The sequence below is a fragment of the Desulfosporosinus sp. SYSU MS00001 genome (genome assembly GCF_049943955.1).
Classification (GTDB): domain Bacteria; phylum Bacillota; class Desulfitobacteriia; order Desulfitobacteriales; family Desulfitobacteriaceae; genus Desulfosporosinus.
This window is the reverse complement of the sequence record NZ_JBNFTW010000008.1, coordinates 1-57,671: the sequence shown is the minus strand read 5'-3', so window position 1 is coordinate 57,671 and position 57,671 is coordinate 1. Positions and strand designations below refer to the sequence as shown.

Here is a 57,671-nt window from a genome sequence, read left to right as displayed (position 1 = left end):
GAAAATTATTTAATGCAAAAATTTATGCGCGCGGTGATCGGAACCAATAATGTTGATCACTGCGCCAGGACCTGACACGCTCCCACAGTGGCCGGTCTGGCCACTTCATTCGGCTCAGGTGCTATGACAAATTCTATTAACGAAATCCCTAATGCGGAGGTTCTGTTTGTTATTGGTTCAAATACAACGGAGGCTCATCCGGTTATTGGGACGAAGATGAGGCAAGCGTTGGCTAAAGGCGCAAAACTGATTGTAGTGGACCCACGCTGCATTGACTTGGCTGAACAGGCAGATGTATGGTTAAGACTTCGTCCAGGGACGGATATTGCTCTGGTTAACGGGATTATGCACATTATTCTTGCCAAGGGCTGGGAAGATCGTGGGTTCATTGCAGAACGTACGGAAGGGTTCGAAAAACTTAAAGAAACCCTTCAGAAATATACCCCCGAGTTCACCAGCCAGATTACCGGTGTACCGGCAGACCAACTCGAGGAAGCAGCAAGGATTTATGCAACTGCTGAACGGGCACAGATTTTCTATACTTTAGGAATTACTGAGCACTCCTGCGGTACAGATAATGTTTTGAGTCTGGCAAATCTCTCCATGCTTACCGGGCATATGGGCAAGGAATCTACGGGAGTTAATCCGCTGCGTGGGCAAAATAACGTTCAGGGTGCCTGTGACATGGGAGCTTTGCCCAATGTTTATCCCGGTTATCAACAGGTTAGCAATCCGGAGGTGAGAGCAAAGTTTGAGGCCGCTTGGGGAGTTCCCCTTGATCCGAATCCGGGCTTTATGATTCCTGATATGTTTGACGCTGCGGTGAAGAAACAACTGCGTGCTTTGTATATAATGGGTGAAGATCCTGTAATGACAGATGCGGATGCTAATCATGTCCGTAAAGGCTTAAAAGCTCTGGACTTCCTCGTTGTGCAGGAAATTTTCCTGTCAGAAACAGCACTGCTGGCTGATGTTGTTCTGCCGGGCGCTAGTTTTGCCGAAAAGACAGGAACTGTTACTAATACCGAGCGCCGAGTTCAGATGGTAAATCAGGCTATAAAACCCTTGGGGAATGCTAAGGCTGATGGCGAAATTATCTGCGAACTGGCCAATCGAATGGGTTATCCTTTCCCCTACGCATCAACCGCAGAAGTTATGGAAGAGATTGCCCAGCTAACGCCTCAATTTGCAGGAATATCCCATGCGCGCCTGGGAACTCAAGGACTGCAATGGCCGGTCCCAACTGCGGATCATCCTGGGACTAAGTTCTTGCATGAAGGTAAATTTAATAGAGGCAAAGGGCTATTCGTTCCTTGTGAAAATCAGCTGCCTCACGAACAACCTGACGGGGAATATCCACTCCTCCTCAACACAGGACGGAAACTTTCTCATTACAACGTATTTACGCAAAGTTCTGAAGGGCTAATTAAGAACTCACCGGAGGAATTGGCAGAGCTCAATCCTACGGACGCTAAGCAAATGGGAATCAGCGATGGTGACGTTGTAAAAGTAGCCTCTCGCCGCGGAGAACTTAATACTAAGATTAAGGTAACTGAACGGGTCCCTGCGGGCATGCTATTTATGACTCTTCACTATGCCGGATCACCAACCAATGTTTTAACTAATGGAGCCTACGACAAAGTCACTAAGACCTATGAGTACAAGGTCTGCGGTGTAAAAGTTTCAAAACTCTAGTAAATACTAAAGGGGCTTTCGTATTTAGCGAAGGCCCCTTTTTTATCCAGTTTTTAGACCTCCACTTCTGTAAAAGGGGTGGGGCCTTCGTAAACTTCAAGTGGGGTAGAGTCCTCCTTCGCCGCTAAGTATTCCTAGTGGGAAAGGCGGCTCGGCAATAATGTCCACAGGACATTATTTATCGAAAGTCCCGATGTTCGGCTTTAGCGTAAGCGAGTTTACTTTGTTGGTAGTATATAAGGAGGCTTTGAGAAATTGATACTTCAAGACACCATAAAACAGCTTTCTAAGCTCGAGGCGACCGGAGTGTTGCTGGCCGGAGGAAAAAACTCGCGCATGAAGAAGAATAAAGCGTTCTTGGAATTAGAAGGTAAGCCTCTTGTGGAACGCACTTTAGAAGTTCTGGAAGCAACCTTTTCCGAAGTCCTAATTAGCAGTAATGAGCCGGAACTTTATAAGGACTACAATTTTTCGGTTATTCAAGATGAACATCGTAATCAGGGACCGTTGGCAGGACTTTATCAGGGTTTGAAAGCTGCCCACAACTCTTCTGTTTTTTTTGTCGCTTGTGATATGCCTTTTCTGCAAGGAGAGCTTATCCGCTTTCTGTTTCGTTGGGCACCAGACTATGATGTCGTCGTTCCACGGTTTCAGTCAGTAATTCATCCTCTCCATGCTTTTTATCGTCGGAACTGCCTGCCGGAAATTAAAAAAAATCTTGAGGCCGGTCGCCTCAAGATTACCGATTTGTTCTCTGCATGTTCCATAAAATATGTGGAGGAAACTGAACTAACGAGTTTTTCGGGTTTAGGTGATGTTTTTTGTAATGTGAATACTCCGCAGGAATGGTTAAATATCCTTAAACGATAATTCGTTCGGGACAGGTATAGATATTCAAGCGCTGTTCCCGTGCAAAGCCAATGACAGTAATGTTTAAGGCGGCGGCCTGAGATAACGCCATATCAGTTGGGGCACCACGGGCGATGAGAATGGGAACTTTCATTTTAGCAACTTTTAAAAGAATTTCAGAAGATACTCGGCCGCTAAAGAAAATAACATGGTTTTCAAGCTGTAATCCGGAGCGAAAGGCACTGCCGTTTAATTTGTCAAAAACGTTATGGCGGCCGATGTCGTAACTGGTTAAGATCACTTCGCCTTGATGTCCTACCCCACCGCTGTGGACTCCTCCGGTTGCCTGAAAAAGCGGAAGATGGTACTGTAAAAAACCGGCGTATTTGTAGGCTTCTTCAAGAGAAATACGATAAGTTGAGACGAGGGGTTTAACCATAAGTGCATCGTTAGCGAAGCAAAATGAAGCTCGGCTTTTTCCACAGCAAGCTGAAACAAAACGTTTGCTCATAAGTTCCTTTTGCAAAAGGCATGGTTTACCTTCGATCCATACTAAATGATCAGCAGGGTCCTGGCGAAGTTCATAGACGTCATTGGGAGTTTGGATAAAGCCCTCATTGAGTAAAAAACCTAAGGTTAGTTCTTCGGTTTGTGAAGGAGAACATAAAAGGGTAGCAATTTCTTCCCCGTTATAGTGAACGGTCAGGGGAATCTCTTGGACTATACAGTCTTCAACCTCTTCAAGCTGAAGGCCGTTGGCTTTTAAGATGGTATGAGTTACTATTTCCTTAGTCATGTATACCTCCTCGTACCCTGTTAACTCTAGTTTACAATATTTTAAGACAAATCTAAATCATTTTTTCTTTAAAATCTGATACTGAAAAATATAGAGGATTTTGGTGTCTTATCTCGAAAAGTATAAGGAACACTTAATATAATAAGTGTTGCAATTGGACAACTTATAACGATTCATTAGTTATGTTTTTTCATGGTATGAAGGTTTGAAAAATTTTGAATGCTCCGAAGCTGGCTTTTCTAAGGCAAAGGCTATGAGAACCAGACAAGTGTTTAAGACACTCGGGTATTACGGGAAACTGTAATATCTCCCATTGGAAAGGAGTCTGTTGACAGGAGGAAATAATCCCCCGGTTGTTTACAGACCGTGGCTTTTTTTTATTTATCTTGTAATAATAAGAGGGGGATTTTATGCAGGATCAATTTCAAAGGCAAATTGACTATCTAAGGATTTCCGTAACTGATCGATGTAATCTTCGCTGTAAGTACTGCATGCCAAGTCAAGGCGTAGCATGGATGCCTCATGAGGACATTCTTACTTTTGAAGAAATTCTTCGCTTAATGAGGCTTAGTACGCAGCTGGGGTTTCATCGTTTTCGCATCACAGGGGGAGAACCGCTTGTCCGCAGAGGGATTTTGGAGTTCCTGAGCAAAGGATCACAAATCCCCGGAGTTGATGATTTAATGCTTACCACCAATGGACTGTTGCTTTCTGAAATGGCCTTTGATTTAAAAGCTGCAGGTGTACGGCGTGTAAATATTAGTTTGGATACGATGAATCCTGAGCGGTTTGCTGAGATTACACGCGGCGGAGATGTTTCGAAGGTGATTCAAGGAATTTTCCGTTCTCTTGAAGCTGGGCTGAAACCGGTAAAAGTTAATGTTGTCGTTGTCCGTGATTTCAATACTCAAGATCTGCCTGGTTTTTTAACACTAGCCAAGCAGTATCCCATTCATATCCGTTTCATAGAACTCATGCCGATTGGCTCAAGTTCCGAAAGACGAAGTGATTTTGTTCCTATACAAGAGATGAAAGAATTGTTAGGAATTAAGCAATATGTTCCTTCAAAAGAGATTTTAGGCGGGGGTCCGGCAGAATACTTCCAGCTCCGTGACTTTAAAGGAAGTATTGGGTTTATCAGTGCTTTAAGTCGTCATTTTTGCAGTACCTGTAATCGCATACGTTTAACACCTGACGGCAAACTCAGGCCGTGTTTGCATAGTAAATTGGAAATTGATTTAAGGGAAGCGCTGCGAAATGGCAGTTCAGATCAAGATCTGTTGGATATAGTTGCCCAAGCAGTATGGCGTAAGCCTGCTGAGCATCATATGAATGAAGAAGCTCTGCAGGGCCAGCGTATTATGTCTCAAATCGGAGGTTAGAGGATGAATGATTTAACTCATTTTGATGAACAAGGGCGTGCCCGTATGGTCGATGTCAGTGATAAAGCAGAAACTTCTCGAGTTGCAGTAGCTCATGGAACCGTCCAGATGAAGCAAGAGACTTTAGATCGAATTCGCAGCGGGGGTATTGCTAAAGGAGATGTCTTGGCAGTTGCTCAGGTTGCAGGAATTATGGCTGCCAAACAGACTTCCCAGCTAATTCCCATGTGTCATCCTTTGGGAATAACAGGTGCCAAACTGAGCTTCAATTTTAAAGACCCGGGAGAAGTTGAGATTGAAGCGATTGTAAAAGTTCAAGGAAAAACAGGAGTTGAAATGGAGGCCCTGACGGCTGTGAGTATTGCCGCCTTGACCATCTATGATATGTGTAAAGCCATTGATAAATCCATGACGATCGGAGAAATATATTTGGTAGAAAAACAGGGCGGCAAAAGTGGACATTTTTTGCGCTGATCAAAGGCAAGAACAAGAGGTACAATAAGAAGCTAAACAATTATAAATATCATATTGGTCAGGTTCTTCTTATAAAGGGCGAGTAAAATGGAATATTCAGAGAAAGAGGGACGATGAAGGTGGGTAAAATTGTTGCAGTCTGCGTAAGTGAACGAAAAGGAATGCGTAAAAAAAATATAGGTGAGGGAATCTTAAAGGTCGGTTTTGGACTGGAAGGCGATGCTCATGGCGGGAATTGGCACCGAATGGTCAGTTTGTTAGGGATGGAAAGCATCAAGGCCATGCAGGACAAAGGGTTGGACGTTGGTCCCGGAGATTTTGCTGAGAACTTAACGACGGAAGGGTTGGAATTATTTTCGCTTCCCATCGGCACAAAGTTAAAAATAGGTGCATCAAGTATTGGCGAAGTAACTCAAATCGGCAAAGAATGTCACTCTAAATGCGCCATCTACTATCAAGCGGGAGATTGTGTCATGCCCAAGGAAGGGATTTTTATTCGCTTACTGGAAGGCGGAGCAGTTCGTGTAGGGGATACTATTGAGGTGATCGAATAGTGGTAAGAGTTGGAATAATTACGGCAAGTGATAAAGGCTCACGCGGAGAACGAGAAGATCATTCAGGTCCCGCCTTAAAACAGATGGTTCGGGAAATGGGGTGGGAGGTTGTTGAATATGCGGTTCTTCCTGATGATCAATTGCTCCTTGAAAAAACCCTGTGTAAGTGGGCCGATGAAATTAACCTGGATTTGATATTGACGACCGGCGGTACTGGGTTCTCCCCCCGAGATGTCACGCCAGAAGCAACACTGGCTGTCGCTGATCGTTTAGTACCGGGCATAGCGGAAGTGATGCGTCAAGAAAGTTTAAAAGCGACTCCAAAAGCGATGCTGAGCAGAGCGGTGGCTGTCATCAGAAAGCGAACTCTTATTATCAATATGCCAGGAAGTCCTAAGGCTGTTCGCGAATGCTTTACAGCGATTTCTTCGGCTTTGCCGCATGGTATTCAAATTCTCAAGGGGGAAGCGAGCGAATGTGCCACTCCCGATAAATAAGATAACGTCTTAGAGTTAAGGGCTTGCACAGTCTTGTGAAAGCTCTTTAACTTTATCCCTTTGCTTGTCACTCTTGTCCAGGATTTAGCGTATGATATCACAGAGGTGGCTTGAAAGGTGATGATAACAATGACTAAGGCCATTGCGTTTGTTGATTACGAGAATATCTGGACAAGTTTACTTGAACGAGGCTGTGAACTGACACCGGAACAGTTAGTTCAATATTTACAAACTTACGCCCAAAAAAACGCCATGGACTTGCAAGCTATTTATTTGTATGCTAATTTTGATCGTGAGGAATTTTGGCGTACTCAAACAAACTTTGAAAAGACAAATGTCTTCACGAGACATGTATTTAGTAAGAATAATTATGCTAGTACCGGATTGCGCCGTAATGCTGCCGATTTAGAACTGATGCTGGAAGCTCAAGAAATTTTGCTCACACGAACAGCGACCTTCGACCTGTTTTTATTAATCACAGGTGATGGAGATTTTCTTTCCCTCCTACGCAAAATCAGAGCTTGGGGTAAAGAGGTTAAAGTTGTTGGGGTAGGCGGCAGTGTCCATCATTCTTTGCAGCCTTACTGTGAAGGAGACGACCTTTTAGAATGGGTGTTTCATGAGAACACGGAAGCAGAGTATCAACCGGCAACAGATTTAGAGCGGGGGGTTCAAATTATTGGTTCGCTTCAAATCCGATTACCTTATGTGGCTTCAACTAAGGCAAGAGCAGCCTTAGCAGAGCTTCTAGGGCGCTCTATTCCTCAAGTCAAAGAGTTGATCCGGTATTTATTGAAGGAAAATATGCTTTCCGAGAAGGAGCATCTGGACAGCAATTTGAAAATAGGTAAAACTAAGATCTACCTTCTTAACCAAAAACACAAGAAAGTAAGGGAAGCCCTTGGGCCGATGCTTGATGAAGTAACCCAACGCCAATTAAAACTAATTTCGGAGGACTAGATGAATAAAATGGTAATAATATGGAAACTATAGTTTCTAGTGATTTAAAGGTCTTGGAGTAAGATCTAAGCTATATAATCAAAAGACCTATATAGCAAATTGGAGAAAACGGGATATATTTAAGGTACAAGACAAAATTCGGCTATTTGGGGGGGTTGCTTTCCGCTGTCCCCTTGCATATTATTATAGTGATATTGTTAGCACTCAATAAAGCCGAGTGCTAACAAATTATAAACTAATAAATAACATTAAGGAGGGTCTTTTCTTCATGAACATTAAACCTCTCGCAGATCGGGTAGTCATTAAAGCGCTCCCGATGGAAGAAAAAACAAAGAGCGGAATCATTATGCCGGATACGGCTAAAGAGAAACCGCAAGAAGGCGAAGTTGTGGCTGTAGGGCCTGGCAAAATGGAAAAAGGGACTCGCGTTGCACTTGATGTTAAACCAGGTGATAGAGTCATTTATTCTAAATATGCAGGTACTGAAGTTAAGTATGATGGTGAAGACTACCTGATTTTAAAAGAAGCAGATATCCTGGCTATTCTCGGTTAATTAATTAACATTTACTTAAGGAGTGAATAACGTGGCAAAGCAAATAGTTTTTAATCAAGATGCTCGGCATGCTTTAGAGCGTGGTGTCAACGCTCTCGCAGAAGCTGTTCGTGTTACTCTCGGACCTAAAGGCCGTAACGTTGTATTAGATAAAAAATTTGGATCTCCCTTAATCACTAATGATGGAGTTACGATTGCCCGTGACATTGAACTCGAGGATCCGTTTGAAAATATGGGTGCTCAACTTGTTAAAGAAGTCGCTACCAAAACTAACGACGTTGCTGGTGACGGAACAACGACTGCAACCGTTTTGGCGCAAGCCATCATTAGAGAAGGTTTAAAGAATGTCGCTGCCGGTGCCAATCCCATGGGAATTAAACGTGGTATTGAGCAAGCGATCGAGCTCGTTGTGGGAGACATTAAAGCCAATGCTAAACTTGTGGAAACAAGCGAAGCTATTGCTCAAGTTGCCTCAATTTCTGCCAGTGATAAAACAATTGGCAGCTTAATCGCTGAAGCTATGGAAAAAGTAGGTAAAGATGGAGTTATCACCGTTGAAGAAGCTAAGGGTATGACAACTGAGTTAGAAGTTGTTGAAGGTATGCAATTTGACCGCGGCTACATTTCAGCTTATATGGTTACTGATACTGAAAAAATGGAAGCTGTGCTCAATGATCCTTACATCCTGATTACCGATAAGAAAATCAGCTCAATTCAAGATGTTCTGCCTGTACTCGAAAAAGTTGTACAAGCAGGCCGTCAATTGTTAATCATTGCTGAAGATATTGACGGAGAAGCTTTGGCTACCCTCATTGTCAACAAATTAAAAGGCACATTCGTCTGTGTCGGTGTTAAAGCTCCTGGTTTCGGTGACCGCCGCAAAGCTATGCTGGAAGATATCGCCGTACTTACAGGCGGAACAGTTATTACCGAGGATCTTGGTCTGAAACTGGAAAATACTACTGTTGATATGCTTGGACGTACACGTCAAGTTCGCGTTACTAAAGAAAACTCCACCATCGTGGAAGGCGCCGGTGACGTCGAGGATATTAAGAAACGTGTCGAAGCAATCAAGAGACAAATCGATGAAACCACTTCAGACTTCGATCGTGAAAAACTCCAAGAACGCTTAGCAAAATTATCCGGCGGCGTTGCTGTAATTCAAGTCGGTGCAGCTACTGAAACCGAAATGAAAGAAAAGAAACTTCGGATCGAAGATGCTTTAGCTGCTACCCGTGCTGCCGTTGAAGAAGGTATTGTTGCCGGCGGCGGAACAACCTTGATTGACGCTATTAGCGCTTTGGATAAACTTCAACTGACAGGCGATGAAGCAACAGGAGTTATGATTATTCGTCGTGCTTTAGAAGAGCCCCTGCGTCAAATCGCTAACAATGCCGGTCAAGAAGGTTCGGTTGTTGTTGAGAAAGTCCGCTCCTCCAATAGAGGAACCGGTTTCAACGCTGTAACCGAAGTTTATGAAGATATGATCGCAGCCGGTATCGTGGATCCTGCTAAGGTTACACGTTCAGCTCTGCAAAACGCCGGTTCCATCGCTGCAATGTTGCTCACCACTGAGTGCTTGGTCTCTGACCTGCCTTCTAAAGACAATGGTGCTGCTGCTATGGCTGGTATGGGCGGCATGGGTGGCATGGGTGGCATGGGCGGCATGATGTAATAAAAGCCCTGTATTCCCACAAATACAAGGCTCTATCATACATCAATTTAGCTCTGACCACATTTTGACCACATTGAGAATATATTATAGAGGTTTCTCATGAGTTCATCGAACTTTTGGGAAGCCTCTTTTTATTTCTTCTTTATTCGTAGATTATGAATTATTAACAATTATTTTATTACTAATACATATGTAATTTAGATTCAATTAGCTCAAAAATATTAACAGTACTAATTATAGATTAAACACTATTTTGCTATAATTTATCTCGAGAAATTTCCTGTGGGTTTAAGTTATTGTTTCTTGACATATATAGATTATCTATATATTATTGTACATAGATAATCTATATATGGAGGGAAGAATGTGACAATTGATAAAAGTTTTTTAACCGGGAATACTACTATGCTGATTTTAAGACTGCTTGACGAAAATGATATGTATGGGTACCAAATGATTGAAGAGCTTCGTAAAAAGTCAAATAACGTTTTTGAGTTAAAAGCAGGAACATTATATCCGTTGCTCCACACTTTAGAGAAAAAGAACATGGTTACTTCGTATGAAGACATTGCTGATAATGCGAAGGTACGGAAATATTATAGTATCACGAAAAATGGCCGCAATTGTTTAAATGAGAAAAGGGAAGAATGGAAAACATACATTACCGCGATAAATGAAGTGTTAGGAGGTGCAAGTTTTGCAACAGACTAGCATAATCGCTGAGTACTTGGAAATTGTGCGCCAACAGATACGTTGGAAGAAGATACAGTCTTCTCTTTTAGAGGAAATCAATAATCATATTGACGATCAAATTAGCGCCTTTATAAATGATGGACTCGATGAGGAAGAGGCAACTAAGAAGGCTATTGCCGATATGGGTAATCCCGTTGTCGTCGGAAAACGGCTTGACCACACACATCGTCCAAACTTAGTTGGCATAGGATTAGGCTTGATTATAATTCTATCCGTTTTAGGGTCAGCAGATATGGGTAACAGCCTATTACGAATTATTGGGTTTGGAGATCAAATAGTCCTCGGGATTTTTGTTCCAAGATTAGCAGAACTGGTTTATCTAATAGGGATGTTTGTTATTGAATCTTCATTTGCGTTTATCTATGCTTCTACTAATGTAAGTAAAGCAGTGATATATTGCCAGGGTTTTATTGTGACTGCTGTCTATTTATCTGAAGTATTCCCGCGCATAAGATTTGTGCTGCTATTAGTTGCAGTCAATATTATTTGTTTTCTCGTTTTATATCGAATTACAAGAAGCATTAAGTTTGGACTCGTGTGGACAGTGACTAGTTTCAGTGGGCTTTTTATATTTGTATTAGGTACTCAATTTAATTGCTATATGTATAATCATTTAGTAAATGGGAACTACGGTGGGTTTGAGAATGTCCCTAAAGCCTTAGCAGCTATCGCACTCATGTGTCTGGTTCCTCAAGTATTTATGGCATTTCTTATAAGAATGAGAAATTCAAAAGTGCAAATTGTATAAGCCTGGAATATATTTCATCTCTTCCAATTTACCCCTTCCAAATGGAAATCTTAAGTATCACTGAGGTATATTAGCAAGACAATTTACAATGTTGTGTCTAGGGGTATCTCATCAAAGGTATCCCATTTTAACTTTTTATAGAATAATTTTCAAATTCGACAGGATTATCTAAATTTCATCGCAGGGAAAGCAAATAAAAAAGAGAATCAATTAATACGATTGAAAACGCAGAAAATTACTGGGACTGTGTTTGACATTGGAACTAGATACAATTAAAGCTATCAAATAATTGAAGAAAGGATGTTATAAAAATGAATTATCAGCAGATTGCAGACCTTGTACATAAATTAGTCAAAAATCCTAAAAGCCCGGAAGTGTTAAAAGAGGAAGTACTATCGGGAGAAGTGAGGATGAATGAATTCACTTGCATTCAAAAGGTTTTTTCCAGGCTTGAGGCGTCAGGGGATGTTTTAACGTTTGAGATTACGCCGCTGGATTTTTGGGGATAAGGGAAATGGGTCCTCAGCTTGATCAAGGCATTACAGTTGAAATCACCAATTTACTAAGTAAAAATCATCTGAGTTCAGAGATTCGAGCTATCATTTATTCTTCCTTGGAAGCTAATAGTAAGGCCGGCGAACACTACAGGTGGGCTCATCTGACATTGATGAATTGCGAGTGTATAAATGGAGTGCCCGAAGTTGCACTACCTGGTGCAATTGCCATGGAATTATCTGCCTTGGCAGCCGACATTTTCGATGATATTCAGGATCAGGACAATGATGACCAACCTTGGCGTAAAATCCCCACTGCAAACGCTCTCAATCTGGCTATCTGTCTAAGTATGTTGAGCAGTGAAGCTGTCGAGCAAATACAAGACGGCCGTATTTACAGGGAAGTTAATCGGACCTTAAACAAAATGTGGATAAGAGCAAGTGATGGTCAATTTCAAGAGGCATTACTTGATACTTGCGAAAAGGTATCCCTTGATGATTATTTTGATTTGGTAAAACGAAAGTCAGGCAGTCTAACAGCTTCTGCATGTAAAATTGGTGCAATTTTAGGAGGAGCATCGGAAGAGATAGTATTACAATTGGAACAGTTTGGATCAAATTTAGGTATTATGAGCCAACTATGGAACGACTTAAATGACTTCTTAAACTTTGAGAAGAAAAGGGATTTTGTTAACAATCGCAAAACTCTTCCGTATGTCTATTTACTGAACACTCTAGATGGTAAGAAAGTAAACGAGTTTAGGGAATTGACTCGATTACAAAGGTTTGGAAAGCAAGAACAAGATTATTTAAAACAACTGGCCATAGATGAAGGGGTTGTTCACTACTGTAGAGTTATGTATGAACTATTTCGAAGAAAGTCACTGGAAATAGTGCAAAGGCTTCCGGTTCTCGAAAATCGCAAGGAAAAGATGATCAAACTTGTTGAAGAAAATGTTTAGGCGGCAAGCATATTATTATGCTAGTGCCGTCTTTATCTTATTAGCGGTTGTTTATTTCTTTGCAGCCATGAAACAACCATATATTGGTCTCAAGATTACAGAAATTGAGGGACAATGGAAAGTCATTTCCGCGGATCCTCAAGGTGAAGGTTACAAATCGGGGATCCGTATAGATGATGTTATTGTGAAAATAGACAAAGACGATCCCGGTAATTATTCCTTAATTCAGAAATGGAGTGAGGCAGAGGGAGCCTCAACGTTCGAAGTCCTTAAGCAAAACGGGATATCTGATCAGATGATTAATATTCCTATACCCTCAGTTGTGCAGAATACTATAAGTGAAACTCCTTTTACAATTCTTGGGGTTGTGTTTTGGCTTTTAGGATTTGCTACCTGGTTAAGACGGCCGTTTCTGGTTGAGGCCCGGAAGTTATTTTGGTTCAACTGGAGTACAGGCTTGGCTATCGTCTTAGCTTCAGCTTCGAGCCGTGATTTGTTATTTGCTCGGGAATTAGAGTATATAATTTTTGCGACTGTGCCCATCAACCTTAATGATTTTATTTCTATTTTTCTAAAAGACAACAATAAACAGATTAATCGCTGGGGTCGTCTCATTTTAAAATTGATGTTTGCGTTGATCTTATTAATAACTGTGTTGCAATCTGCAAATATTACTAGCTCCTTCAGCTCATTAAGAAAACTGGTGCTAGCAATAATGACCATTGGTAGTCTTTTTGCGCTTTGGAATTTAAGTTCCTTACTAAGTTTACCAAAGGATAAACCGCAAAAAAATCAGGCAAACATTTTGCTTATAGGTATGGTGGTAGGGTTTTTGCCATTTGTTCTTCTGACGGCAATTCCTACTATCCTTGGACTTCAACCGATAATGAATTCTCATTTTAGTTCACTTTTTGTTTCAATGATTCCAGCTATCTCCTATTATGCCGTAGTAAATAAATATCTACCGGACAGTCGAAGGTTAATAGGGATTATAATACCATTCGTCGTTCCGGCAGTAATTCTCTGTATTGTGATAAGTTACCTACTTTTTGCTTTAAAGGAATCGGAAAAATTTAGTCTGAAGCCATATCTTTGGACTCCAGTTTTATTTATAATCGTTATTTTGGGTTTTGACGGACTAAGATTTTTGACAACTAAATTGTTAGATAAAATCATATTTAAAAATAACAAGCATTCTTTCAAAAATAGAATTCTTAAACTAAATGAGCAGTTGTCTATACTTAATGAAGAAAATCAGATAATGGAAGAAATGATTCGTAGACTTGCTATTGAGGGCGTTTTCATAATTGCAGAGAATGGTAAAGGGGAATATCTTAAAAGGGCTTCGGGGAGATTTTTAAAAGCACCGGACGAACAAATTGCGTTGGAAGAATTTGTTCAAAGAGAACCAGAAACTAGCTCGGATTCCAAAATTCTTCCGGATGATTATTCAGCTGAAATTTACATTCCTGTTATTAGTGACGATTATACTTTTGCAATATTTTTAGGTCATCGCAAATCGCATGTTAAATTTGAGCCAGATGAACTTCCGCTAATTGAGTTGGTTTCCAGTCAAATGGCTCATCGGCTTAAGACTATGCTTGTTATTCGGGAACTGTCGAAAGAAATAAAGGACTTAGCTCAACGATCTCTCGAGGAACAACGTAAAACCCAGGGGCTTCAGGGAATAAATATCTCTTTGTTTAGAAATCTGGAAAAGGAGAGAAAGTTAATAGCCAGTGAGATTCATGACGGGCCTTTGCAATTAGGGCTAGACGTGAATCGTTGGTTAAATTACTTAGTGGAAGAGTGCCATTGTAGTGAGAACACGAAGGCTAACAAAGCAATTTGTCATATACGAGATCTAGTGGAAAATTTGAACTTTGAGCTCCGATTAATATGTAATGACCTGCGTCCTCCGTCATTAACTGATTTAGGGCTGGTTCCTGCTATTGAATTATTATGTGAAGAAATTATGCATAACGAGTTATTATTAATTTCCCTTGAGACTGAAGGCATGAATCGCGAAGAACGATATGAGGAAGAAGTAGAATTAGCAGCTTTTCGGTTTGTACAGGAAGGTATAACAAATGCCATAAAACATTCAGGTTCTAGAAAGTTAGAGGTTCAAATTAAAATGAAAGAATCAAGGTTGGAATTGACAGTGAGCGATTCTGGTAAAGGGTTTGATACTAGTAAAATAGAGGATTGGTTACTGACAAGTGTTCACTTTGGAATTGTTGGAATGAAAGAAAGATTGGAAAATTTAGGAGGTGAGCTTCAAATTAATTCAATGATCGGGCAGGGTACCTTTCTTAAAGCTGTAATACCTATAGTTTGAAAAGATTATCCCATATCAATTTTATGAGTGCTCTATAAAAGGGAGGAAGATAGAGGTGCCATTCAACCTTGAAAAACTACTAAAGGTTAAGGTACTAGTCGTAGACGATCATACACTTTTTGCGGAAGGAACTGTTTCCTTATTATCTTCTGAACCCCGAATCTCGGTAATCGGAATAGCTAAGAGCGGAAAAGAATGTTTGAGGCTAATTGCAGTATCTAAACCCGACGTCGTATTGTTGGATATTAAGCTTCCCGATGCTAGTGGTACGGACTTAATTGACAAGGTAAAGAAGGTTCAACCAGCAGCAAAAATCATTATGCTGACCGGACATAGTCCAAAAGGTTATATTACTAAATCAATGAGTAGAGGAGCTAATGGTTTTTTATTAAAGGACTGTGCTGTCCAGGAGATGATTCAAGGAATATTAAAAGTTTATAATGGTGGAGTTTACTTTTCGAAGGGTTTAGAGATCTTCTTTCCTTCCGAAAATAACTGTGATAGGATACATGCTCTTGCAGAAATAGTAGAACTACCTGGAGAAAAGCTAACACCTAAAGAAAGTGAAATTATTGAATTAGTATCAAGAGGGTTACACAACAAGGATATTGCAGAGGTTTTGGGAATTAAAGTGGCAACTGTTAACTTTCATGTGAGTAACATCCTTGTAAAAATGAATGTAAAAACACGTTTGGAAGCCGTCCTAAAATACAAAGATGGAGAACTTAGCAATTTGTAAGTTCTCCATCTTTGTATTTTAAGTACTTTTCTACGAAAATGCATTTTAATGCTGTCAATGCATTTACAAAAGATAAGTATATGTCCGAAGATGCCGTTCAGCTGGATTTTATGATATCCTATAGTAAACTACATTAACTAATTTTCTAAGGACAAATTTGCCCCATGGGTAATTTCCATTGCCTTAGATGAAGCTAAACGAATGTTAAAGGATATAAATAAAAACCAAAACCAACATTACTTCGATATCTGACTTGATGATGTTTTCAGACGGATTGGACATGTCTATAGAAAATAAAGAAGACAATAATAATATCTTTAATCGATTAGAACAAAAGAATACCGAAATTTTAATTCTTAAGTATTATGTCGACTTAACATTACAGCAAATTACTGGTATATTAGGTCTCAACATTTCTAACACAAAAGTAAGATTACATAGAGCTAAAGGGAATTCCGGGAGTTAATAGAAAATTATTTGAAAACATAGTAAGTTAAAACTATAAAACCACCATGAATAGAAATCCGTGGTGCTCTTCTGTGGTTCGGAATTCCCAGATGTTTTAGGAAAGGTCTAATTAAGAATTATGGATCATATACTTGGTCTATTTAGGATGGTTATAGAATGAGCTTTGTATCAATAGTAATAGCTAATTCTTTTGTAAGCGTGATGACCGATAGCCGTACAAGTGAACTGAACTCTGACGGGACGATTTACAGGGTAAAAAGTGAGGACTACCCAAAAATTTTCTCCTTATCTGACAATGCCTTTATTGCTATGGCAGGATTAGTGGAAGATGCACAAGAATTTATTGAGTGCTCAAGGCTAAAGCAAGCTATCTTAGAACATGGGTTATTGAAGGAAAAATACGAAATAACAAAATGGCTCGAAAGTGTTCGCCAGCACATCATTACCGACTATAACTTTAAAGTGTTTTTTGGCGGGTTAACGATAACCAATGAACTAAAAGTTTATATTATAAATAGTAAAATAAAGGAACTGGCAGAACTCGAATATAGTGAGAACGAAATAGGTTATTACCTATCACCCAGCCAATATATAGATAAGGGTTGGGTTGAAAATTTATTTAAGGAGCTTTATCGTCTTTATGATGGAACGCCAGAAACAATGAAAGTCGTTCAAGAACTACTCAATGATATCGTAGCTAATAGTGACGAATCAGTAAATAAGAATAAGAGATGGTTTTGTCTAAGGCGGTCTTTGATCAATTGACGAAAGATAATCTATTTAAAAAAACCTTTGTTTCCGAGAAAAATAGAGATGAAATAATCGAAGGCGGGTGATTTTCACTAGAGGAGATTGAGGGCATCGAGGAACCAAATAAAACTGCCTCCGATCGTCTGGCTATAGACAGTTATTTTGTTTCTGTAAATGAGTCTGGAAAGTTAAAGAAGATATGGACGTGGATAGCTATAACTTCCTTTATAATAGGTACGAGCATCTCAATTATAAGCTTTTTTCAGACGATAAATATTAAATAGTTCTTGCTTTGAACATAAATATTAAATGGCGGCCTTAGAGAACTGTTCCCTGTCAAGGAGAGCATATCTTGGGGCTGCTTTTTTATAGATTCTCAGTAGACAAATTTATTAAATCGTAAGTTTCTCCTTCTTTGTTTTTTAAGTCCTTAACTGAGCTCGTAATTTATATAGTTTTGGAAGAATGGTTCGAATTAACTATTTATATATTGTAAATTCTGAGATACAACAGACGAAATTGCATAGATACCTAGTAAAATTACGGGGGACAATGCTGAAAAATTACGATAATCTTGTTTTAGATGGCGAATCTACAATTTGGAATGGCGATTAAACTAATTTTAAGTATTAGGTTTATGTATTTAGGTGGTTTCTGCCACTTGAATAATGACGCCTTCAGGTCAACTATACCTGCAAAGTACCATTTGGTCTGAAGGCGTATGCCCCTACACAAAATGTAAGTATCCTTATACTATACCTACTGGGGATGTTTGTGAAGGGAGAATTTATGTTAAGGAGGGAAAATTGTTTTATCCTCATATTAAAAAGGATATGTATTTTTATTATCCCCAAAAATATTCTGAAGAGAAGGTCAATATTAATGGGCAACCAATGATTGTTCCATATTACTTGGTAGTTATTCTAGGTTTTTTTAACTATTAGAAGTTAAGAATTGAGAGGGTAATCAAATATGAAAAAGAGTACAAAGTTATTAACGGCCTTGCTAGCGGTTTCTTTATTATTGCCAGTTTTTTCTTCAACCGCTTTAGCAAGTAGTAGAGCATTTTCTGGATATCTTCTTCCCAAATATCAAGGTTTTAATTATACATCATGTTATCAGCATAATCAGTCAACAGCCGCGATTTACGCTCGGGCTGATAAGTTAACCAATACAGATAAATGTTACTTATGGGCAGCAAAATCAGATCATACAGCATTATCCACGACGACAATTTCATTTGTGGCTAATAGCACTAACAAGTGGCTCTACTTCTCGGATAATCAAAGCCATGTAGGTGAGTACGTATGCTTAGGGATGATGAATTATTATAGCTCTTCAAGCGGTGCATATGTTGATGGATATGTCGATTTCTTAGAATAAGTAATCTGGTTGCATTAATTTAAGCATTTAAGTATTCCTGAGGTCGCCCCCGATACACCCTCAAATAACGATGAGTGTGTATCGGGATTATAACTTATAAACTTAAAAGGGGATAAAAATGATAACACTTATTAAGATGGAATTAAGAAATTGTTTGAATAGGAAACAATTTAAAGTTATGTTTATTGTGCTATTACTGTTGGTTATTTATTCTTTCATTGATACGGGATTAATTGTAAAAGGAATGAGTTTAAGTGGCCTGAGATCAGGTTATGAAATGTCGATTTTGCAACACCCTTATGGACAGGCCATACTTATGACTATATTATTTGTGCTTCCTTTATTTGCTAATATAATATATTCAGATTCCTACATTATTGATGTGAAATCAGGTATTTATATTTACATAACGACCAGATCTAAAAAAAACGTTTATATTATCTCAAAAGCAATCGCAGTAGTGGTTTCTACTTTTATAACCTTCTGCGTACCGTTGGGGATTAATGTTATTCTTTCAATCATTACATTTCCATCAATAAGTTATGAAACAAACGGCGTTCCCCCATATATAATTGAATATAATCCGGAAGAATTATTAAATTGGTTGAGAATTCAAAATCCATTGGTCTTTAGCTTAGTTGCGATCGCTATAATTAGCTTATTTGCCTCACTTTATGCTTTGTTAGGATATGCAATATCTTTGAATTTTGGAAGAAATGGTTTGATTCCTATAGCTTTTGTAATGTTAGCTTATCTTGTTATAGATACATTTATTTCTTTATTACCTAATGGATTTCACTATCAGCTAACTAATTTGGTTCTACCAACTACTACTGTTAGTGCTCCCTATTTTTTTCTTTGCATTTTCCTCATTCTTTTATTAAGTGTAATTCTACTTTTGCGACAGTTATATATAGTATCTGAAAATATATAGCTTAAGGAGATATAAATGAAGGAAATTTACATTTATCTTACTAAAACTGTTTTTGGCTCTAAAAGAATGATTGTCACTATCATTCTATTTATAATTTGGTTTGCTTTAAATGGTTATTTTTTAAAAAGAGTATTTCAAAATATAAATGATAATAGATTAAATGTTGTTTTAAAGTCTCCCGTAATATACATACATGATAAAGTATTTAATCCGTCCTTTTCTGTTCTGCTATTATTTCCATTATTTATTTTATTAGTTGATCTAATAACAAACTTTCTTTTAAAAACTGCCGTAGTAAGCAGGCACAAAGATCTAAAATCGTGGTGGAAAGTATACTATATTTCAATTTTATCATTAACATTACTTTATGTTGGAATATTAAATGTTTTATTAATTATACTTGTTTTTTTAGCTGGACTTAGATCTAAGGTAGATTACAGTTTTTTAATTTATTTTTTTACTTCGATATATTTTCAAATAAATGGTTTTATAATAATAGCTAACATTTTTACCTCGGTAACAATAATAACTAATAATAAAATTTATGGTTTTCTAATTACTTCAACAATCTTTATTTTAATGCATTATATTTTTTATTATATGATTCTAGTTGGAAAAAATGTTCAATCATTTGAAATGTATATGTTTTTAAATAACAACTCGAATTTGATTAACTATATTTGGTTTATTGCATTATTATTTCTTTCGAATATTATAGCTAAAAAGCTCTTAAATGAAAGTGATTTTATATAGAAGGAAGTTATTATATATATGTTTGATCGTAAGAGAATTTTGAAAATCTTTCTTGGTAGTTTATTTATCTTATTTTTGTGTATAAAGTCCTTATCGCAATTTAACACTAAATCATTTGAGGCTTTTTTAATTTATACATATGGATATCTCAATATAAATATTGGATTAGATAACATTAATGATATTTTGTTTTATATTCTTCCTCAATTTTTTATCATGTTTATTTTATTTAATCTTATAGAACAAAGTATAAATAAACAAGCAGTTTATATTTTCAGCAGAACTGATAATCGTGTGAAATGGTTTTTGAAAAAAATTTTTATAATTATATTTTATACCGGAATTTTCTGTCTTTTTTTGATCTTAATAGAATTATTATTCGGGCATCTACTTAATTTGCCGATATTAGATAACAACAATTTGTTGCTTTTGATTGTTGGTCAAGAAGGTTTATTATTTTTTCACTGTTTGTTTCTTGTTATTTGGGTGAATGTCTTATCTTTAAGTTTTAATAGCATTTATAGCTTGGCTTTTGTCTTTAGTTCTAACATTTTTAGTTATTTAATCACTTCAATATCTAGAAGTAAACTATTATTTATATTACCCTCAATACACAGTTTGCTTTATTTACATGATTTAGGATATATTCCCAGGCAAAATGAATTGCTTAAGATTTATATTCCGGGGTTCAAATTATGGTGGTCACTAATTTATTACTTAGTAATCATAACAATACTTATTGTATTAGGTTCTAACTGGATAAAGAAAAAAGATATTATTTAAATTGTACAAAGGAGAGCTAAAAAATGTCTTATCTTGAAGTGGTGAATTTACGCAAAGAGTTTAAAGGTCATACAATATTACAAAATATTAATTTGTCTCTTGATAAAGGCAAAATATATGGTTTTTTTGGAAGAAATGCTTCAGGAAAAACAATGCTATTTCGAGCAATTTCAGGGCTAATTAAACCTACTGAAGGATATATAATGATAGATAAAAAAATATTACATAAAGATATGTCTTTTCCAAATAGTATAGGTGTTATTATCGAAACCCCGGGCTTTTGGGATTACTATACTGGATTAGAAAATTTGAAAATATTAGCTTCTATTAAAAGAATAATTTCTGTTAAAGATATTAAGCTTTCCATGAGTAGGGTGGGCTTAGATCCTGAAGATAAAAGAACGTTTAAAAAATACTCACTGGGTATGAAACAAAGGCTTGGAATAGCTCAGGCAATTATGGAAAAACCCGAGCTGATTGTTTTAGATGAACCAACGAACGCATTAGATGAGCAAGGAATTAACCTAGTAAGAACAATTTTATTGGAAGAAAAGAATAGAGGGGCACTTATTCTTATCGCAAGTCATAATAAGGATGATATAGAGCTTCTCTCTGATACTAAATATAAGATGGATTCGGGAAGATTAAGCCTTTTTATAGAACATTAAATCTTACAAAAGTTATATTGGAGGTAAGAACCTTGAAAATTAGTAACAGAATTCTTATCATAATAATTACATTTATAATCTTAATTAGTTCATTATTTAGTCTATATATCAAAAACACCTTTGCAAATGATCTGCTGTTTAATGATACTAACTATAATAATCTAAAATTTGCTTATTTGTTTGATCTTAATGGCGATTTTAATAATTCTATTGGAAACTTTAATGAGTTGAAGAAGATATCCCCATATATTATTTCCGTAAAACTTACCTCTGAAGATAAAACTAAATTTTCTATGGCCTTAAGAGATACAGTACAAATTTTGAAAGTTTTCAAAGGAGGTGGTGAACAACATTTAAAACAGGGAGATATAATCAATATTTTTGAGCCAGTAATTATTAGGGGCCAAATGCTTTATGCTAATAGTGGATATATCCCTATGCAAAAGAATAAAGAATACGTTCTCTTTCTAAAAGATATAATAAAACCTTCATGGTATCAATACAAGAGCGAAGATGGAAGGAAAACTTTTATTCCATCATCTACATTTTATGGAAAATTTATTTTAGATAAGGATACTCAAATAATGAAAGTTGATTATGGTGAAACGTATATTCCGATTGATCAAATAAATAAATACGATTTGGTACTTCTGAAAAATTCCAATCAAATTAAGAATATAGAACTTAAACAATATGATGCCGATAATGTAATTAATAAATATAAACAAATAAAAAAAGACTTAGCTACATATGTAGATGAGTCCAATAAATAGTAGTTCTGCGTCTCTTAATTTAGTGCCACTGAAAAGGGGTGAAAATAATGACTAAAAGAGTATTATCAATATTAATAACAATTCTAATACTCCTCATTGGTGGTAGTTTAATTTATAATAGGTTTTTCAAAATAACAAATTACCATACTGCTATTAATGCGGCCGATATAAAAGAAATACGAATAATCATAAAGTATAATGAAAAGAAAATTCGTGCAAAAGATTGGGCTCCAATTATCCAAGAGTTTAATAATAGTAAAATTATTCGGGTAAATAAACTTGATACAATAGGTGATGTTAATGTTTTCTTTGCCCTAAAAGATGGGCATTCCATAAACTGTGAAATTGGTGGTAATGAGCTTAAGGTATCACGCCTAATAGAACAAAAAAAAGTAGATTATATAGCTGAAAATAAAGAAATAAAGGATATCGTAACAAGCATATTTGGAACAAACTAAAGCCTCTTCGCATTATCTATCCTTCTAGGATGTCAAACACCGACAAGGAAGGGTTGAATAGATTTTTTGTTCAGTGAATTGGTCAATTATGTGATGAATTGGGGAGCACACAATATATTCGGGATCAGTAAACATGGTCATTTAGGGTGGCCATAGCTTTTTTCAGACGATGAATATTAAATAATTCTTGCTTTGAACATATATATAAAACAGCAGCCTTAGAGAACTGTTCCCTATCAGGGGGGGCATATTTTAGGGGCTGCTGTTTTATTGTTCTCAGTAGACAAATTTATTCAAAAAACGAAATAAAAGTAATATTTCGCCCTACAAATTAAGCCAAATATTTCCAAAGGTTTGGTATATAGTAATACATAAGAAGGATACCGCATAAAGATTAAATTGTGTTGATATTCAACAGAGATTCAAATCTCTTGTCTTGTGGGTCTACTCTCCCTGGAATCCTTATACTTAACGAAACAGAATTTCAAAAAAATACATCTATTAAGGAAGTCATAAATCATGGTTATAATTGAAAACCCTAAAGGCAGTCGGATTGGTCGAATTATTAAGTATTTCTTATTTTCTCTGTTAACTTTAACCGTCATATTATCAAGTGTTCTTGGAGTCCTATATTTGGTATATAAACCTACCATAGATTCAGCCAAGGAACAAGCAATTCTTAAAGTAAGAAATATAGACCAGCTAACCTTTAAAAGAGCTGGCAGCACCTTGATATTGGATAAGGACAATAAGCCAATTGCCAAGTTAGGCTTAAGCGGTTATAACTATGTAGACCTAGCGGATGTATCTGATTATGTGCCTCAAGGGTATGTCGCGGTTGAAGATAAGAACTTCTTTACAGAAGGAGCTTTAGATTATAAAGAAACAATAAAGGCCGGAATTTTGTACTTGCTAAACAGAGGTAAAGCAACTGTTGGCGGTTCGACGATTACTCAGCAAGTTGCCAAGAATGTTCTGCTTACACAAGATAGAACGGTCTCACGCAAGCTAACTGAAATATTCATAGCTTTCGACTTAACAAAACGATATACGAAAGACCAAATTATGGAGTTTTATATTAACAATTGTTACTATGGTGAAGGATGCTATGGAATAGAAAGTGCTGCCCGGTACTTTTTTTCAAAACCTGCTTCTAAGTTAAATCTGGCAGAAGCGGCAACCCTTTGTGGAATGTCTAATAATCCTTCTCTGTTTAACCCTATTACAAATCAGGAAAAGGCGACACAACGAAGAAATATAGTCCTCAATGCTATGATGGAGCAAGGAAAAATATCGCATGCTCAGTACGATGACGCAAAGGATACTAAGTTAACCCTCACAATTCACAAACCCGTTGCAACACCTGAAAATTATATGACAAGCTACGCTATTGATTGTACCGTGAGAGCGTTGATGGAACAAGATGGCTTCCAATTTAATTATACATTTAAGACAGATGATGAAAGAAATAATTATGAGTCTGAATATAAAGAAACTTACTCCCGATATGATAAACGAGTCCGCAGCGGCGGGTACACAATTTACACTTCGCTTGATGTCGCCAAACAATCCTTATTACAATCATCCCTGGATAATGGCTTAAAAGATTTTACGGACATAAATCCTACAAATAATAAATTCAGTATGCAAGGGGCAGCAGTTTCAATAGATAATAAAACGGGTTATGTAGTAGCTATTGTCGGGGGAAGAGGCGATCAGGATGTTTATAATCGGGCCTTCCTGAGTTATCGGCAACCAGGTTCATCAATTAAACCGTTACTGGATTATGCTCCTGCCTTCGAATTAGGTTATCATCCTCTGTCCCGGATAACTGATCAATATATTCCTAATGGTCCTCGAAATGAAGAAAACCGATACTACGGGCCTGTAAGTATTCGATTGGCGACGGAAATGTCTCTTAATACCGTTGCTTATCAGGTATTGACGAAAATAAAACCTCAAACAGGGTTAGCCTATTTAGAGGCAATGAGATATGCGGGGCTTCATCCTGAAGATAATATCCCCATTGCGAGTATTGGTGGGTTCACTGAAGGGGTATCACCTGTTGAGCAAGCGGGGGGCTTCTATACTTTAGCAAACGGCGGAAGGTATGTTCAACCCAGCTGTGTCAAAAAGATTGCCGATCTTGGACAAACAATCTATAAAAACAGCCGAGAAACGAAAAAGATTTATTCACCGGAATCTGCCTATATGATGACAGATATTCTCAAAGGAGTTATCAGTTCGAACTATGGCACTGGGCACAATTTACAAATTGATGGCCAGATAGTTGCCGGGAAGACTGGTACTACGGAAAACAGTAAAGATGGATGGTTTTGCGGCTATTCGTCATACTATACAACCGTTGTATGGTGCGGGTACGATATTCCCAAGGAAGTTAACAATTTGTTCGGTTCTACCTATCCCGGACACATTTGGTTGGACTTTATGACCAAGGTACATGAAGGTCTCCCAAGAGCAGATTTTCTCCAACCACAGGGAATTGTTTTTAAAACTATTGATTGGCGAGGTAATCCTACGGACTTTGACACAGGAACTCAGGATATGTTTTCTGAAACTTACTTAGAGAAGAGCTTAGGTGGGCAGGCCGACGTGAACGCGGCGCAGTCTGCAAAAGACAGTTCAACTATAACCGACCGAGTAATAACTCCTGAAGGGAATCAAATTCTCCAATCAGAGGACCAAGAGACAAAAGCTGAACAAGATGCCGATGCTGCTCTAGCAGTCCTGGAATCATTAACACCTCAAAGTTCACAAGAGAATAGGGATGCTGTTTTTTTAGATGCTCAAAATAAGATAGGAAAAATAAAGGATAAGGATAAACGTTCTTCCTATCTCAATAAAATTAGTGATGTGCAGAGGGTATTGGGTATTGGGGGCTCTTTTTAACCATGTTGATTTTCTGTGACACTTAATTCTAAAAACTAGTTTTGGTATGGCGCTGAAAAGCGCCTATCTTATTCTCCGAGGCTCAGCAATTTGTGCTTTTTGCATTAATTTTCGTGCCATAAGGTACTTTTTAAAGGTTTTTTATCCGAGTATTATAAACTTATTTAAGAAGTATGCAGACTATGCCAATTCTAGTAACTACTTTTCAGAACCATAATCAACCCAATCCTTTTTGATCAAATTCAAATGTTAAGGTAGATTCCGGTGCTTATGAGAAGAAGAAGGTAATGACTATGGAAGGTTTTAGAGATTTTGAGCTTAATTAAATTAATGAGGTGATTAGTATGGCAATTGGTTTTAAAATTGACTTTTTGTCCTATCAGGCCAAACATCGCGATTTGTTCCATTCATTTTGCTCTACAATTAGCTACTATCTTGAGCCTAGAGGTTGGGGAACAGAATTCCCATATTTACTAATACACTTCTATAATGGAAAGCTTGATTGGATTGACGTGTCGAAATTGATAGGTGAGCTTAAAGATATACGTGAGAGATTGAAGTACATCCAAACAACAGATATTATTTTAGACATTGAAGATTTAAGTGAAGGAGAATTGCTGAGGAAAAGAGAATGCAGTAATTACTGCGATTTATTGAATAGTTTTCTGGTGAATGATGGCCGGAATCTATTCGATGTTTTATTAACGGCCCTGGAAAATTCATTAATTGAAACTGATAAAGAGATTGCTTAAAAAGAGCCTTCCAAACATTAATTAAATGGCAAATCATAAACAGTGGGATGGTATTAGAAAGGGGCGTAGACCAAAAAGGTTTCTACGCCCCTTTCTAATGGTAAAGTCAGGGCAAAGACAATGATGAATTGCGAATAGTAATTTCTAATACATTACATATAAGATTTATATTTTTGTGGTTCTAAGAATTTGTTAAGCTTAAAAAGATTGATTTGAAGTCGTCTTAAAACCAAAGTGTAAAATATGAAAAAGCTGAAAGGACAATTGATGCAATAAGCATGGCCAAAACCGGCCGCAAAGCCCGGCTGCGTAAATTGGATAAATGAACATTGAGACCTAGGCCCACCATGGCGGCAGCCAATAAGAAAGGACCAATATCGTTTGAAATTACGGATAAAATAGTCTTAGGAATAGGAAGATAGGTACCGATGATACTCGTAACGAGAAATCCGAGTAAAAACCAGGGAAAGGGCGCTTTCTTTGCAGTCTCCTGACCATTTTTACGTGTCCACAGGGAAAGAATAATACTTAGAGGAATGAGTAAGAAAACCCGACCCAGCTTAGCTAATAAGCCAATCGTTAAGGCTGTCGGTCCTGCCGTTGCCGCAGCCGCAGCAACATGGCCTATCTCGTGTAAACTAATTCCACTCCAAATGCCAAATTGAACTGCGGTTATTGGAAGTAGGGGGCGAATTAAGGTGTAGCCAATCGCGAACAGAGTGCCTACTAAAGCGATGATACCTGCTCCGAGGGCCGTATCTTCATCATCGGCGTTAACGATCGGAGAAACGGCAGCAATAGCAGCAGCACCACATACACCTGTCCCGATGCCTAAAAGAAGGGAGAGCATTTTTTCTCCTTTAAAAAGTTTAGCTAAAAGCAATGTCACACTGATTGCAACAATGATGCTTAAGGCATCGTGAATTAAAAGCAGGCCCCCTTGGTTTAAAACAACATCAATGTTGAGCTTAAAGCCATAAAGAATAATTGCAAAGCGAAGGATTTTATGGGCGGAAAATTGTATTCCAGTGCGGATATCTTCCGGATAACCGAAAAGGTTACGATACAAAACTGCGATCAGAATTGAAGTGAGCATAGCTCCTATCCGGTCCAAGACAGGTAAATCCGAGGCTATTGTACCGATTCCTGCAATAACAAAGGTAAATAAAACACCGCCGTATAATTTGATAGAATTCGATTTCTGTAATGTTACCGCTGGAATTTCCATGTTATGAGACATTTCTTCAACCCTTCCATACCATACAAAATTTCCTGAAAGCTTTTAACCTATTGTTCCGGAACAGGCTCATTATTAAAGACGTTGATTTCAGGTTTCTGCACTTAAATATAAAGGCTGCAATTTAGACTTACAATCTAGATGTCTAATGTTAAGCATTTGGTTATTTAATATGTACACGCATCTCAAATCAGGGCAGCAATTTTCAGGTCAATTTTAAGGAGGTTATGGGTCTTGATTACGGAATCTCTTAAAGTATTTGTGACAGTTATTGAGCAAAACAGTTTTTCTCGGGCCGCTGAAGAGCTGTTTTTATCCCAGCCAAGCGTTAGTCTCCATATCCGCAACTTAGAAAATGAGTTCGGTGCCAAACTTCTGCATCGTTCTTCAAGGCGTCTCAGTCTTACTCCGGCCGGAGAAGCCTTATTTCGGCATGCCAGAGAGATTCTCAGTCATTATGATCAGGCAAAAAGTGAAATTAATGATCTTCGTCATGTCGTCACAGGAGCTTTGAAAATCGGCGCCAGTTTTACAATCGGTGAATATGTCTTGCCCCGTTTTTTAGCGGAAGTTTCGGAAAATTATCCTAATGTTGAGGTATCGGTAACAATTGCTAATACAGAAGAAATTGCTCAATTGCTCCACCAAAACCAACTGGACATTGGGATTGTCGAAGGCCAAGTGAGCCTTCCCGGCATTGAAGAAGAACCTTTTATGCATGATGACATGCTTTTAATTGTTCCTAACGGGCATCCATTAAGTAAGCTCAGCAAAGTTTCCGCTGAAGATCTTCAAGATCAGGTTTGGATTTTAAGGGAATCTGGTTCAGGAACTCGTTCTTTCAGCGATGATCTTTTGAAGTCCTTAGGAGTAAAGATGAACCGTTCTTTTGTCTTTAGCAGCAATGAGGGAGTTAAAGAAGCAGTGATTAATGGTCTTGGGATTACGATTGTATCCCGTCTTGTTGTTCACAAAGAAATAGCCGCTAAGGTAATTAAAACAATACCGATTAAGACCAAAGAAAAACTCCAGTTTTCCCGCAAACTAAGCATTCTGCACAGCCAAGAACCGGCAAGTTCTAAAGCAGTTGAGGAATTTCTGGAGAAATTAAGACTATTTGAATTGTAAGTAATACCAACCCGAATACCGGCAAAATTGAGGGATATATCATTTGTATCTTTATATAAATGACGCTAAAATGTTTAGGTATAAATAACTTAAACATTGAAAGGAACAACTAACAACTTATGACGATGTGGAAGCGTAACTTAATTATCTGTTGGTTCGGCTCCTTTGCCACGATGGCTGGTATGAACCTTGTAATTCCTTTTCTTCCCGTTTACATCCAACAATTAGGTGTTCATAATATAGCCAGAGTTGAAGAGTGGTCCGGTGTTGCTTTTGGTGCAACTGCTCTCTCCGCCGCTATTGTCTCCCCGCTTTGGGGCAAACTGGCCGATATACATGGCCGCAAGCTGATGTTGTTAAGAGCAAGTCTGGGGATGGCTGTGATTATGGTTTTAATCGGATTCGTTCATAATGTTTATGAACTTGTTGGCCTCCGTCTCTTAATGGGTGCCATATCTGGTTATGTACCGGCAGCGATAACCCTTGTTTCCTCTCAAACTCCCAAAGACCGTGCCGGTTGGGCTCTGGGTACTCTTACTTCCGGGTCAGTTGGAGGCTCCTTAATCGGTCCTCTTGTTGGTGGTACTTTATCTGAACTTATCGGTTTGCGCCATGTTTTTTATGTCACTGGGGGATTTCTGTTTTTGGCATTTCTAATTGCTTTACTGTTTATCCATGAAGACTTTGTACCGAACAACTCGGCTCGGCTGTCCGGTCAAGAATTTTGGAAGACTATTGACAAGCCCAAGATCCTGATAGCAATGTTTATAACCTCGTTTATGCTTCAATTAGCCAGTATGTCGATTGAACCCATTGTTACCATTTACGTCAAGCTTTTAATGAATAACGCCAATCATGTTGCGATTATTTCCGGAGCAGTCGTTTCTGCTGTGGGATTGGCTAATGTCCTTATTGCTCCCCTCCTGGGTAAACTATCAGACAGGGTAGGGCCATATTCGGTGCTATTTGTCTGCCTCCTTGGGGCAGCTGTAATTATAATTCCTCAAGCATATGTCCGAAATGCCTGGCAGCTTATTATTTTACGCTTCATAATGGGCATGGCAACCGCCGGCTTTTTGCCATCGATTAATTCGCTTCTGAAAAGTAACATTCCGGAAACAATTTCAGGTAGAATATTTGGGTATAATAATGCAGCTCAAAATTTAGGTAACGTCGTGGGCCCTGTATTAGGGGGCCAGATGGCAGCCTTCTGGGGTTTCCATTATGTGTTCTTTTCTACAAGTATATTACTTCTCATCAATGCTTTTTGGGTTTACAGAACGGGTAAAGGACAATATGAAGCATCTGCTCCCAATTGCTCGGGTTAACCGGCACTGGCAAGTGAACTCATTCTGAAAGTATGTGATTTATCAACTTGGAAAGGAAGGCTTTAAATGCCAGAAAACGTAAAGCTTAATGCCGACAGGTTTTTGGGATTTGCTGATATTTATAATAACTCACGTCCCCAAAGTCCTGAAAAGGTAAAAGAAATTTTATTAAACTATTTAGGACGCAATCCATCGCTGGTTGTTGATTTGGGATGCGGCACAGGCCTCTCCACAGCAATCTGGAGCGATGTGAGTCGTCAGATTATAGGAATAGAGCCTAGTGTGGATATGCAAAGGATAGCTAAAGAGAAACTAGCTAATCTTAGCAATATTGAATTCATTTCTGCCTTTTCCAACGATACAGGATTGGAGAATAATTGTGCAGATATCATTACCTGTTCGCAGTCATTTCACTGGATGAACCCTCAACAAACATTGAAGGAAGTGTCGAGGCTGCTGACGATAGGCGGCGTTTTTGCAGTTTATGATTATGATTGGCCGCCGGTTTGTAACTGGGAAGCCGAGCTGGCATACAGCCTGCTCTTTGAAAAGGTTGCGGAAATTGAGTCTAACCATCCTAAGCTAAAAGATAGTTTTGTGAGATGGAACAAAGACAACCATCTTACGAACATAAAAAATAGTCAAGAATTTCGCTATGTAAGGGAGATCGTATTTTCGAATTCTGAAAACTGTACTGCTCAGAGATTAATTAAGCTTGCCTTAAGCCAAGGTGGATTACAAGCTATTCTCAAAGAAGATAAGGATAGGATTAATCCCTACTTAGTAAGGTTTCAGGAGAAAATATTAGAGATCTACAGTAATACTGAATTTAGTATTGACTTCTGTTATCGCCTGCGCATAGGCATTAAATAATCTAAACTATGTTTTAAGACTTTATGGTACATCAAAGGGAGCTTCTAGGTTATAGCATGACTTTTCTTGAGAAAGTAGTTACCATATTCCGAAGGCAAAGGTCTGTTTAAGAGTATTTATAAACGATAGCAGTAACTGCAGGACAAAAGGTGCTCTAGATGAGTTAAAATGTGTCCTGCAGTTTTTTATTTCTGGAATAATTAATATACTTTCTTCCCTACACTTCTAACTTTTCCAGAACTTCATTAAATTCACTTCTAATCTCGGTTAATGAATATTCTACTTTTGGGGGAACTTGATGATAGACCTTACGAAGAATAAGTCCGTTTTCTTCCAAAGTCCGCAACTGTCTGGTCAAGGTTGCCGTGCCTTGCAAATGCAGAAAACTTTTTCTAACATTAGATACAAATTGTGACAAATTATACAGTATATCTATGTTATACTACACATGAAAGAGTTTTTAACATAATTATTTCCTTTTTGCTAATTTAATATATAATTAGGAAGTTTTGAAGCATGTATTGGATAATTTGGGCGCTTTATACATGTGGAACGAGTAGCGCAACCGGCCTGGTTTTTAAGTAAACCAGGTTTTTTATTTGGGGAGGAATAATTTTGAAAGAATTAAGATTGTTTTTAATCCCGGGTTTTGTTGGCCGAAAAGGTCAAGATACAGGTTAATAGATATATAGTTTGGAACTAGCCCCAGTGAACTCGTTCAGCTAAAGCTGAACATCGGGGCTTCAGATACAATAATGTCCAGTGGACATTATTGCCGAGTCGCCTTTCCCAATAGGAATACTTAGCGGCGAAGGGGGACTCTACCCCAGCTGAAGTTAACGAAGGACCCACCCCCACTTGTAGGAGTGGGGGTCTTCAAAACTGGATAAAAATTGAGTCCTTTGATGTTGAGGGAGTAACTATGAAAGAAAGAAAATATGTGCTTATAGGATTAAGTATTGGATTCATTCTTTTTTTGTTTGACAGATGGCTAGATTCCCATAATCACTCTTTAAGAATTTCTTGGCTATGGATATTATTGGGCTGGTTTACCGGCAGCCTCTTTATACGGATACATAATGAGCAAAGGAAACGAGAAGAGGCAATAAAAGAAGATCGTCAACGTATGTTTGATTTATTTAACAGTCTTCCAGGAATAGTGATTGTTGTAGGAGAAACTTATGAAGTACACTTTGTTAATCGTAATTATCTTTTGGAATTTGGCGAAAGGAATGGTAAGTTTTGCTATAACATGCTCAAGAGGAATAGACCATGTGAGAACTGTAGAATAAAGGAAGCGTTCTTTACAGGGCAACCCATAAAAGATGAGGAAATTTTTTACAATAGTAAAATTTACGAGGTTAAAATCCAACCGTTTATGGATGTGAATGGAACAAGGCTTGTCATTAAAACCCTTTATGATATAACGGAGCGAAAAAAAGCTGAGCAGGAATTGACACGCTTACATCTAGAAATGGTCAATCTGGAACGTTTTAATTTAGTAGGCCAAATGGCAGCTGGAATAACCCATGAAATCAGGAATCCAATTACAACGGTACGGGGATTCCTCCAGCTGCTTGGCTCCAAACCAGAGTTTCAATTACAAGGAGATACCTTTATGCTCATGATCAATGAGCTTGATCGTGCAAACAAAATTATTTCGGATTTTCTCTCCCTTTCACGTCATTCTCCAAAAGAACAAGATCACCTAAATATCAATGAGATTTTAAGACACTTGTATCCTTTACTTGAAGCAGATTCTCTTTCTCAGGATAAACAAATAAAGTTTCTGCCCGGAGAAACGCCTAAGATCTTACTAAATCCGGATGAGATTTCGCAGCTAGTGCTTAATTTGTGTCGTAATGGTTTAGAGGCGATGCAAGCGGGGGGAACATTGTGTATGTCTACCTATGTCGAGAATAGTCAGGTGGTATTATGTATCGAGGATGAAGGGGGCGGCATTCCAATAGAATACTTAAATGATATTGGAACACCGTTTTTTACAACGAAAGAGAATGGAACAGGGTTAGGGTTAAGTACTTGTTACGATATTGCTAATCGTCATAACGCGACAATTAACTTCAAGAGTAATCCTAGAGGAACAGTGTTTTTTGTATGTTTCCCAATATTAGTGCCCAAAATGGCTAGTTAATATAGCCGAAATTTGCGTAATGTATAATCCTATACATAACAAAAGTCCAAACATTGTATTGGTTTGAGCTGTATCGCGAACTGCAGGCATCATTTGAGAGGGCTGATTTTTGCCGATAAACCCTTTTTTTGCTTGTATGGCTTTGGGAATGCTTAATAAGACAATCAGAAGCAAGGGGGTGACCGACCCTCTAATAACTAATCCTATGATCCAAAGATAAGCTGCAGCGAACATAGCTCCGAGTACGAAAACGGCATGTTCATGTCCAATTAAAATAGCTATTGTCTTTCGGCCCGAAGCCTTATCCCCATCAAGATCGCGTATATTGTTGGCCATATTAATAGCACCGACTAAAATACCGGTAGGTATGGAAACGAGGATACTTTTCTCGTTGATATATCCTGTTTGGACGAAGAATGATATAAGAATAAAAAAAGTTCCCATTAGTAAGCCGGCAAAAATTTCGCCTAGGGGAGTATAGGCTATGGGCAACGGCCCGCCGGTATATAAATAGCCAATCAGCATTCCAACAAGCCCGATTAAGGCTAACCACCAACTGCTGTGAGCACAAATGTAAATGCCAAATAATATGGAAACACCGTAGCATCCCAAGGCGAGCCGCAGCACAGTTTTGGGCCGGAATCCTTCCCGGACAATTGCTCCGCCAATGCCAATAGAATCTATCGTATCCAGGCCGCGTTTAAAATCATAATATTCGTTAAACAAGTTTGTAGCTATTTGGATGAGCAGACAGCTCATGAGCATGGTCCCAAAAACGAGTTTATGCCAAGCGGTATAACCTAGGGATAAGGATGTACCGATAAATACGGGAATAAAGGATGCAGTTAAAGTGTGAGGTCGAGTTATTTTCCATAAAACTTTTAGTTTCCCTGGCTTTTCGGGGGTTGAATAGGGCATAGTATCAGGCATAGTATTCATGATCTTTTCCTTTCATATGAAACATCTGAGATTAAGTTATGAAATAATCTTAGCTTAGCAAGTGATCTTTGCGCAATATAATTATAGCACTGGAATTTAGCTGTGAGAGTATTTAACGGCTAATCATGTTAATTTTGTCTTCTGTATAATCTTGAACATTACGCTAAAAAGTGATATCTTCATTACAGAATTAATACAATTTCAAAGAGGGAGCTTAAGGAAGTAAGCTGAGAGGGCAGTTGATACCACTGCCGACCTTTGAACCTGATCTGGGTAATGCCAGCGGAGGGAAGTGATGATTGAATGATTAATGGTATGTAAACCGCTCATTTCCTAATGGGCGGTTTTTTATTTTCCCATAGAAATTTATCTGGCCGATAGTTGTCCAAGAAAAGAATTTTGATCTTAGTAAATGGAGGAGAGTTTCCGGTGGAAAATCATGAATCTGAGGATAAACGATCTATACCTGTTTTGACGATTGGTGTTGAGGAAAGATTACCTCCCTTGCGTAACGTCTTATATGGGCTGCAGCATGTTTTTGTCTCTAATGTTTGGCTTGACCCCATCTTTGTTGCCGCTATGATCGGTCTTCCAGTTGCTCTAGCCGCTAATATGGTAAATGCAATTTTTATTGCCGCCGGGCTGGTGACGCTCACTCAGGCCACTAGGCTTGCCCGTTTGCCGATTGTCCAAGGTCCATCGGCGGCTTTTGATACTCTGATGATTAATGCGGGTAAGGCCAACAGTCTTCCAGCTGCCGGGGGAAGTATTATGTTAAGTGCGGCCATTGTTTTTCTGCTGGCTGTCACTGGGGTACTTGAGCGTCTGCGCTCCTTATTTACTAAAGCCGTTACCGGGTCAGTGATCATTGCCGTGGGAATCGCCCTCTCGGGATTTACTCTCTATGAATTTTTAGGAGGTTCGCAAGGAATGTCTACCTTCCTTGCCCCGCAGATTCTGGCAATTTCAATTCCGACGGCTCTTGTTGTCATAATTCTGTCGCTTTTTGGCAAAGGGTACTTTCGGACCTACGCTTTTTTGATTGCCCTTGTAATTGGGGATATCATCGCAGCCGCCTTAGGGCAAATTCATTTTTCGGCCATGGCAGAGAAGGCCTGGTTCGGATTTCCAAGATTACTTCCTTATGGTGCTTTAACACTTAATGGGACGGCCTTTGTCACCTTCTTCATTGGTTATATCGTAGCAGTAATTGAAGCACTGGGAGTCTATCATGCGGCCTCGGAAATGGCCGACATCAGCTTAGACGCCCAACGCATCCGCAATGGTTTTGCCGGAGAGGCTGCAGGGTCTATGATTTCTACTCTCATAGGCGGTTTTCCGACCACAGCGTATGCCCAGAATGTCGGGCTCCTTCGTCTGACGGGTGTGGGCTCGCGCTTTACGGTTATGACAGCCGGGGCCATTTTTCTGGTACTTGGCTTTATACCGAAAGCAGGGGCGTTACTGGCCGTAACTCCCGATGCAGTTGTGGGTGGGATCTTTTTGCCGGCTGCTGTTTCGTTAATTTATACCGGCCTTTCCACCCTTAATACCATGGAGAAAACAGAGGCCAATTATATGATAGCGGGATTTTCAATACTGCTTTCTGTATCCTTACCTGGTGCAGTAAAAGGAATGACCGGTCATCTGGGAGATTTTTTATCCAATGGAATTATGATCGGGGCTTCAACGGCCATCATCTTACAAATTATCTTAGTTATGATTCCTGGTTGGCTGAGGAAAAGAGGACGAAAGGAGAACTTATGAATGAAAGGTTGGTCAGAAGAATTAGTAAAGGAAATTTTAGGGTTTATTCATGCTTACTCAGATTGCCACAGCCTCGAGGCTGAACTTGATCCTGAATTTAATGATCTTGCCTTGAACATCTTTAAATTTCAATATGAAGGGAATCCCCACTATAAACGTTACTGTCAGCGTCGTCACAAATCTCCGTTAACCGTTAAACGGTGGGAAGATATCCCCCCGATACCCTTTCAGATGTTCAAAGAAACAGTTCTAGCCTGCGAGCCTATTGAGGAGGCAGAAGCAGTTTTTATGACCAGCGGCAGTACCAACAAAGAAAAGCGCGGACGTCATTATCATCCGACTCTTGAAGTTTGGGATGCATCCATGGTGCCTCCCTTTAAACACTATGTCCTCCCTGATCGGGACCAAATGACGATTTATGTTCTGTCGCCGGCAGAAGATGTCAATGAAAATTCCTCGCTATCCAGGTATTTATCCCTGGCCGTCAAGCATTATGGAACTCGGGACAGTGCTTTTTTCTTCAGTAAAGAGGCTGGGTTTGATATGGCAGGCTTAGTATCCGCTTTACGTAAAAGTGAAGCTAAAGGTGAACCAGTGCTTCTGATGGGTGCTACTTTTGCCTATGTACACTTTTTGGATTATTGCCGGGCGGAGGGATTAGCCTTTAATCTTCCGAATAACAGCAGGATTTTTGACACAGGGGGATTAAAGGGGCAAGCCAGGGAGGTTACAACAGAGGAATTATACAGTTGGTTTAAGGACTATTTTAGTATTGAACGAGAACTTTGCATCAATATGTATGGAATGACGGAGTTGAGCTCTCAACTTTATGATCGTACGATTGCGACAAAGGTTAAGGGTGGACGGGTATGTTTAGAAAAAATAGGACCTGCCTGGACACGGCTTCAAGTGTTGAATCCTGATACGTTGAATCCTGTTCCTTTTGGAGAAACAGGATTGCTTGCACATTACGATTTAGCCAACTGGAATTCTGCTGTTGCTGTCTTGACCGAAGACCTAGGGTATCAAACCGAGAATGGTTTTGTCTTATTGGGACGAACTAAAGGTTCCGAAGCACGTGGGTGCTCCATTGCGATTGATGAAATGCTGGCGGAGCAAACTAGTCGTTAACTAAGAGGTGTTAGTAAATTGGGGCAACACATTTTGGCTTGCTTTGTTCCTAAAGGGATTTGCATTGAAAGCTATGAGGAACATACCTTCGGCGAATACATCCTGGAATTTCCGAATCTGTCCAGCGCTCAGGTTATGGAGCTCAGCACTCGCCTGCGTTTGAACCGCGGCAAGTATTTAGCAAATTTAAAAACTGAGCGTATTGTTGAGATTATTGATAAAACTATTCACTTATGGTTAAATCCTCAATACCCATTGCGCAAACTAGCTGAAACCTTGCTTCCCATGATTACCGGTTATGATGCAGAGATAGTTCGTCTCGAACTTAAACGGTTTCTGAGGGGATTTCGCAAAAAGGATTTATATCGATTTCTTGATGAGGAGTTTGATAACCCAGGGATGTTAGACAATTTCCGTCCCCGTAAATCTGGGGGCTTTACTCGAGCCTATGGACCGGAACTTATCCTCCATTTTTTCTCCGGCAATGTGCCGGGATTACCCATTTGGAGTATGATCATGGGTTTGCTTCTTAAATCTGCCGGGATCGGGAAAACGTCCTCCGCCGAACCTTTAATGGCGGTTTTGTTTGCTCAATCCTTAGCCGAAGTTGACGAAAACTTGGCTGAATGTTTGGCCGTGCTTCCCTGGAAAGGTGGCAGTGCTCAATTTGAAGACGTTCTCCTTGAGAGGGCAGATGCGGTCGTGATCTATGGCTCAAGTAAAACGGTAGAAAAAATAAAGTACAAAGTACGACAGCCGATTCCCGTTCTTGGATACGGTCATAAGATTAGTTTCGCCGCCATCGGTCGGGAAGCTCTGACAGCCGACCGCTATCAGGATACCGTACATCGTCTGGCTAATGATGTTTCGGTCTATGACCAGCAGAGTTGTCTATCCCCGCAGTTGGTTTTCGTGGAGAGAGGCGGTGTAATCAGTCCACAGCAATTTGCTCAGTTTCTTGCTTCTGAACTTGACCGTTACGAGAAACGCCGTCCGCGGGCCAAGCTAGTTGATGCTGAAATCCATTCCATTCGTTCTCTGCGCAATCGCTATGAAGCGGTGGCAATCAGCAATCCCGACATTGATGTTTATGCAAGCAGGGCAGGAACAGAGTGGACGGTTATCTATCATGGGCGGCCGGGGTTTGAAGGCTCCCCTCTCAATCGAACGATCCACGTTTTTGCCTGTCAATGCCTTGAAGAGGCTTTTGGTCACTTGCGGCCCTATCGTTCTTATTTGCAGAGTGCAGGAATAGCAGTCGCTCCGGAGAGGCTTGAGGTCCTTGCGCATTGCTTAGCTCAGGAAGGAGTAAGCCGGATTACAGCAATAGGTCAGATGACCTTGGGAGTATCGGGATGGCATCATGATGCACGTTTTAATTTAGCAGATCTGGTTCGCTTTGTAGATATTGAGCGGAGCGCTGAACAACTTGCTGAATTATACGACCCAGACGTCGAGTAAAGAGGAGGACCTATTTTGAAGGATAAGGTGATCTTAGTGACAGGCGCCAGTCGTGGAATTGGCGGAGCAATAGCCAAACACTTTGCTTCACTTCAGGCAATCGTCATTGTAAATTTTTTGAGAAACACCCAATTGGCGGAGGAAGTTGTTGGGGATATTCAATCACTTGGGGGGCAGGGTTTTGCACTTCAAGGGGATGTTACTCAAGAAGAAGCGGTCAGAAGGATGGTTGAAGAAATCGTTGATAGTTTTGGAACAGTTGATGTGCTGGTGAACAATGCTTTATGTCATTACACGTTTAACCCTAAACTGCGCAAAACAGCCTGGGAATTAGAATGGCAGGATTATCAGACTCAGATTGATGGCAGCCTGAAAGGGACATTTAATACTTGCAAAGCAGTTATGCCCCTGATGAAGCGTCAAAACTTCGGCCGCGTGATCAATATGGTGACCAATTTGATCAATTTTCCTATAGTCCCGTATCATGACTACACCACTGGCAAAGCTGCTGTCTTAGGATATAGCCATAGTCTGGCCAAAGAATTAGGGCCTTTTAACATCACAGTGAACTGTGTCGCACCTGGTCTCACTTATCCCACAGATTCCAGCCGGGATACACAGGAGGATGTCCGCGAATCAATCATCCGCCTTACGCCCCTTGGCAGGCTGGCCAGGCCAGAGGATATTGCCGGAACAGTTGCTTTCCTTGCTTCAGAGGAAGCATCCTTTATTACCGGGCAGACACTTTATGTCGATGGCGGGCTGACCATGAAATAACACTATGCTTTATGGACAGGGTCAAGCAAAAAATTGGTAATTTGTCGTAACCGATTGTTCAACAGAGGAACTATTTAGAGGCAGCTTAACCTAATTTATTGGCCTCAAAAGGAGGATAGCCTGTGAACATAATGATTAATGGTGAAAAGGCAGAATTAAGGGACACTATTAGTCTGCAACGATGGGTAGAAGGACAAAACATTCCCCATAATACTGTGATAATTGAATATAACGGGGAGATTATTCCTGAAGAACATTGGGTGAGTGTTGAATTGAAACAGGGAGATCAATTAGAGATTTTGAAATTTGTTGGCGGAGGCTGATTTGTCCCGATCGAGTTAAAACGTCTAAAGGAAAGCCAATAGCGAAGTTAAAAGATAAGTTAAACAAAAGTTAAAAGAAAGGGTTAGAAGAGAAAGGAGATTGACAGACTATGCAGCAAGTAAATTGTGAACCGCTTAATGATCCCTTCGAGATCGGAGGCCAAAAACTCAGAAGCCGTTTGTTTACAGGTACAGGTAAATTTTCATCCCATGAGTTAGTTCCGCAAATCATTGAAGCTTCCGGGACACAAGTTGTTACCATGGCTTTGCGCCGTTTAGACTGGAAAAACCCTCAAGAAAATATTCTTAATTACATACCTAAGGGTATTACATTGCTGCCTAATACCTCCGGAGCTCGTACGGCGGAGGAGGCAATTCGAATAGCCCGGTTGGCGAAAGCTGCCGGATGTGGAAATTGGATTAAGATCGAGGTTATTCAGGATCAACGGTATCTTTTGCCCGACAATCCGGAAACCCTCATTGCTGCCGAACAGTTGGTGAAGGAAGGATTTGTGGTACTTCCCTACATGAGCCCTGATTTGGGAACAGCCAGGAGGTTGGAGAGCGTGGGAGCCGCTGCAGTCATGCCTTTAGGAGCACCAATAGGAAGCAATCGGGGATTGCAAACCCGAGAACTTATTCGCATTTTGATTGAAGAAATATCCCTGCCCATCATTGTAGATGCAGGAATAGGGCGTCCTTCTCAAGCGGCAGAAGCCCTTGAAATGGGAGCTGCAGCAGTCCTTGTCAACACGGCCATAGCTACTGCTGATCAGCCGCTGGAAATGGCTCATGCCTTCCGTTTAGCCGTGGAAGCCGGCAGAAGGGCTTATCTTGCAGGGCTGAGCGCCCAGCGCAGCCAAGCAGAAGCTTCCTCTCCTTTGACAGGCTTTTTAAGGGAGGAGTAGTTATGTTCTTCGATGAATTTAAGTCCTGGCAAAAAGATTTGACACATTATTCCTTTGAACAAGTTTCTCAGGGCGATGTGGAAAGAGCCCTCGGTCACGAACATCTGGATTTCATGGATTTTTTAGCTCTTCTGTCCCCAGCGGCGAAACTTTATTTAGAACCCATGGCTCAAAAAGCTCATCGACTAACTCTGCAAAATTTCGGCAAATCCATACTCCTTTTTACACCTTTGTATTTAGCAAACTTTTGTTCCAACCAATGTGTGTACTGCAGTTACAATATTAAGAACAAAATCCTGCGACGGAAGTTAAGTTTGGCCGAAGTTGAGGTGGAAGGAAAAGCTATAGCGGAGAAGGGACTTCAGCATTTGCTCTTATTAACGGGAGAATCTCGTCAGGCGAGCAGCCCGGAGTATATCGCCGATTGCACAAGAGTTCTCAGACCATATTTTGCGTCCTTAGGAATTGAAGTTTATCCTCTTGAAACCCAAGAGTACCGGGAGCTTTACGCGGCTGGAATTGACACCTTAACGATTTATCAAGAAGTTTATGATGAAGATATGTATGCCTCAGTACATTTGGCTGGACCCAAACGTATTCACCGTTACCGCCTGGAAGCGCCTGAACGAGCCTGCGAAGCAGGGTTCAGCGGTGTAACCATTGGGGCGCTTTTAGGTTTAGGGGAATGGAGAAAAGAAGCGTTCTTTACGGGATTGCATGCGAGTTACTTACAAAAAACCTATCCTGACGTGGAAATTGCCGTATCTGCACCACGGATGCGTCCGCATGCCGGTTCCTATAAACCGCAATATCCCATTACTGATGCTGAACTTGTCCAAATTCTTCTGGCTTATCGCTTATTTATGCCGCGAGGGGGGATTACTCTTTCAACAAGAGAAAGCGCCCCCATGCGCGATGCTTTATTGCCCTTAGGTATTACAAAGCTCTCGGCAGGTTCTCTAACTTCTGTGGGCGGTTATGCGGAGTCAACGGAAACAGGAAGCGCTCAATTTGAAGTGTCGGATGAACGTTCAGTTGAAGAGGTCGTAGCCATGCTGCGGTCAAAAGGGTACCAACCCGTATTCTGCGACTGGGTTAACCTGCGTGACACGCGTGACAGGCGAGGGGCATAAACCATGAATCCTTTGCTTGAAAGTTTAAAAAATACCTTAGGCGAAAGGTTCTTTTCCCGCTTCACAGGTGCAAAGATCGGGATCGCAGGCGCAGGAGGTTTAGGCTCTAATGCAGCCATGCATCTTGTCAGATCAGGGTGTCAAGACTTAACGATTGTGGATTTTGATCGGATAGAAGCGAGCAATCTTAACCGGCAATTTTATTTTGCCGACCAAGTAGGGCGTTTTAAAGTAGAAGCTTTAGCGGAAAATTTAAAACGTATTAATCCTGATGTGCAATTGCGGATAGCTACAGAAGAAATCGGCAAGGAAAATATCGAGGACTTATTTGCAGACTGTGATCTTTGGCTTGAAGCCTTAGACCGGGCTGAAATAAAAAAACTATTTGTCGAAGCGGCAGTGACCCTTGGAAAAAAAGTTGTAAGTGCCTCAGGGATAGCAGGCTGGGGGAATTCAGACGCCTTAAGGACTCATCAAATTAATTCAAAGTTGGTCATCGTTGGAGATTTAACATCCGAAGTCACTCTGCATCGACCGCCGATGTCCCCAAGAGTCAGCATAGCGGCGGCTAAGGAAGCTGATGTCGTTCTTACTTGGATTTTAGGGCAGGAGGATTGACTTTTATGATTCTACCAAAGGGGATATACGCCCTTACCTCTGAACCTCACTCTCTGGGCAGAAGTAACGTAGAAGTAGGTAAGCAGATTCTAGAGAGCGGTGTAAAAATTCTGCAGTATCGGGAAAAATCGAAAAAGATGAAGGCTATGTATGAAGAATGTCTGGCTTTAAGAACGATGACTCGTGAGGCCGGAGCCTTATTTATTGTCAACGATCATCTCGATTTAGCCCTAGCAGTTGATGCGGACGGGGTCCACGTTGGTCAGGACGATCTGCCCGTTAAGGTTGTGCGAGGAATTGTGGGGCCGAATCGCCTAATTGGTCTGTCTACTCATTCCCCTGAACAAGCCCAAGCCGCAGTAAGGGAAGGAGCGGATTATATTGGTGTTGGTCCAATTTATAAAACTCAGACGAAAACCGATGTCTGTGCTCCCGTTGGTTTAGAGTACTTGCGTTATGTGGTTGAAGACTTGGATATTCCCTTTGTAGCCATTGGCGGAATCAAGGAGCATAATTTACCTGACGTAGTCAAAAACGGCGCTGAGACTGTGGCCTTAGTTACCGAGATCGTTGGCAGTGAGGATATCCCCGGCACTATTTTGAAGTTAAACCGCATCTTGAAAAAGAAAGTTGGCTAAGACACCCCATATCTACGTTATAGGAAGAATGAAAATAGGAAGTGTGGATTGGCCGAGTGTCCCTGAAGCCATGGACGGCGAGAAGGGAACGCCGGCCGTCCATGGCCTATAATAAGCCTTGGGTTGCTATATTGGACAAGAACAAATGGATTGGAATATAAATAATTGATTGTCAAGATAAAGCGATCCTATAGACATAAAACTATTTCCGGTGGTACTCTTTAAGTAAGATCAAGATGGAAAAAGAAATATAATTCGCATATAGATTTTAGATGTTTCAAGAAGAAACATGTGAATGTTAACACTTTAACAAGGAGGGGTTTAATATGGAAAAATGTGCTGAATTTATAAAACGATTTACGTTAAAGGGTCAAGACAGTTGTGTAAGAGAGCTAAGAGAAGAGGAACTCCAAGAGTATCAGCAAGTCTATCATGATCTGATAACAAAACTTATTCAAACAGGCGGCGAGATACCCCGAAATATGGAGATTCAAGTAATTAATAAAGTTGTTACTCAAAATGATGAGGATGTAACTCCCTTGGGGATGGTTCGTGTAAGTTTCGAATATTTGGCGAGGATATTGACCTTTGCTAAAGGACTGGGGATTCAATGGCAAGTTGATATTCGAGAATGTACAGATACTCACTTTAAGGAATTGTCCTATTTTAAAATCATGGTTGATTGTGATAAAGATCTATTTGTGACTATGGCCAAAGAAGCAGGATTTAGGTATCCTAGACTTTGCGTTCAGCAAACAGCCTAATTTTGAAACGGAAAATATATCAAGAAACGAAAAAATAACGTCTTCAAAGATAGACGTTATTTTTTCGTTTCTTAGAGTCAAAATTATTCTCCCAGAGCAGCTAAACTGTAAGATACAACTAATAGGCAGAAAAATGATAGCAATTCGAAAAAAATTATTTTAAACTGGGCTGTTTTAGTATTGTATACATCAAAAAGTCAGCGTCCCAAGGATGCAGTTTGCAGCGCTCCTTTGTTGTTACCCTGCTTTAGTCTGATTTCTCGAGAAGACTGAAGTGCTTTCCTGAGAATGTTACTTTTTTGTTACATATTGGAGATTCAAGAAGGAATATTTAGGAAAAGTGTTGAATTGAAATTTGTAATTTCAAGGAACAACTTTAAAGTGAGATAAGCAAGCAGCGTTTGATTTGTTGTAAAAGATACTGAAATTAAAGAGGGTTGTCAATGGAAGAGGATATGAATTTTCAATACCATCAATTTAATCGGTATAAGTATATCATTGAAAATATTAAAGATGTGGTTTGGGAAATGACTAAGGATTTCGTTTTTACCTTTGTAAGCCCAAACGTTAAGGAGATGACAGGTTATGATGTTGGTGATTTGATAGGACATAAAATGCCGGAGTTTTTGGCTGAAGAGTCAAGAAATCAGTTTATCAATCAGTCCATGCCACGTGTTCAAAAACGAATAGATGGAGATTCCGAAGAAATAATCTTATATGATGTTCAATTTGTTTGTAAGAACGGATTTGTCAAATGGTTTGAAGTATCTTCTAAGCCGATGTTTGAAGAAGAACGATTCATCGGGTACATAGGGACAACCCGTGATATAACAGAAAAAAAAGAATATGAAAGCCAGTTAAAAACTTATATTAACGAGCTAAAGGTAATGAATGGTAAGCTTGAAAAAATGGCCACGTTGGATGCGTTGACTGGGGTATATAACCGCAGAAAATTCAATGATGATCTTAACCTAGTCATTAAGGATAAGGAAAAGTATAATATCTCATTTTCCTTAATATTCTTTGATATTGATCATTTTAAGACGATCAATGATCGATATGGGCATAAAACGGGTGATCTTATTCTGCGGCATATTTCTGATTTAGTATTGATGAATATCAGAAAAACAGATCGCTTATTTCGTTGGGGCGGAGAAGAATTTATCATTATCCTAAATGGATCGGAGTTAGAGGACGCGAGAAAGGTTGCCGATAAAATAAGAAACGTAATCCAAAAACGTGACTTTGGAATAGGACAAAAAATAACCATTAGTTTAGGAGTTGGGGAATATAAACCAAATGAAAATACTGACCAAGTTATAATAAGGCTGGATAAAGCATTATTAGAAGCGAAGTCTAAAGGTCGAAACAGGGTTATCTCCTGCTAAGCTTTATGTCACATAATTACTTAGTACTTTGTTAGACCACCGCAAGTAAATAACGTTTGCTGGTCTATGCTAGTGAGTGTATCGTCCTTGGTAACCAGGGAATTTATATAATTCTTTTGCTGTAAGAGATCGAAATCCCATTTTGGTCCAGAATAAGCGAGCTTCGGCAATTGAACCGAGAACAATGTATTTGAAGCCAAAATCACGAGCAAATTCTTGAAGCCATTGAACACAAAAAGACCCAATTTTCTTTCTTATATACTGTGAGGGTAATATAAGCCGCTCCAAATAAATACCCTGTCTTGTATTACAAAAATGAAAACAAAATTGAGTTGGTTCTACTGTTGTTGGGCCCTCTAAACAAATTGTGTCAGTTCCGTAATTCACAATTTCAAATTGAAGTTTGTGATTTTTAAATATGCGATCGTTAAACGTGTTGAGTGCTATTTTTATTGTCTCAGCAGATAACGTTAAATTAGGACTGGAAACTGAAAATTCATAAACAAAAATTCCGGTATCCTTCAAATTTTTAGGAAAGCATATCATAATTCTCTCCTTTCCATGGCAATGTTACGGTTCATAGATTGAGTTTATAAACTATATGTTTTCGTACAAGCGATTTTGTCAATCTTGTCGAGTATCAGTAAGGAAAAAGAATTAGTCAGAATCTTTATTGACATATGTTCAAAATTAAGTATAATTGACAAAAAGGGCATATGTCAATATCGGGATTGCGGCTAATAAATTGGCTTGACATCGATTTGGAGGGCGGGTTTTGTATTTTGCAAATAAGGGGGTATTCTTAAGTGAAAATTGCAGTTGCCAGTGATAATGGTATGGTTGCCGATCATTTTGGTCATTGCCGTAGTTTCAGTATTTTTTCTGTGGAAAATCATCAAATTGTTAACGTCGAATCATTATTAAACCCTGGACATAAGTCTGGCTTTTTACCCAACTTTTTAAATGACTTAGGAGTAGAAGTTATTGTTTCAGGCGGTATGGGCGGCGGGGCAATAGAAATATTTAACGAGAAGGGAATTCAAGTGATAACAGGCGCCGGGGGACATGCCAAGGTCGTTGCTGAGCAGTATCTGCAAGGTACTCTCAAAACTAATGGTGCTGTTTGTAATGAACATATACATCGGAACGAATGTGGTCGTTAAGATTTGAAAAAAAGCTCTAATTCTTATATAGTAGTAATTAGTAACTGTTACTTTTTACTTAGGGAGTACAAATTAAGGAGGTTATTTTAATGATTGCTGAAGTAAATCAAGATGAATGTATCGGGTGTGAATCCTGCCCTGCCTTTTGTCCTGAGGTATTCAGAATGGGTAATGATGGGTTAGCAGAAGTTTATACAACTCCAGTCCCCAGCGAATGTGAGGAAGCTGCTAAAGAAGCCGCTCAGGGTTGTCCTGCGCATTGTATTTCTATTGAAGAGTAGTATATAAGGAAAAGGAAAGCTGTAGAGGGGGTATGATCATATCCTTCAATACAGCTTTCTTTTATTTCCGTTATAAATTTCCATTTCTATAATTTGTAGCTAAAGAAAAAAGTAATAAGTGCGACCGACAAAGAACCTAATAATTTCAAATCATGATTGCTGATTTGAGTTAGGAGCAACACCTTTGGATGATAGGATTGTCTGCAAATAGAACTACTCCGCAACTGGAGTTTAGTGCTATTTTGTTTACTGATGTTCATTAAAAATAGGTAAGAATTCGACGAGATCTATGGCGATTTGTTGCGAAAACATGAGGCCAAACGGGGTGTCCCTCAAGATAAAAAGGTAAAGGTAATAATGACTAAGAAACTCATTTGCAAAAAAGAGAGTTATTCAGATCAATAACAATTAAAAATATTAATCGATAAGATAGCAATTGACTATAGACTTTGGGCTTTGAGAATGTTATTCTTTACACAAGATCAATGAATTAATAAAGTAGAAGCAGCTAAATGAATTTAAGAATGTGAATGTAAACACTATCTCATAAATAATAACTCAGAGGCCGCACTTATCCCGCAGCTAATTAAGAGTTTTTTCTTAGGGAATGCTATTTCAAGACCTTGAATTAAAGCTATAAAGGAGGCGTTGTATATGTTCGCATGGATTTCGATGATAATGTTAGCTATTTTTCTTGGGGCCTGCGCTGTAGTAATTGCTACTTCTTGTTATCACATTTCGAAACTAATTCACAAGCGTTTCAGCAAGCGCAATTATGTAATTAAACCTCAGCAATTAAAGACTAGTCATGGATAAGAACACTGGGAAAATTCATAGAAATTGAGTCAAAAGGGACTGCCACTTTCAAAAAAGTGGCGGTCCCTTTTAAAATAACCTGAAATCTTCAATTGGTATTTCCTTCGTAAAAGTCTCTGTTGGCGGGTCAATTCTATTGACTTCCGATATCATAGCCTTGATGATTTGAGAACATTCCTTAATAAAGTTATCTAAACCAGGGCTAGTCATTCCCTCTTCATAAATCAGTTTATCATTTAAATAATTATTCAAGTGATATTCTTTGCTTGAAAAGTATTCATCAAATCTTGCTTCAAGTTGCGGCGGTCCAAACTTAGCTGCCTCCCGGCAAACATATAAACGACATAGTGGTGTCGTGGCGTCTTTGGGTAAAATACAACCCGTATTACTTGCAAAGGGACAATGATTAAAACCAGATTTCATTTCCACCATTATTCCGTTAAAGCCTTTGATTATTTGCCCTTTATTTAAAATTAAGGTATAGATCTCTGGATAATTTAGGTGTAAAAACACTAAATCGAAAAGACAAAATTCTGGTTCATAAGAGCAACAACCTAATTTTTTTGGATCATTTGCAGCATTTCGGCAGCAAACTGAACAGAGATTGGTACCAATACTTGGACGTAATGGGTCATTAATAATGGTAAATTCCGCTAACATTCGTAAATCTCGCCCTCCCTCTAATCCTGTTGAGTTTTTAATAACTGTTAAAAAAATAGATCAATTATACTTTAACCACGTCAGCAAGAAGTTCCCTTCCTCAAATCGTCGCAACGATCAGGGAGGGGGTGAATTGCGTTATCTCAATAAATTATTGTCTCTTCGTTGTAGTATAATAAACTTATAGGGAGGTGAACAAGCCATTGCTTAAAGCCTATAAATATCGACTCTACCCGAACCAAGAGCAACAAATCTACTTTGCAAAAACCTTTGGTTGTGTTCGATTTATCTATAATACAATGCTTCATGACAAAATCGAACATTACCAAATCACTCAAACGATGTTGAAAAATACCCCTGCACAATACAAAACTATGTTTCCTTGGCTCAAAGAGGTCGATAGTTTGGCGTTAGCCAACGCTCAGCTTAATCTTGAGAAGGCTTATAAGAACTTCTTTCGCGATAAGAGCGTTGGATTCCCTAATTTCAAGAAAAAAACGAACTATCGTAGCTATATAACCAATAATCAAGACGGTACAGTGTTTATCCAAAATGGATACCTTAAAGTACCGAAACTCAAAACTATGGTTAAAGTACAGCAACACCGAATCTTTGAAGGAATCATTAAATCCTGTACGATTTCGCAGGTCCCCAGTGGCAAGTATTATGCCTCGCTTTTAGTTGAATGCAACATCGCTACGCTTCCTGTACTCACGACTAAAGTGGGTATTGATATGGGCTTAAAAACCTTTGCTGTCTTATCAAATGGTACGGTTGTTAAGAATCCTAAGCATCTTAAGAAGTCTGAGCGACGGCTGACAAAACTACAAAATGATTTGTCTCGCAAGCAAAAAGGTAGCCGCAATCGTCATAAAGCACGGCTGAAAGTGGCTCGTCTCCATGAAAAGATTGCCCATCAACGCTGTGATTTTTTACAAAAAGTGTCGTCTAAGATTATTCACGAAAACCAAGTGATCGTTTTAGAAGACCTTCGCGTTAAAACTATGGTCAAGAATCACAAGCTTGCCAAAGCTATCTCCGAAGCGTCCTGGAGTGAATTTCGCACCATGATAGAGTACAAAGCTCATTGGTACGGACGCGAGGTGATTGTCGCTCCCGCGAACTACGCCAGTAGTCAACTCTGCTCGGTTTGTGGTTATAAAAACGCTGAAGTAAAGAATCTCCAGCTACGAGAGTGGGATTGCCCCTCGTGTGGCACTCACCACGACAGGGATGTCAACGCCAGTAAGAATCTTCTCAACCTTGCCTTATAAATAGGGTATTCTGTGGGGTGGGTCACACCCTTTGAGCTTGGGACAACTTGCTACGTTAGTAGTATTGACCAAGAAGCCCCCACTTCAACGTTCGCAGAACGTAAGTGGTGGGAGCATGTTCACCAAAATACTTAAGGCTTGTAAAGCAGAAAAATGATAATGCTAAGCTATTAAGATAGCTAACGAAAGATTGATGTAATGAAATGAAATCGTGCAAAGAAAAGAGGATGGCAAGTGCATTTTGAAGCTGGATATTTCTCCAAACCGGATAAAAACTTAACAGCCCCTTGGTTATTATTTAAAGGGAACAAAATTGTTACCCTAAATAGGAAACTGCAATTTACATCTTCAGAAATTGAGTCCTATAAATTAAAAAGCTGTTTAATTCAAAGCCAACAAATTGAAGGAATAGACGGGCAGTTGCTTAATGTTGCGGAGCTCAGTCAGGAGACGGTTGTACCGGAGGAGATGACATGTATAAATCTTAGGCAGTTACTGGGTGAAATTCCGGATGAATTATTTTTTTTGGCGGGAAAAGCTTCCCAGCTATTGTTCTGGGATCATACCCATCAATTCTGCAGCCGCTGCGGAGGTCAAACAGAGTATAAGCACGATGAAAGAGCTAAAATCTGTCCTGCATGTGGTTTTGTCAATTATCCGCGAATTTCTCCGGCAATTATTGTAGCGATTATCAAAGAACATGAAATTTTATTGGCCAAGGGGAGCCGCTTTCAAGGCGGTTTCTATAGTGTTTTGGCAGGGTTTGTGGAGCCGGGAGAAACCTTTGAGGAGTGTGTGCAACGGGAAGTAGGAGAAGAAGTCGGCATTAAGGTTAAAAATATCAAGTATTTTGGCAGTCAGCCTTGGCCCTTCCCTGATTCAATAATGGTGGGTTTTACTGCTGAATATGCGAGCGGGGATATAAACATTGATAATAAAGAAATCATCGATGCCGGATGGTTTACTTCGGAAAAACTGCCTCTAATACCAAAGACGGGAAGCATAGCCCGGCGATTAATTGATTGGTTTGTTGAAAGTCAAGATAAGAAGGTTGGATCTTAAGGAAACTGATAACGGTAAAGTATTAATTTTTAATGTATAATATGGAAAAAACAATTAGCTATATTAAAGAACATCTGTATTTTGGAGGATGACGATGGCGACAAATATGATCCTGATTATAACAGCTATTGTTGGAGTACTTATAGTTGTTAAATTTATACGTTTTATTGTTAGAGGAATAGTATTGTTGGCAGTATTAGCTTCGATCATAGTTCTACTTCTGAATATGACCCAGGGAACACCATCGAAAAACCTTACAACAACCAAATTACAAACCACAGTACAAAGCGGACTGGGTAATATTACTCAAAAACTTAAAACGATTAATTATAAGCAAGCCCAAACAAATTTTCAAAATGCACTAAACCAAAGCATAGATTATGGTAAACAAACATTAGCAAAAATAGGTCATTGATTGGAAGTTACATCTGCTGAAAGAATAGGTGAAAAAGAAAAGGCCTAGGCTTTGCACCTAGGCCGGGCCGTCTAAAAATGGAAAGGTTGTGGTGGAACATGAGGTCTCAATAGTTTGCGTAATACCCACAGTTCCCAGATGATTATTGACAACAGGACAATTATAATAATCAATGCCGTTATAATCATATAGCTCACTCCTTTATTTTGTGCTAATCTTAATTGCAAGAGAATTCCTAATACATGCTATTCAGCATGTCCAGCAGATGTTCATGACGTTGAAAATTTGCGCGAAAAAACCCGAGAAATTCTGTAAAATTCTTGTTGATTTGCGGTTGACAAATCCAAACAAGATGAGTATGATACATAGTAATTAAATAACTCACCCTAAACCGTTGAAGTGGAGATAAAAACAAATCGTGCACTTTCAGAGAGCCGGAGTTGCTGTGAATCGGCAGAACGCAGATTGTTAAATGGACCACCGAGGGCGCGATCAAAGGCTTTAGCCAAGTATTTCGCGACGTGAAGGCATACGTCAGTTGCCAGGAATATGATGGTATTCTGTTAAGCGTGCGGAATTTTTTTCCGTGAAGCAAGGTGGCACCGCGGGTATTGTATTGAATTCAACCCGTCCTTGACTATAGTCATTGGACGGGTTTTTTGACGTTTAAAGATAAGGTCCTCCCGTCCATGAACGAAGAGCATGTTCAAAGGAGGTAATTATGTACAGACCAAGCTTAGATGAAGCCAGAGAAATTGCAGCAGGTTACAACCTGATTCCCGTTAGCCGTGAAATATACTCGGATATCAGGACTCCCATCGAAGTGCTGAAAATCCTGAAAGGCGTCAGCAGTCACTGTTTTTTGCTGGAAAGTCTTCAAAGCGCCGAAACGTGGGGACGTTACACCTTTTTAGGTTTTGATCCCAAACTGGAAGTAACCTGTACAAACGGAACGATTACTACCAAATCATTATCGAAAATCAGTTCTCAGACCACAGAACATCCCCGAGAGTATATTCAACAGATCCTTGACGACAATAAAAGCCCGCGGCTTGAGTACTTGCCGCCTTTTACCGGCGGCTTGGTAGGGTATTTTTCTTATGATTATATCAAATACAATGAACCTTCCCTCAAACTGGATGCGGAAGATCAGGAAGGCTTTAAAGATGTAGATTTAATGCTCTTTGACAAGGTCATTGCTTTTGATAACTTGAAACAAAAAATAATTCTGATCGCCAATGTAAGAACGGATAAACTTGCTTCAAATTATAGCAAGGCTGTCAAGGAAATCGAAGCCATGGCTAATCTCATTAAACACGGGGTCTATCGAGAAACTCAACCTGGTAAAGTCACTTCCGAATTTCGCCCGTTGTTTAAGGAAAATGAATATTGCGAGATGGTAAACAAAGGCAAGCATTATATCCATGAAGGGGATATCTTTCAAGTCGTGCTCTCAAATCGTTTCGAAGCAGATTTTGCAGGCAGCCTTCTTAATGCTTATCGTGTGCTGAGAACCTTAAACCCATCTCCCTATATGTTTTATATCTCCAGCAATGATTTGGAAATCGCCGGCGCTTCTCCGGAAACCTTAGTTAAACTTCAAAATGGAACACTATTTACGTTTCCTTTGGCAGGAACTAAACCAAGAGGAAAAAACGCTGAGGAGGACATTCAGAACGAAAAGGATTTGCTCTCCGATCCTAAAGAATTGGCCGAGCATAATATGCTGGTGGATTTGGGCAGAAACGACTTGGGCAGAATCAGCAAATTTGGCACCGTTAAGGTTGAAAAATATCAGTCGATCGAGCGTTTCTCACATGTTATGCACCTCGGATCGACGGTTAAAGGGGAAATAAGAGAGGATAAAAAGGCTTTAGATGCTGTTGATGCTGTACTGCCGGCCGGCACGCTTTCTGGGGCACCTAAAATCAGAGCCTGTGAGATTATCAATGAACTTGAAAATAATAAGCGCGGCATCTACGGGGGAGCCATTGGCTATATCGATTTTACCGGCAACTTAGATACCTGTATTGCCATCCGCATTGTCTTTAAAAAGAACGGCAAGATCTTTGTCCGTTCCGGAGCCGGCATTGTTGCCGACAGTGTGCCGGAAAAGGAATATCAAGAATGCCTCAACAAAGCCCAAGCTGTCATGAAAGCTCTTAAAATGTCTGAGGAGGTTATCGACTGATGATTCTCTTAATCGATAATTATGATAGTTTTTCCTATAACCTCTATCAACTTATTGGTTCCATCAATCCTGATATTAAGGTCATTCGCAACGATGAACTAAGCGTACCGGGAATCGAGGCTTTGGAACCCGAAGCAATTATTCTCTCTCCCGGGCCGGGTAAACCGGCGGACGCCGGCGTTTGTATTGAGACTTCCAGATATTTCGCAGGCAAAATCCCCGTCTTCGGGGTTTGCCTGGGCCATCAGTCAATCTGCGAAGCCTTCGGGGCCACGGTGTCCTATGCTCGACAGCTAATGCACGGCAAACAGTCAGCAATAAAAATAGATACGGATTGTTCGCTTTTTCAAGGCCTGCCGGAAACGATCGCAGGAGCGCGCTATCATTCTCTGGCCGCTCTGGAAGAAACCATTCCCCAGGAACTAAAGGTCATTGCCCGTACGGATGACGGGGAAATAATGGCCGTTAAACACAAGGATTACAAGGTCTATGGTGTTCAGTTTCATCCGGAATCGATCCTCACACCACAGGGGAAAACCATTATGGAAAATTTTTTGAGGGGGAATAAGCATGATAACCGAAGCAATATACAAGGTCATTAAAGGTGAAGACCTGGACTTTGAGACGGCCAAGACGGTTATGGGGGAAATGATGGACGGGAGTGCCACCCATGCCCAAATGGGTGCTTTTCTCGCCGCTCTGAGGATGAAGGGCGAAAGTATTGATGAAATTACCGCCAGTGCCCTGGCCATGCGTGAAAAAGCCCTGCACCTTGATCAGGTTCATGATGTTATGGATATTGTTGGCACCGGCGGCGACGAGGCTGGGACCTTTAATATTTCCACAACGACGGCCTTTGTTGTTGCTGCCGCGGGAGTCCCTGTAGCCAAGCACGGTAACCGCAGTGTGTCAAGTAAAAGCGGAGCAGCCGATGTATTAGAAAAGTTGGGTATTAATATCGCTATTTCTGCTGAGCAGAGCCGCAAAATTTTAGAAACCATTAATTTATGTTTTATGTTTGCCCAAACCTACCATAGCTCGATGAAACACTGTGCTCCTGTACGGCGTGAGATGGGTGTCCGCACGATCTTCAATATTCTTGGTCCGCTTGCTAATCCTGCGGGGGCAAAGCGGCAGTTGATGGGTGTCTATGACGAAAAACTTGTCGAACCCTTGGCAAGGGTGCTTTCTAATCTCGGCGTCAAGCGCGGCATGGTGGTTCACGGTTGTGATGGCTTGGATGAAGCAACACTTACAACGAGAACAAAGGTCTGTGAAATAGAGGATGGCGATCTTAAAAGTTATTATCTGGACCCTCAGGAATTAGGATTTGATTATTGTAATTTGGAGGAGCTTATTGGAGGGAATGCTGAAGAGAATGCCCAGATAACCCGTAGTATTTTAAACGGTTCTGAGCGGGGGGCCAAACGTGATGTTGTCATTCTCAATGTTGCTCTCTGTTTGTACTTGGCTGACAAGGCTGCGACGATTCAGGATGCTGTCCCTCTTGCCCAAGACCTTATCGACAGTGGCGCAGCTCTCAGAAAGCTTGAAGAATTTGCCAGACTCTCCAATGAGGTGCTGGGACATTGATTTTAGAGAAAATAGCGCAGCGAACTGTGGAGCGAGTCGCTGAACTGAAACGAGAAAAAGCGGCAGCGCAAGTAATTTCAGAAGCCAAGGCCTTAGATCCTGAGACAGGCTTTCCCTTTGAAGAGGCTCTCAGAGCTGAGGGACTATCCTTTATCTGCGAGGTAAAAAGGGCTTCACCGTCTAAGGGGATTATTGCTCAAGATTTTCCTTATTTACAAATTGCTAAGGACTATGAGTCGGCAGGTGCCGCAGCGATTTCTGTACTAACAGAGCCCTATTGGTTTCAAGGCCAAGACCGCTACCTCACGGAGATCCGCCAAGAAGTAAAGCTTCCGCTCCTGCGCAAAGATTTCATTGTCGACAGCTATCAAATATACGAAGCCAAGATCATTGGAGCCTCTGCTATCCTGCTCATCTGCGCTTTGTTGGATACGGATACTCTTAAAAACTATTTGGAAATTGCTCGTAGTTTGGGTTTAAGTGCCCTTGTGGAAGCCCATACCGAAGAGGAGGTCAGCTCGGCTTTGCAAGCCGGGGCCAGGGTGATCGGAGTCAATAACCGTAACCTTAAAACCTTTGAAGTTGATCTGAACACCAGCATCAGGCTGCGTGCATTAGTCCCTAAAGACATTCTCTTTGTCTCGGAAAGCGGCATTAGATTGCCGGAGGATGTGGCTGTCTTAAAGGCTAATAAGACCGACGCCGTTCTGATCGGGGAAACCTTGATGCGCAGCCGGCATAAAAAAGAAGAGCTTGCACTGCTTCGGGGGGACGATTAAGCCATGAAAATTAAAATCTGCGGACTCTTTCAAAACTGTGATATTGACTTTGTCAATGAGGCTAAACCAGATTTTATCGGTTTTGTTTTTGCCAAGAGCCGCCGACAGGTAACTGTGGAATGGGCAAAGACCGTGCGGCCGAAACTAAGTCCGGAAATCACACCAGTGGGTGTCTTTGTTAATGAATCGTTAACCAAGATCGCTGATCTTTTGAATAGTAATATTATTGAAATGGCTCAGCTCCATGGGAACGAAGGTGAAATCTATATCCGGGAACTAAAAACTTTGACTGATAAACCGATAATTAAGGCGATTCAGGTGAAAGCACACGCTGATATTGAGGCGATGCAGGACAGCGCGGCCGACTTTTTACTCCTTGATCACGGAGCAGGCGGGACCGGTCAGACTTTTGACTGGAGTTTGGTCGGAAGAGTGAAGATACCCTTTTTCTTGGCCGGGGGGCTGAAGGCAGATAATATTGATCAGGCAATCAGAGCAGTAAAGCCTTATGCCGTTGATCTCAGCAGCGGAGTGGAGACGGATGGGAAGAAAGACAAGGCTAAAATTTTAGAAATAGTTAGGAGAATGCGATATGAGTAAAGGCAGATACGGCATTCACGGGGGGCAATATATCCCGGAAACTCTGATGAATGAAATCATCAATCTGGAAAAAGTTTATGAACATTTTAAGAATGACCCCGAGTTTAAGGCGGAGCTTAAAAAGCTGCTGAATGAGTATGCGGGAAGACCTTCGTTGCTCTACTATGCCGAGAAGATGAGCAAAGACTTAGGGGGGGCCAAAATCTATTTAAAGCGTGAAGACCTGAATCATACCGGTTCCCATAAAATCAACAACGTTTTAGGGCAGGCTTTGATGGCTAAGAAGATGGGCAAGACACGCGTTATCGCCGAAACAGGGGCAGGACAGCATGGCGTTGCTACGGCTACGGCTGCGGCCTTGTTGGGATTGGAATGTGAGATTTTTATGGGTAAAGAAGATACGGATAGGCAAGCACTTAACGTTTACCGGATGGAGCTGCTGGGAGCCAAGGTTCATGCTGTAACCAGCGGCACTATGACCTTAAAGGATGCCGTAAACGAAACTATGCGTGAGTGGACAGCTCGTGTTCATGATACTCATTATGTTTTAGGGTCCGTAATGGGTCCTCATCCCTTCCCCATGATCGTCCGTGATTTTCAAAGCGTGATCAGTGAGGAGGCCAGAGAACAGATTCTGGAACTTGAGGGCAAACTTCCCGATGTGGTGCTTGCTTGTGTCGGCGGCGGCAGCAATGCGATGGGGATGTTCTACAATTTCATCGCTGACGAAGGGGTTAAATTAATTGGCTGTGAAGCGGCGGGACACGGAATTGATACGGAGAAGCATGCTGCTACCATCGCTAAGGGGAAATTGGGGGTTTTCCATGGTATGAAGTCTTACTTCTGCCAGGATGAATATGGGCAAATTGCCCCGGTCTATTCGATTTCCGCCGGTCTCGATTATCCGGGGATAGGGCCGGAACATGCCAATCTTCACGATTCAGGCAGGGCGGAATATGTCCCTATTACTGATGAGGAGGCGGTAGAAGCTTTTGAGTATCTAGCCAGAACTGAAGGAATTATTTGTGCGATTGAGAGTGCTCATGCTGTGGCTCAGGCCAAGAAAATTGCCGGAAATCTGAGCCAGGATCAAATCATCATCATCTGTTTGTCAGGACGAGGAGATAAAGATGTTGCCGCGATTGCGCGCTACAAGGGGGTAAGTATCTATGAGTAATATTGCAGAGGCCTTTAAAAACGGGAAAGCCTTTATCGGATTTGTCACAGGCGGAGATCCTTCACTAAAAAAGAGTGAAGAATTCATTTTGGCAATGGTTCAGGGCGGTGCTGATTTAGTAGAAATCGGTATACCTTTTTCCGATCCTATTGCTGAGGGACCGGTTATTCAAGAGGCGAACATTCGGGCCCTTGCAGCCGGAGCAACCGTGGACAAAATTTTTGATCTGGTGGTTTCTGTCCGCCAAAAGACTAAGGTGCCTCTCGTTTTTCTAACCTATTTAAATCCCGTCTTTAATTATGGGTACTCCCGCTTTTTTCAACGCTGTGCTGAAGTCGGGGTTGACGGCATTATTATTCCTGATCTGCCTTATGAAGAAAAAGGTGAGCTGACTGAAATCGCCGCCGGTTTTGGAGTTGACGCGATTTCCTTAATCGCCCCCACTTCGGAACAACGCATTAAACAGATTGCCGCGGAGGCGACAGGTTTTATTTATGTGGTCTCTTCCATGGGTGTCACAGGCATGAGAAGTGAAATTAAAACAGACTTAAGCTCGATCATAGGTGTTATCAGGGAAGCGAGCTCAGTTCCCACAGCGGTTGGTTTTGGCATCAATACGCCAAAACAGGCCGAGGAAATTGCCAAAATTACGGATGGCGTGATTGTGGGCAGCGCGATTGTCAAAATCGTTGAGAAGTACGGGGAAGAGGCCGGCCCTTATATTTATGACTATGTTCGAGGTATGAAAGACGCTGTGAGAGATATCGTTTAATAGGGATATTATTTGTTTTGGCAACTGGAATAACATCGAAAAAAAGAAAATAACAGCTCGAATGATATGCTCCCCTTGTGGTAGACAGTTTAAAAAATAAAACTGTTTATTGCAAGGAGGAGCTTTTTATGTCCCGTAAATCTAAAATACCAGGATCAGAAAAGATAGTAGCTATTGAAAAATATCTTCGTGGTGAGGATTCACTTAATCATTTAGCTA

Annotated in this window: 59 protein-coding genes and 3 riboswitches (1 of these 62 running past the window's edge); of the genes, 54 read left to right on the top strand and 5 right to left on the bottom strand. The window is 40.0% G+C overall.

Annotated elements, in window-relative coordinates; translation table 11 throughout:
• Positions 1 to 1,695: the 3' portion of a formate dehydrogenase subunit alpha gene (gene fdhF, locus ACPUYX_RS14765; RefSeq protein WP_426380395.1), read on the top strand. It extends 984 nt beyond the left edge of the window; only the last 1,695 of its 2,679 coding nucleotides appear in the window; its start codon lies beyond the left edge, outside the window; the stop codon is at positions 1,693 to 1,695.
• A 255-nt stretch (positions 1,696 to 1,950) separates the two neighbouring features.
• Positions 1,951 to 2,565 carry a molybdenum cofactor guanylyltransferase gene (gene mobA, locus ACPUYX_RS14760; protein WP_426380394.1) on the top strand — a complete coding sequence of 205 codons (615 nt, stop codon included), beginning with the start codon at positions 1,951 to 1,953 and terminating at the stop codon, positions 2,563 to 2,565.
• Here the strand turns inward: mobA and fdhD are convergent.
• Entirely contained in the window at positions 2,555 to 3,340 is a 786-nt protein-coding gene (gene fdhD, locus ACPUYX_RS14755; protein ID WP_426380393.1) for a formate dehydrogenase accessory sulfurtransferase FdhD, read from the bottom strand. The genes mobA and fdhD overlap by 11 nt on opposite strands.
• 210 nt (positions 3,341 to 3,550) lie before the next feature.
• Positions 3,551 to 3,681, top strand: a riboswitch (molybdenum cofactor riboswitch).
• A gap of 69 nt (positions 3,682 to 3,750) precedes the next feature.
• Between fdhD and moaA the strand changes: the two genes are divergently transcribed.
• From moaA to ACPUYX_RS14635, 24 genes are all read left to right on the top strand, one after another.
• Positions 3,751 to 4,722, top strand: a complete 972-nt coding sequence (moaA, locus tag ACPUYX_RS14750; protein ID WP_426380392.1) for a GTP 3',8-cyclase MoaA — start codon at positions 3,751 to 3,753, stop codon at positions 4,720 to 4,722.
• A gap of 3 nt (positions 4,723 to 4,725) precedes the next feature.
• The gene (moaC, locus tag ACPUYX_RS14745; RefSeq protein ID WP_426380391.1) at positions 4,726 to 5,196 is read left to right on the top strand and encodes a cyclic pyranopterin monophosphate synthase MoaC; all 471 of its coding nucleotides are present in this window, start codon (positions 4,726 to 4,728) and stop codon (positions 5,194 to 5,196) included.
• Between the two features lie 119 nt (positions 5,197 to 5,315).
• Complete coding sequence (locus ACPUYX_RS14740) at positions 5,316 to 5,750, top strand: MOSC domain-containing protein (RefSeq protein ID WP_426380390.1); 435 nt, start codon at positions 5,316 to 5,318, stop codon at positions 5,748 to 5,750.
• Entirely contained in the window at positions 5,750 to 6,247 is a 498-nt protein-coding gene (gene mog, locus ACPUYX_RS14735) for a molybdopterin adenylyltransferase (RefSeq protein ID WP_426380389.1), read from the top strand. The genes ACPUYX_RS14740 and mog overlap by 1 nt, the downstream gene beginning before the upstream one ends.
• A 120-nt stretch (positions 6,248 to 6,367) precedes the next feature.
• Positions 6,368 to 7,207, top strand: coding sequence for an NYN domain-containing protein (locus ACPUYX_RS14730; RefSeq protein ID WP_426380513.1), 840 nt, complete (start codon positions 6,368 to 6,370; stop codon positions 7,205 to 7,207).
• Between the two features lie 268 nt (positions 7,208 to 7,475).
• On the top strand, positions 7,476 to 7,760 hold the full coding sequence (gene groES, locus ACPUYX_RS14725) for a co-chaperone GroES (protein WP_426380388.1): 285 nt from the start codon (positions 7,476 to 7,478) through the stop codon (positions 7,758 to 7,760).
• A 31-nt stretch (positions 7,761 to 7,791) separates the two neighbouring features.
• The gene (groL, locus tag ACPUYX_RS14720) at positions 7,792 to 9,435 is read left to right on the top strand and encodes a chaperonin GroEL (RefSeq protein ID WP_426380387.1); all 1,644 of its coding nucleotides are present in this window, start codon (positions 7,792 to 7,794) and stop codon (positions 9,433 to 9,435) included.
• 366 nt (positions 9,436 to 9,801) lie between these two features.
• Positions 9,802 to 10,146, top strand: a complete 345-nt coding sequence (locus ACPUYX_RS14715) for a PadR family transcriptional regulator (protein ID WP_426380385.1) — start codon at positions 9,802 to 9,804, stop codon at positions 10,144 to 10,146.
• A complete protein-coding gene (locus tag ACPUYX_RS14710; protein WP_426380384.1) occupies positions 10,133 to 10,936 on the top strand; it encodes a permease prefix domain 1-containing protein in 804 nt (267 codons plus the stop codon). Before ACPUYX_RS14715 ends, ACPUYX_RS14710 begins: the two co-directional genes overlap by 14 nt.
• Before the next feature lie 311 nt (positions 10,937 to 11,247).
• The gene (locus tag ACPUYX_RS14705; RefSeq protein ID WP_426380383.1) at positions 11,248 to 11,445 is read left to right on the top strand and encodes a hypothetical protein; all 198 of its coding nucleotides are present in this window, start codon (positions 11,248 to 11,250) and stop codon (positions 11,443 to 11,445) included.
• A 5-nt stretch (positions 11,446 to 11,450) separates the two neighbouring features.
• Positions 11,451 to 12,392: a polyprenyl synthetase family protein gene (locus tag ACPUYX_RS14700; protein WP_426380381.1), complete on the top strand. Its 942-nt coding sequence runs from the start codon at positions 11,451 to 11,453 to the stop codon at positions 12,390 to 12,392.
• 295 nt (positions 12,393 to 12,687) lie between these two features.
• Positions 12,688 to 14,733, top strand: coding sequence for a GAF domain-containing sensor histidine kinase (locus tag ACPUYX_RS14695; RefSeq protein ID WP_426380380.1), 2,046 nt, complete (start codon positions 12,688 to 12,690; stop codon positions 14,731 to 14,733).
• A 55-nt stretch (positions 14,734 to 14,788) separates the two neighbouring features.
• Complete coding sequence (locus ACPUYX_RS14690) at positions 14,789 to 15,472, top strand: response regulator (RefSeq protein ID WP_426380379.1); 684 nt, start codon at positions 14,789 to 14,791, stop codon at positions 15,470 to 15,472.
• Between the two features lie 256 nt (positions 15,473 to 15,728).
• Positions 15,729 to 15,938 carry a sigma factor-like helix-turn-helix DNA-binding protein gene (locus ACPUYX_RS14685; protein WP_426380378.1) on the top strand — a complete coding sequence of 70 codons (210 nt, stop codon included), beginning with the start codon at positions 15,729 to 15,731 and terminating at the stop codon, positions 15,936 to 15,938.
• A gap of 158 nt (positions 15,939 to 16,096) precedes the next feature.
• Positions 16,097 to 16,705, top strand: a complete 609-nt coding sequence (locus ACPUYX_RS14680; RefSeq protein WP_426380377.1) for a hypothetical protein — start codon at positions 16,097 to 16,099, stop codon at positions 16,703 to 16,705.
• Between the two features lie 957 nt (positions 16,706 to 17,662).
• Positions 17,663 to 18,073 carry a hypothetical protein gene (locus tag ACPUYX_RS14675; protein WP_426380376.1) on the top strand — a complete coding sequence of 137 codons (411 nt, stop codon included), beginning with the start codon at positions 17,663 to 17,665 and terminating at the stop codon, positions 18,071 to 18,073.
• A 118-nt stretch (positions 18,074 to 18,191) separates the two neighbouring features.
• On the top strand, positions 18,192 to 19,007 hold the full coding sequence (locus tag ACPUYX_RS14670; RefSeq protein ID WP_426380375.1) for a hypothetical protein: 816 nt from the start codon (positions 18,192 to 18,194) through the stop codon (positions 19,005 to 19,007).
• A gap of 15 nt (positions 19,008 to 19,022) precedes the next feature.
• Positions 19,023 to 19,760 carry a hypothetical protein gene (locus tag ACPUYX_RS14665; protein ID WP_426380374.1) on the top strand — a complete coding sequence of 246 codons (738 nt, stop codon included), beginning with the start codon at positions 19,023 to 19,025 and terminating at the stop codon, positions 19,758 to 19,760.
• A gap of 18 nt (positions 19,761 to 19,778) precedes the next feature.
• Positions 19,779 to 20,543: a DUF2705 family protein gene (locus ACPUYX_RS14660; RefSeq protein WP_426380373.1), complete on the top strand. Its 765-nt coding sequence runs from the start codon at positions 19,779 to 19,781 to the stop codon at positions 20,541 to 20,543.
• Positions 20,544 to 20,566: 23 nt separating this feature from the next.
• The gene (locus ACPUYX_RS14655; protein WP_426380372.1) at positions 20,567 to 21,211 is read left to right on the top strand and encodes an ATP-binding cassette domain-containing protein; all 645 of its coding nucleotides are present in this window, start codon (positions 20,567 to 20,569) and stop codon (positions 21,209 to 21,211) included.
• Positions 21,212 to 21,243: 32 nt separating this feature from the next.
• On the top strand, positions 21,244 to 21,984 hold the full coding sequence (locus ACPUYX_RS14650; RefSeq protein ID WP_426380371.1) for a hypothetical protein: 741 nt from the start codon (positions 21,244 to 21,246) through the stop codon (positions 21,982 to 21,984).
• Between the two features lie 47 nt (positions 21,985 to 22,031).
• A complete protein-coding gene (locus tag ACPUYX_RS14645) occupies positions 22,032 to 22,442 on the top strand; it encodes a hypothetical protein (RefSeq protein WP_426380370.1) in 411 nt (136 codons plus the stop codon).
• 519 nt (positions 22,443 to 22,961) lie between these two features.
• Positions 22,962 to 25,352: a transglycosylase domain-containing protein gene (locus ACPUYX_RS14640; protein ID WP_426380369.1), complete on the top strand. Its 2,391-nt coding sequence runs from the start codon at positions 22,962 to 22,964 to the stop codon at positions 25,350 to 25,352.
• Between the two features lie 344 nt (positions 25,353 to 25,696).
• Positions 25,697 to 26,104, top strand: a complete 408-nt coding sequence (locus tag ACPUYX_RS14635; protein ID WP_426380368.1) for an Imm70 family immunity protein — start codon at positions 25,697 to 25,699, stop codon at positions 26,102 to 26,104.
• Between the two features lie 223 nt (positions 26,105 to 26,327).
• On the opposite strand, the gene ACPUYX_RS14630 is transcribed toward ACPUYX_RS14635, so the two are convergent.
• The gene (locus ACPUYX_RS14630) at positions 26,328 to 27,332 is read right to left on the bottom strand and encodes a YeiH family protein (protein ID WP_426380512.1); all 1,005 of its coding nucleotides are present in this window, start codon (positions 27,330 to 27,332) and stop codon (positions 26,328 to 26,330) included.
• Between the two features lie 243 nt (positions 27,333 to 27,575).
• Here ACPUYX_RS14630 and ACPUYX_RS14625 point away from each other — a divergent pair, with 243 nt between their 5' ends.
• The 3 genes from ACPUYX_RS14625 (at position 27,576) to ACPUYX_RS14615 (ending at position 30,670) form a co-directional block, all read left to right on the top strand.
• Complete coding sequence (locus ACPUYX_RS14625; RefSeq protein ID WP_088225744.1) at positions 27,576 to 28,469, top strand: LysR family transcriptional regulator; 894 nt, start codon at positions 27,576 to 27,578, stop codon at positions 28,467 to 28,469.
• A 119-nt stretch (positions 28,470 to 28,588) separates the two neighbouring features.
• Positions 28,589 to 29,797, top strand: coding sequence for a multidrug efflux MFS transporter (locus ACPUYX_RS14620; RefSeq protein WP_426380367.1), 1,209 nt, complete (start codon positions 28,589 to 28,591; stop codon positions 29,795 to 29,797).
• Between the two features lie 66 nt (positions 29,798 to 29,863).
• The gene (locus ACPUYX_RS14615; RefSeq protein ID WP_426380366.1) at positions 29,864 to 30,670 is read left to right on the top strand and encodes a class I SAM-dependent methyltransferase; all 807 of its coding nucleotides are present in this window, start codon (positions 29,864 to 29,866) and stop codon (positions 30,668 to 30,670) included.
• A 217-nt stretch (positions 30,671 to 30,887) separates the two neighbouring features.
• On the opposite strand, the gene ACPUYX_RS14610 is transcribed toward ACPUYX_RS14615, so the two are convergent.
• Entirely contained in the window at positions 30,888 to 31,028 is a 141-nt protein-coding gene (locus tag ACPUYX_RS14610) for a winged helix-turn-helix transcriptional regulator (protein WP_426380365.1), read from the bottom strand.
• Positions 31,029 to 31,163: 135 nt separating this feature from the next.
• Positions 31,164 to 31,250, top strand: a riboswitch (cyclic di-GMP riboswitch).
• A 342-nt stretch (positions 31,251 to 31,592) separates the two neighbouring features.
• Here ACPUYX_RS14610 and ACPUYX_RS14605 point away from each other — a divergent pair.
• Positions 31,593 to 32,822: an ATP-binding protein gene (locus ACPUYX_RS14605; protein WP_426380364.1), complete on the top strand. Its 1,230-nt coding sequence runs from the start codon at positions 31,593 to 31,595 to the stop codon at positions 32,820 to 32,822.
• Here the strand turns inward: ACPUYX_RS14605 and ACPUYX_RS14600 are convergent.
• Positions 32,799 to 33,761 carry a 1,4-dihydroxy-2-naphthoate polyprenyltransferase gene (locus ACPUYX_RS14600; RefSeq protein ID WP_426380363.1) on the bottom strand — a complete coding sequence of 321 codons (963 nt, stop codon included), beginning with the start codon at positions 33,759 to 33,761 and terminating at the stop codon, positions 32,799 to 32,801. The genes ACPUYX_RS14605 and ACPUYX_RS14600 overlap by 24 nt on opposite strands.
• Before the next feature lie 196 nt (positions 33,762 to 33,957).
• Positions 33,958 to 34,069: riboswitch (TPP riboswitch) on the top strand.
• A gap of 121 nt (positions 34,070 to 34,190) precedes the next feature.
• Here ACPUYX_RS14600 and ACPUYX_RS14595 point away from each other — a divergent pair.
• From ACPUYX_RS14595 to ACPUYX_RS14530, 14 genes are all read left to right on the top strand, one after another.
• Positions 34,191 to 35,528, top strand: a complete 1,338-nt coding sequence (locus ACPUYX_RS14595; RefSeq protein ID WP_426380362.1) for a solute carrier family 23 protein — start codon at positions 34,191 to 34,193, stop codon at positions 35,526 to 35,528.
• Positions 35,529 to 36,659 carry a CoF synthetase gene (locus tag ACPUYX_RS14590; protein ID WP_426380361.1) on the top strand — a complete coding sequence of 377 codons (1,131 nt, stop codon included), beginning with the start codon at positions 35,529 to 35,531 and terminating at the stop codon, positions 36,657 to 36,659.
• 18 nt (positions 36,660 to 36,677) lie between these two features.
• Positions 36,678 to 38,120 carry an acyl-CoA reductase gene (locus ACPUYX_RS14585; RefSeq protein ID WP_426380360.1) on the top strand — a complete coding sequence of 481 codons (1,443 nt, stop codon included), beginning with the start codon at positions 36,678 to 36,680 and terminating at the stop codon, positions 38,118 to 38,120.
• Between the two features lie 15 nt (positions 38,121 to 38,135).
• Positions 38,136 to 38,897 carry an SDR family oxidoreductase gene (locus ACPUYX_RS14580; RefSeq protein ID WP_426380359.1) on the top strand — a complete coding sequence of 254 codons (762 nt, stop codon included), beginning with the start codon at positions 38,136 to 38,138 and terminating at the stop codon, positions 38,895 to 38,897.
• A 131-nt stretch (positions 38,898 to 39,028) separates the two neighbouring features.
• The gene (gene thiS, locus ACPUYX_RS14575) at positions 39,029 to 39,220 is read left to right on the top strand and encodes a sulfur carrier protein ThiS (RefSeq protein WP_426380511.1); all 192 of its coding nucleotides are present in this window, start codon (positions 39,029 to 39,031) and stop codon (positions 39,218 to 39,220) included.
• Between the two features lie 110 nt (positions 39,221 to 39,330).
• On the top strand, positions 39,331 to 40,128 hold the full coding sequence (locus ACPUYX_RS14570; protein WP_426380358.1) for a thiazole synthase: 798 nt from the start codon (positions 39,331 to 39,333) through the stop codon (positions 40,126 to 40,128).
• A 2-nt stretch (positions 40,129 to 40,130) separates the two neighbouring features.
• Entirely contained in the window at positions 40,131 to 41,261 is a 1,131-nt protein-coding gene (thiH, locus tag ACPUYX_RS14565; protein WP_426380357.1) for a 2-iminoacetate synthase ThiH, read from the top strand.
• Between the two features lie 3 nt (positions 41,262 to 41,264).
• Entirely contained in the window at positions 41,265 to 41,879 is a 615-nt protein-coding gene (gene thiF, locus ACPUYX_RS14560; protein ID WP_426380356.1) for a sulfur carrier protein ThiS adenylyltransferase ThiF, read from the top strand.
• A 5-nt stretch (positions 41,880 to 41,884) separates the two neighbouring features.
• The gene (gene thiE / locus ACPUYX_RS14555; protein WP_426380355.1) at positions 41,885 to 42,517 is read left to right on the top strand and encodes a thiamine phosphate synthase; all 633 of its coding nucleotides are present in this window, start codon (positions 41,885 to 41,887) and stop codon (positions 42,515 to 42,517) included.
• Positions 42,518 to 42,843: 326 nt separating this feature from the next.
• Positions 42,844 to 43,281: a hypothetical protein gene (locus tag ACPUYX_RS14550; protein ID WP_426380354.1), complete on the top strand. Its 438-nt coding sequence runs from the start codon at positions 42,844 to 42,846 to the stop codon at positions 43,279 to 43,281.
• A 443-nt stretch (positions 43,282 to 43,724) separates the two neighbouring features.
• Positions 43,725 to 44,669: a sensor domain-containing diguanylate cyclase gene (locus ACPUYX_RS14545; RefSeq protein ID WP_426380353.1), complete on the top strand. Its 945-nt coding sequence runs from the start codon at positions 43,725 to 43,727 to the stop codon at positions 44,667 to 44,669.
• 836 nt (positions 44,670 to 45,505) lie between these two features.
• The gene (locus ACPUYX_RS14540; RefSeq protein ID WP_426380510.1) at positions 45,506 to 45,832 is read left to right on the top strand and encodes a NifB/NifX family molybdenum-iron cluster-binding protein; all 327 of its coding nucleotides are present in this window, start codon (positions 45,506 to 45,508) and stop codon (positions 45,830 to 45,832) included.
• 89 nt (positions 45,833 to 45,921) lie between these two features.
• Positions 45,922 to 46,113, top strand: a complete 192-nt coding sequence (locus tag ACPUYX_RS14535; RefSeq protein WP_088225851.1) for a ferredoxin — start codon at positions 45,922 to 45,924, stop codon at positions 46,111 to 46,113.
• Between the two features lie 654 nt (positions 46,114 to 46,767).
• Entirely contained in the window at positions 46,768 to 46,929 is a 162-nt protein-coding gene (locus ACPUYX_RS14530) for a hypothetical protein (protein ID WP_426380352.1), read from the top strand.
• A gap of 69 nt (positions 46,930 to 46,998) precedes the next feature.
• Here the strand turns inward: ACPUYX_RS14530 and ACPUYX_RS14525 are convergent, their stop codons facing one another.
• Positions 46,999 to 47,589, bottom strand: a complete 591-nt coding sequence (locus ACPUYX_RS14525) for a hypothetical protein (RefSeq protein WP_426380351.1) — start codon at positions 47,587 to 47,589, stop codon at positions 46,999 to 47,001.
• A gap of 203 nt (positions 47,590 to 47,792) precedes the next feature.
• Here ACPUYX_RS14525 and tnpB point away from each other — a divergent pair, with 203 nt between their 5' ends.
• The 10 genes from tnpB to trpA all read left to right on the top strand — a co-directional run bounded on the left by tnpB (position 47,793) and on the right by trpA (position 57,452).
• On the top strand, positions 47,793 to 48,863 hold the full coding sequence (gene tnpB / locus ACPUYX_RS14520) for an IS200/IS605 family element RNA-guided endonuclease TnpB (protein ID WP_426380350.1): 1,071 nt from the start codon (positions 47,793 to 47,795) through the stop codon (positions 48,861 to 48,863).
• Between the two features lie 234 nt (positions 48,864 to 49,097).
• Positions 49,098 to 49,925: an NAD(+) diphosphatase gene (gene nudC, locus ACPUYX_RS14515; RefSeq protein ID WP_426380349.1), complete on the top strand. Its 828-nt coding sequence runs from the start codon at positions 49,098 to 49,100 to the stop codon at positions 49,923 to 49,925.
• Between the two features lie 94 nt (positions 49,926 to 50,019).
• Positions 50,020 to 50,340, top strand: a complete 321-nt coding sequence (locus tag ACPUYX_RS14510; protein ID WP_426380348.1) for a hypothetical protein — start codon at positions 50,020 to 50,022, stop codon at positions 50,338 to 50,340.
• A gap of 721 nt (positions 50,341 to 51,061) precedes the next feature.
• A complete protein-coding gene (gene trpE / locus ACPUYX_RS14505; protein ID WP_426380347.1) occupies positions 51,062 to 52,531 on the top strand; it encodes an anthranilate synthase component I in 1,470 nt (489 codons plus the stop codon).
• Positions 52,531 to 53,133: an anthranilate synthase component II gene (locus ACPUYX_RS14500; protein WP_426380346.1), complete on the top strand. Its 603-nt coding sequence runs from the start codon at positions 52,531 to 52,533 to the stop codon at positions 53,131 to 53,133. Before trpE ends, ACPUYX_RS14500 begins: the two co-directional genes overlap by 1 nt.
• Positions 53,102 to 54,124 carry an anthranilate phosphoribosyltransferase gene (gene trpD, locus ACPUYX_RS14495; RefSeq protein WP_426380345.1) on the top strand — a complete coding sequence of 341 codons (1,023 nt, stop codon included), beginning with the start codon at positions 53,102 to 53,104 and terminating at the stop codon, positions 54,122 to 54,124. Before ACPUYX_RS14500 ends, trpD begins: the two co-directional genes overlap by 32 nt.
• Positions 54,121 to 54,903 (top strand): indole-3-glycerol phosphate synthase TrpC, encoded by a 783-nt coding sequence (trpC, locus tag ACPUYX_RS14490; protein ID WP_426380344.1) that lies wholly within the window; start codon positions 54,121 to 54,123, stop codon positions 54,901 to 54,903. Before trpD ends, trpC begins: the two co-directional genes overlap by 4 nt.
• A 3-nt stretch (positions 54,904 to 54,906) precedes the next feature.
• A complete protein-coding gene (locus ACPUYX_RS14485; protein ID WP_426380343.1) occupies positions 54,907 to 55,503 on the top strand; it encodes a phosphoribosylanthranilate isomerase in 597 nt (198 codons plus the stop codon).
• Positions 55,496 to 56,680 (top strand): tryptophan synthase subunit beta, encoded by a 1,185-nt coding sequence (gene trpB, locus ACPUYX_RS14480; protein WP_426380342.1) that lies wholly within the window; start codon positions 55,496 to 55,498, stop codon positions 56,678 to 56,680. The genes ACPUYX_RS14485 and trpB overlap by 8 nt, the downstream gene beginning before the upstream one ends.
• A complete protein-coding gene (gene trpA / locus ACPUYX_RS14475; RefSeq protein ID WP_426380341.1) occupies positions 56,673 to 57,452 on the top strand; it encodes a tryptophan synthase subunit alpha in 780 nt (259 codons plus the stop codon). Before trpB ends, trpA begins: the two co-directional genes overlap by 8 nt.
• Positions 57,453 to 57,671: the final 219 nt, after the last annotated feature.

Coding starts and splice junctions, on each gene's coding strand:
- fdhD (WP_426380393.1), bottom strand. CDS start 3,340: ATGACTAAGGAAATAGTAACTCATACCATCTTAAAAGCCAACGGCCTT.
- moaA (WP_426380392.1), top strand. CDS start 3,751: ATGCAGGATCAATTTCAAAGGCAAATTGACTATCTAAGGATTTCCGTA.
- moaC (WP_426380391.1), top strand. CDS start 4,726: ATGAATGATTTAACTCATTTTGATGAACAAGGGCGTGCCCGTATGGTC.
- ACPUYX_RS14730 (WP_426380513.1), top strand. CDS start 6,368: ATGATAACAATGACTAAGGCCATTGCGTTTGTTGATTACGAGAATATC.
- groES (WP_426380388.1), top strand. CDS start 7,476: ATGAACATTAAACCTCTCGCAGATCGGGTAGTCATTAAAGCGCTCCCG.
- ACPUYX_RS14705 (WP_426380383.1), top strand. CDS start 11,248: ATGAATTATCAGCAGATTGCAGACCTTGTACATAAATTAGTCAAAAAT.
- ACPUYX_RS14700 (WP_426380381.1), top strand. CDS start 11,451: ATGGGTCCTCAGCTTGATCAAGGCATTACAGTTGAAATCACCAATTTA.
- ACPUYX_RS14695 (WP_426380380.1), top strand. CDS start 12,688: ATGATTAATATTCCTATACCCTCAGTTGTGCAGAATACTATAAGTGAA.
- ACPUYX_RS14685 (WP_426380378.1), top strand. CDS start 15,729: ATGATGTTTTCAGACGGATTGGACATGTCTATAGAAAATAAAGAAGAC.
- ACPUYX_RS14680 (WP_426380377.1), top strand. CDS start 16,097: ATGAGCTTTGTATCAATAGTAATAGCTAATTCTTTTGTAAGCGTGATG.
- ACPUYX_RS14675 (WP_426380376.1), top strand. CDS start 17,663: ATGAAAAAGAGTACAAAGTTATTAACGGCCTTGCTAGCGGTTTCTTTA.
- ACPUYX_RS14670 (WP_426380375.1), top strand. CDS start 18,192: ATGATAACACTTATTAAGATGGAATTAAGAAATTGTTTGAATAGGAAA.
- ACPUYX_RS14665 (WP_426380374.1), top strand. CDS start 19,023: ATGAAGGAAATTTACATTTATCTTACTAAAACTGTTTTTGGCTCTAAA.
- ACPUYX_RS14660 (WP_426380373.1), top strand. CDS start 19,779: ATGTTTGATCGTAAGAGAATTTTGAAAATCTTTCTTGGTAGTTTATTT.
- ACPUYX_RS14655 (WP_426380372.1), top strand. CDS start 20,567: ATGTCTTATCTTGAAGTGGTGAATTTACGCAAAGAGTTTAAAGGTCAT.
- ACPUYX_RS14645 (WP_426380370.1), top strand. CDS start 22,032: ATGACTAAAAGAGTATTATCAATATTAATAACAATTCTAATACTCCTC.
- ACPUYX_RS14640 (WP_426380369.1), top strand. CDS start 22,962: ATGGTTATAATTGAAAACCCTAAAGGCAGTCGGATTGGTCGAATTATT.
- ACPUYX_RS14635 (WP_426380368.1), top strand. CDS start 25,697: ATGGCAATTGGTTTTAAAATTGACTTTTTGTCCTATCAGGCCAAACAT.
- ACPUYX_RS14630 (WP_426380512.1), bottom strand. CDS start 27,332: ATGGAAATTCCAGCGGTAACATTACAGAAATCGAATTCTATCAAATTA.
- ACPUYX_RS14620 (WP_426380367.1), top strand. CDS start 28,589: ATGACGATGTGGAAGCGTAACTTAATTATCTGTTGGTTCGGCTCCTTT.
- ACPUYX_RS14615 (WP_426380366.1), top strand. CDS start 29,864: ATGCCAGAAAACGTAAAGCTTAATGCCGACAGGTTTTTGGGATTTGCT.
- ACPUYX_RS14605 (WP_426380364.1), top strand. CDS start 31,593: ATGAAAGAAAGAAAATATGTGCTTATAGGATTAAGTATTGGATTCATT.
- ACPUYX_RS14600 (WP_426380363.1), bottom strand. CDS start 33,761: ATGAATACTATGCCTGATACTATGCCCTATTCAACCCCCGAAAAGCCA.
- ACPUYX_RS14590 (WP_426380361.1), top strand. CDS start 35,529: ATGAAAGGTTGGTCAGAAGAATTAGTAAAGGAAATTTTAGGGTTTATT.
- thiS (WP_426380511.1), top strand. CDS start 39,029: ATGATTAATGGTGAAAAGGCAGAATTAAGGGACACTATTAGTCTGCAA.
- ACPUYX_RS14570 (WP_426380358.1), top strand. CDS start 39,331: ATGCAGCAAGTAAATTGTGAACCGCTTAATGATCCCTTCGAGATCGGA.
- thiH (WP_426380357.1), top strand. CDS start 40,131: ATGTTCTTCGATGAATTTAAGTCCTGGCAAAAAGATTTGACACATTAT.
- thiF (WP_426380356.1), top strand. CDS start 41,265: ATGAATCCTTTGCTTGAAAGTTTAAAAAATACCTTAGGCGAAAGGTTC.
- thiE (WP_426380355.1), top strand. CDS start 41,885: ATGATTCTACCAAAGGGGATATACGCCCTTACCTCTGAACCTCACTCT.
- ACPUYX_RS14550 (WP_426380354.1), top strand. CDS start 42,844: ATGGAAAAATGTGCTGAATTTATAAAACGATTTACGTTAAAGGGTCAA.
- ACPUYX_RS14545 (WP_426380353.1), top strand. CDS start 43,725: ATGGAAGAGGATATGAATTTTCAATACCATCAATTTAATCGGTATAAG.
- ACPUYX_RS14540 (WP_426380510.1), top strand. CDS start 45,506: ATGGTTGCCGATCATTTTGGTCATTGCCGTAGTTTCAGTATTTTTTCT.
- ACPUYX_RS14535 (WP_088225851.1), top strand. CDS start 45,922: ATGATTGCTGAAGTAAATCAAGATGAATGTATCGGGTGTGAATCCTGC.
- ACPUYX_RS14530 (WP_426380352.1), top strand. CDS start 46,768: ATGTTCGCATGGATTTCGATGATAATGTTAGCTATTTTTCTTGGGGCC.
- ACPUYX_RS14525 (WP_426380351.1), bottom strand. CDS start 47,589: ATGTTAGCGGAATTTACCATTATTAATGACCCATTACGTCCAAGTATT.
- ACPUYX_RS14510 (WP_426380348.1), top strand. CDS start 50,020: ATGGCGACAAATATGATCCTGATTATAACAGCTATTGTTGGAGTACTT.
- trpE (WP_426380347.1), top strand. CDS start 51,062: ATGTACAGACCAAGCTTAGATGAAGCCAGAGAAATTGCAGCAGGTTAC.
- ACPUYX_RS14500 (WP_426380346.1), top strand. CDS start 52,531: ATGATTCTCTTAATCGATAATTATGATAGTTTTTCCTATAACCTCTAT.
- trpD (WP_426380345.1), top strand. CDS start 53,102: ATGATAACCGAAGCAATATACAAGGTCATTAAAGGTGAAGACCTGGAC.
- ACPUYX_RS14485 (WP_426380343.1), top strand. CDS start 54,907: ATGAAAATTAAAATCTGCGGACTCTTTCAAAACTGTGATATTGACTTT.
- trpB (WP_426380342.1), top strand. CDS start 55,496: ATGAGTAAAGGCAGATACGGCATTCACGGGGGGCAATATATCCCGGAA.
- trpA (WP_426380341.1), top strand. CDS start 56,673: ATGAGTAATATTGCAGAGGCCTTTAAAAACGGGAAAGCCTTTATCGGA.